Genomic DNA, 47,825 nt, shown 5'->3' with positions numbered 1-47,825 from the left:
GGTCACGGTGCTGGCGTCGGCGGCGGCGGCCTTGGCGGCGGCGCTGTCGCCCTCGGCGGCGTCCTTCTTGCCGCAGGCGGCCAGCGACAGGGCCGCGACGGCCACGCCGGCGATCAGGAACTTGCGAAGAACGGTGGAGCTCATGAGGTTTCCCCTGGCGACGGCCGCCCTCGCGGCGGCCTTCAGCGAAGGGAATACCGGTTCGAAAGCCCGCGCAAGCCAGGACTTCACGGGGCCGTGATCAGGCGACCTCTCGGCGAGCGAAGGCCGCGGGGAGTCTTATTCGTTCGGCATCTGCGACAGGGCCTCTTCCAGCTCGGCGAAGCTGGGCTGGGCCGGCGAGGGGACATTGCCGCGGCCGATCTCGACCGAGATCTGGGCGGCGTTGCCGTGCAGGTGGGCCACCAGCACCGCCTGGATGATCTTGTAGAAGGCGCCTTCCTCGTTGACGACCGAGGTCAGGCGCAGGGCGAACGGCGCCACCAAGCCATAGGCCATGAACACGCCCAGGAAGGTGCCGACCAGGGCGCCGCCGATCATGCCGCCCAGCACGGCGGGCGGCTCGGTGATCGAACCCATGGTCTTGATCACGCCCAGCACGGCGGCCACGATGCCCAGCGCCGGAAGGGCGTCGGCCAGGGATTGCAGGGCGTGGGCGGGCTCGAGCGCCTCGTGGTGGTGCTTTTCGAGCTGCTTTTCCATCGCGTCCTCGACCTGGTGCGGATCTTCCAGGTTCATGGTCATCATCCGCAGCGTGTCGCAGATGAAGTCGACGGCGAAGTGGTCGTGGGTGATCTTGGCGTAACGGCCGAAGATCGTGCTCTCGTGCGGCTTTTCGATGTGGCTTTCCAGGGCGATGACGCCCTTGGACTTCATCGTCTTGGTCAGCAGGAACAACAGGCTCAACAGGTCGCGATAGTCGGCCGCGTTCCACTTGGGGCCCTTGAAGATCTTGCCGAAGCCGCCGGCCGTGGCCTTGATCGTCGTCATCGAGTTCGAGATCAGGAACGAGGCGATGCCCGCGCCCAGGATACACATCAGCTCGTGCGGGGCCGCCTCGATGATGACGTCCATCTTGCCGCCGGACATGATGAACGAGCCGAACACCAGGCCGAAGAGCAGGACAATGCCGATGATCTGGAACATGGTGCTTTAGCCGACCCCGCGAATGACGGCGCATCATCGGATTTAATGATTAATCCAAGGTTCCCTGCGCGACCATAAGGCCGCGATGGCCGCGACGGATTGCGCCCTGTCGCCGGCGGGTCTAACGGTTGTTTGATGACAGGGGAGACTCAGGAGGCCCGGGACAACCGAGGCCCATTCGCCATTCTCTTCGGCGTGTCCGTGGCGACCGCCCTGGGGAACACGGGCATGTTGTCGGTGCTGCCCGCCATCGGCCGGCAGATCGGCATTCCCGACGCCATGGTCGCGGCCATCTTCTCGCTGTCGGCGGTGCTGTGGGCGATCACCTCGCCGATCTGGGCGCGACAATCCGACATCCGAGGACGCAAGCCGCTGATCCTGCTGGGCCTGGGCGGGTTCTGCCTGTCGATGAGCCTGTGCGCCATCGTCGTCTCGGCGGGCCTGCGCCACGTGGCCGCGCCGATGGTGATCTTCGTGCTGTTCCTGCTGTCGCGCGCGATCTTCGGCGGCTTCGGCTCGGCCGCCAACCCGGCGACCCAGGCCTATATGGCCGAGCGGACCAGCCGCGAGGAGCGCACCCAGACCATGGCCACCCTGGCCGGGGCCACGGGCCTGGGCACGGTGGTGGGACCGCTGCTGGCGCCGCTGTTCGTGCTGCCGATCGTCACCCTGGCCGGGCCGATGTTCGCCTTCGCCGTGCTGGCGGCGGTCATGCTGTTCGTCGTGCATCGCGGCCTGCCCGAGACCTTCAAGCCGGTCGGGGGCGGCGAGACGCCGCCGCGCCGCCGGCGGGCCCTGCCGTTCCTGGGCGGCGGCTCCGACGTCGCCCTGTGGAAGGACGAGCGCCTCAAGCCGTTCCTGATCTTCGGCTTCCTGGTCGCCTCGTGCCAGACGGCCCAGACCCAGACCCTGGGCTTTCTGATCATCGACAAGCTGGGCCTTTCGCCGATCAAGGCCCAGGGCTTCATCACCCTGGCCATGGCGGCCGGGGCGGTGGCGGGCCTCTTGGCCCAGTGGGGTCTCATCCGGATGTTCCGCATGGGCCCGCGCGAGCTGATGCGCTGGGGCGTCGGCTGCGCGGCGGTGGGCAACGCGGTCGTCGCCTTCGCCCCGGACTACGCCGCCGTCGCCATCGGCTACGCGATCGCCTGCCTGGGCTATGGCTTCGCGCGGCCGGGCTTCACGGCTGGGGCCTCGCTGTCGGTCGGGGCGCGCGACCAGGCCGGGGCGGCGGGCGCGATCGCCGCGATCAACGGCCTCAACGTCGTCGTCGCGCCGCTGTTCGTGCTGCTCTACGAGCGCGTCGGATGGGGGCCGTTCGTGCTGAACGCCGCCATCCTGGTCGGCCTGCTGGCCTACGCTCTGCGCCAGGCCATGCTGCGCGCGATCTCCCAGGCCGGACCCGAGACCGAGGCGACGATCGCGGGCTTGGAGCGCGCCGACGAGGGCGGGGTTTAGGGGGCGCCCGCCACTCCGCGCGATATTCTAGAGAACCATCCGCTCCAGGGCGCGGCGGTCCTTCAGCACCACGTGGCGCACGGTCGGCAGGGCGATCAGGCCCTCGTCCTGCAGGCTGGTCAGGGCCCGCGAGACGGTCTCGATCGTCAGGCCCAGATAGTCGGCCATGTCCTGGCGGCCCATCGGCACGTCGATCTCGGCGTCGGCGCGGGTGCGCTGGGCGATGTCGAGCAGCAGGCCCACGACCCGTTCGATCGCCGAGCGGCGGCCCAGCATCAGCACGTGGTCCTGGCTGCGTTGCAGGCCCTCGGCGGTCAGGTGGAAGACCGCGCGGGCCGCGTCGCCGCGACGCGCCACCAGGTCGCTGAGCGCGCCCCGGCGGATCATCCGCACGCTGGTGTCGCACATGGCCTCGGCGGTGACGCGGTGCGCCTCGCCCATCTCCCAGCCGAAATAGTCGCCGGCGAACAGGAAGGCGTCCACCTGGCGACGGCCGTCGCGCAGGATGCGATAGGTGCGCACCGAGCCCGAGACCACCTGGTAGATGTAGTCGGCGTCCTCGCCCTCGCCGAAGATCTCCTCGTCGCGGGTCAGCCGCAGGCAGGCGCCCGGCGTGGGCAAGGCGGCGTCGAACAGATGATCGGTGTCAAAGCTTTTGGCGCGGATCGGAGACAACATGGAGAACCCCCTTGGCTTGAGAGGGTTATCGCGCCCCGGACGCCGCGCGGAAATTCGTGGACCACGCCTAAGGAAGCCTCGCTAAGGGGAATTGCTTAGGCGCGTCCGCGTACCCGTCGAGTTTTGACGCCGATCAAGGCGCGGCGGAGAGATCGCGCGGAGTCTGGGCGCCATGTGCGATCGGCCTGACCTGTCGGATCCCCGACCCTTGATCCTGCTCCTGGTGGCCGACGAGCCGCTGAGGGAAGCCTTGCGCTTTTCCCTGGAGACGGAAGGCTACGCCGTCAGCGCCCCGGCCGCGCCCGACGCCTGCATGGCCTGCGTCGACTGCAGCGCCGCCGCCTGCGTGGTCATCGACGACAGCGATCGCTCCTGGCCCCACCGGGTGGGCGGGCGTCCGACCATCGTCCTGACCGGCGACGCCGAACGGCTGGTGCGCGCGGGCGTGCGCGGCGTGTCGGTGGTCGAAAAGCCCCTGCTGGACGACGCCCTGGGCCGCCGGCTGGCCGAGGTCCTCGGCGCCCAGGTCTAGAGGGCGGCCTTACCCGCTTGGCGCCTTACGGGCTAAAGACGATGGCCGTGCTCGCGCGCGCGGATCGTAATGGTTTTCCCGAGGTCTCCAACATGGTGGAAAACAGCCGACACATCGGCGGGGGAGCGGCGCGGGGCCTGCTGGTCGGTCTGTTCCACGCTGTTTGCGGCCTGCTGCTGCTCTGGACGATCCCCAACCAGTTCGTATCGTTGCGGATCGCGCGGAGCGACATCTCGACGGGCGGCGCCTGGGTCGCGGTGTTCGTGCTCGGCCTCGTCCCCTTCCTGGTCGCTATGGCGCTGCTGGGCATGGGCGTTGGCGTCGTCGGAGCCGGCCTGCCGTCGCGCGTCCTCAGAGGCCTGGTGTCGGCGCTGATCTTCGGCCTCGTGCTGGTTCTCATGGCGATCAGCGCGCAAGTGTCGCCAGACAACGTCTTCTCGATCGCGACGGGCATTCCGATGATGTTCTACGGGCCGCTGCCGATCGGCCTGACGGCGATCGTCGCGGCGATTTCCTTCGGCTCGGCCGGGGCGACCCGCGCCTAAGCCCGCGCCGACAGCGTCATCCGCACCAGGGCCGCCAGGTTGTCGGCCTGCATCTTGGTCATCAGCTTGGCGCGGTAGATCTCGACCGTGCGCGGGCTGATGCCCAGGTCGCGGGCGATGACCTTGTTGGCGTGGCCGGCGACGACGCCGTCCAGCACCTGGCGCTCGCGCTCCGACAGGGTCTCGATGCGCTTGTGGATCGCCGCCTGGTCGTCGGAGACGGCGCTTGGCGCCTCGACCAGGTCGAAGGCCCGTCGAAGGGCGTCCAGCATCCGCGATTCCGAGAACGGCTTTTCCAGGAAGTCCGCCACGCCCGATCGCATGGCCTCGACGGCCATTGGAATGTCGCCGTGGCCGGTGATCATCACGATCGGCATTCGCACCTTCAGCGCCGAGAGGCGGGCCACCAGGTCCTGGCCGCTCATCTCGGGCATCCGCACGTCGGTGATGATCACGCCCGGCTTGGCGGTCGGCAGGGCGTCCAGGAAGGCCGGCGCGCTGGCGTAGGACTCGACCTCGAAATCGGCGGATTCCAGCAGGAAGGCCAGCGACTCGCGGGCGCTCTCGTCGTCGTCCACCACGTGGACGACCTGGGGGGCGTCACTCATCGAGGGTCTCCTTCTGGGCGATGCGCGCCTCGACGGGCGGCAGGGTAAAGCGGAACAGGGCGCCGCCGCCGGGATTGGCCTCGGCCCAGATGCGGCCGCCGTGCGCCTCGATGATCGAGCGCGAGATCGACAGACCCACCCCCATGCCTTGCGGCTTGGTGGTCATGAACGGCTGGAACAGCCGCTCGCGCACCGACTCGGCGATGCCGGGACCGGTATCGGCGACGCTGATCCTGGCCCAGCCGTCCTCGGTCTGGTCGGTGCTGATCAGCAGCGCCCGCTTGCGCGGGTCGGAGGCCTGCATGGCGTCGATGCCGTTGCGGATCAGGTTCAGCAGCACCTGCTGGACCTGCACCCGGTCGGCGAACACCGCGTCGGCGCGCGGGTCCAGATCGAGACGCACGTCGACCTGCCGTTCCTTCTCGCCGATCAGGGCCAGGGCCGAGGCCTCCTCGATCAGCTTGGACAGGCTTTCGACGGCGCGCTCGCTGGCCCCGCGCCGGACGAAGTCGCGCATCCGGTGGATCACCTCGCCGGCCCGCAAGGCCTGGGCGGCGGCGCGGTCGATGGCGTCGCGCACCTTGGCCTGGTCGGCCTCGCGGCCCCGGTCGATCAGCCGTCGCGAGCCGGTCAGCAGGTTGGCGATGGCCGACAGCGGCTGGTTCAGCTCGTGCGCCAGGGTCGAGGCCATCTCGCCCATGGCCGTCAGGCGCGAGACGTGGACCAGTTCGTTCTGCAGCTCCTGCAGGCGCGTCTCGGTTTCCTGGCTTTCGGTCAGGTCGCGGATGAAGCCGGTGAAAGAGGGCGTCGCGCCCTTGGTCTCGCCGACCGCAAGCTCCATCGGGAAGGTCGAGCCGTCCTTGCGCCGCCCCACCACCACGCGTCCGGAGCCGATGATCCGCTTCTCGCCGGTGCGGGCGTAGCGCTCCATGTATTTGTCGTGGGCCGACTTGTAGGGCTCGGGCATCAGCAGCGAGACGTTGCGGCCCAGGACCTCGTCCTGGGTCCAGCCGAACATTCGCTCGGCGGCGGGGCTAAACGAGGTCATGATCCCGGCGCGGTCGATGACCACCACCCCGTCGGGCACGGTGTCGAGGATCGAGCGCAGGTGGTCGTTGACCGCCGTCGCCCGTCGCCGCGCGGCGTGGAACCAGCCGCCGCCGATGGCCATGCCGAAGCCGACCGACAGGAAGATCGCCGCCGCCAGGCCGTTGACCATGTCGAACGGAGCGCCCCGCGTCTCCCACCAGACCGCGGCCCAGGCGAAGGTGGTGGCGAAGACGCCGGGTCCCAGGCCGCCCAGCGCCGCGGCGATCAGCACCGCCGGCACGAACAGCAGGAACGACGACGGCGCGGTGAAGGCCTGGGGCAGATAGAGGTGCGCGATCACCGTCGCTATCACCGCCGCGCAGGCGGCCAGATAGGCGGTGGGACGCGGATCGCTGAACAGGGTCGAGGACAGGCCTCGCGCCGGCTTCATTGGCTTGAAAAGCTCCAACAGACTCTCGCCGTTATAGCCGAGCCCGTTTGAGCCAGGTCAAGGCAGGGCGTTTGCGTAACCGAGATGCTCCTCCAGCCTTGCAGAGGAGATGGAATATGTCGGGCGGACAAGAGGCTTATCTGGGTCTGGTCGTGGCGGCGTTCTCGGCCTTCGCGTTGACGCTGTTCGTGACCTACATCCGGGTGAACATGAAATAGGGCTGTTCAAGCTCTATGGCGCGCGGCGGGCCGCGCGATTGTCACCGGGACAATAAAGGCTTTGCGCCGGCCTCCCGCCGCGCATAACAGCGATGACCATTGGATTTCGCGGGAGTTTCCCCATGCGCCAGTGGACCATCGACGCCTTCGCCAGCGGCCCGTTCAAGGGCAATCCCGCCTGCGTGGTCGAGCCCTTCGACGCCTGGCCGTCCGATGACGGACTGCAGGCCCTGGCGGCCGAGAACAATCAGGCCGAGACGGCCTATCTGCTGAAGACCAAGGATCCGGCGCGCTTTGGCCTGCGCTGGTTCACCCCGACGCGCGAGGCGCCGCTGTGCGGCCACGCCACCCTGGCGGCGGCCCACGCGCTGTTCGCCGAAATGGGCGTCGACGTTCCCTTGCTGACCTTCGACACCCTGTCTGGACCGCTGACGGTGCGGCGCGACGGCGAGCGGCTGGAGATGGACTTCCCCGCCGATCCGCCCCATCGGACGCCCGTTCCCGAGGGCTTGGCCGAAGCCCTGGGCGTCGCGCCGACCGAGGTCTGGGCCGGGGCCTATCTGATCGCGGTGCTGAAGGACGAGGCGACGGTGCGAGGGCTGACGCCCGACCTGGCGGCGCTGGGCCGCATCGCCGGCGAGGCGCGCGACGGGGCGGGCCAGACCGTGGTCGTCGCCCTGGCCGATCCGGGCCAGCCCTATTCGGTGGTCAGCCGCTTCTTCGCGCCGGCCGCCGGCATTCCCGAGGATCCGACCACCGGCTCGGCGCACTGCATCCTGATGCCGCTGTTCGGCGAGCGCCTGGGCCAGGCGGTCCTGAGGTTCCATCAGGCCTATCCCGGCCGGGGCGGCGATCTGGAATGCGAAAGCCGCGGCGCGCGCGTTCTGTTGCGCGGCCGCGGCGTCACGGTCATCGAGAGCCGGCTCCGGGTGGAGCCGGCTTAAAGGCCTTCCGCTTACCAGCGACCCGGGCCGCGGCCGTAGCCATAGCCGTACTGGTTGTCATGACGCTCGTAGCGGATGCGGGCGCTGATATTATCGTAGCGACGGTCCAGGTCCGCGCGTTCCCAGCCGGTCAGGCCGCCGCGACGATAGTCGCGCTCCAGGCGGGCGGTGTCGCGCAGCTCGCCGCGCAGACGCCAGGCCTCGCCACGCGTCAGCTGGCCCGAGCGCACGCCCCAGTCGATGCGGCGCTCCAGATTGTCGCGTCGATCGTACAGCGACTGCGCCGAGGCGACGGCGGGAAGGGTGACGGCCGCCAGGGCCGAGACCGCGGTGAGCGAGATCAGGATCTTCTTCATCGGTTCGGGTTCCTTTCGAAATGGGGTGTCGCGGGCGATCGCGACGATGGGGATAGGAAAACACGCGTCGCCTGAAGCGGTTCTGAGCCGCTCGTTATGTTCCGTTCATGTTTGAGGGACCCGAGCCTCGGTGGCGTCAACGCCAGCAGAACCGTCGTCGAGCGTCCGTAATCTTGGCCGTGGGCCCGCTCTCGTCGGTTGGGGGTGATCCTTAGTCGGAATGTCGATCCGTTCGCCGGAGGGGTGATGAACGCGCTCAAACCGTCGCGCAGTCTCGCGATCATGACCTTTCTGCACAGCTTCCAGCCGGGCGGGGTCGAGCGCGTGGCGCTTCGGCTGGCCGGGGCCTGGGCGGAGGCGGGCTGCGAGGTCGTGACCGTGATGGGCCGGCGGGACGGCCCCCTGGCCGAGGAGGCCTCCGACGCCGTGCGCTACCTGTTCGCGCCGCGCTTTCCGCCGGCCGTGGCCTTCGAGTCGGTCTGGATGGTCCCTTACCTGACGGCGGCGATCCTGCGCGAGAACCCCGACGTCCTGTTCTGCGCCGGCAACACCTACGCGATCGTCGCCGTGCTGGTGCGGCTGCTGCTGGGGCGGCGCTGTCCGCCCATCGTCTGCAAGATCAGCAACAGCCTGGACCGCAAGGACTTCTCGCCCTGGATGGGCGCGCTTTACCGTCTGTGGCTTCGGATTCAGGCTCTTCATATCCAGCGTTTCGTGGGGCTGGCCGAGCCGATGCGCCCCGAGATGATCGCGGCGCTGGACCTGCCGCCCGAGCGCGTGGCCATCGTCGAGGATCCGGCCATCCGCCAGGCCGACATCGCGTCCGGCGAACGGACGCGCGCGCCCGGCGAGGGGCGTCTCTTCCTCGGGGTCGGCCGGCTGAATCCGCAGAAGGATTTCGGCCTGCTGATCCGCGCCTTCGCCTGCTTCGCGGGGGCGCGGGACCGCCTGGTGATCCTGGGCGAGGGGCCCGAGCGGGGGCGTCTGACCGAGCTGATCCAGACGCTGGGCGTCGCTGACCGGGTCGAGCTGGTCGGCCATGTGCCCGACACCTCGGGCTGGCTGCGGCGGGCCGACGTCTTCGTGCTGTCCTCGCGCTACGAAGGGGTTCCGGCCGTGGTCATCGAGGCGCTGGCGGCCGGAACGCCGATCGTGGCCACCGATTGCTGCGTCAGCATGGCCGAGCTGCTGGACCACGGCCGGCTGGGCGACCTGACCCCGCCCGGCGACGTCGAGGCGCTGGCTGGGGCGATGCAAAGGATCCTGCGATGGCCCCGCGACGTGGCGGCGATGCGGGCCCAGGCCGCGCGCTTCACCATCGAGCGCTCGGGCGCGGCCTATCTCGACCTGATGGCGGGCTTGGCCGGACGCCCCGCGCTGACCTGGACGTCCGCCGAGCAATCCCCAATGACGACGCGGGCGACGGAAGCGACGGCGGAGGCTTGAGGCTCGGCCTCGAGACGTGCTCTAGGCCGCTCGGGCCATGCGGGCGGCGGCGATGGCGGTCTCGATCGCGTCGTAGAGCTTGGTGACCTCGATCGGCTTGGCGACGTGGCCGTCCATGCCGGCGGCCAGATAGCCCTCGACCTGGTGGGCCAGGGCGTTGGCGGTCACGGCCACGATCGGCGTGCGGGCGCGGCCCTCGGCGATTTCCAGGGCGCGGATGGCCCGGGCGGCCTCCACGCCATCCATCACCGGCATGTGGATGTCCATCAGCACGATGTCGTAGTCGCCGGCCTTCCAGGCCTCGACGCAGGCCGCGCCGTCCGCGACCAGGGTCACCTCGGCGTTCAGCGGCGCCAGCACGGCCTCGACCACCTTCTGATTGGTCGGATTGTCGTCGGCGGCCAGCACGCGCGGGCGAGCGACGGAGGGGGCGCGCGGAACGGCCGCCAGCGAGGGCTGCTCGTCGTCGATATAGTGGACCTCGGTGAGGGTCTCCTCGCGCGGCGTGCTGACCAGGACAGTGAAGGTCGAGCCCCGACCCTCGCGGCTCTGCACCTTGATCGTGCCGCCCATCAGGTTGGCCAGTTCGCGGCAGATGGCCAGGCCCAGGCCCGAGCCGCCGAAGCGGCGGGTGGTCGAGCTGTCGGCCTGGACGAACTTGTCGAACAGGCGCGGCAGGATGTCGGGCGCGATGCCGATGCCGGTGTCGGCCACGTCGATGCGCAGGCCGTCGCCGTCCTCGGCCGAGGCGAAGCGCACGGCGACCGCGCCTTCCAGGGTGAACTTCAGGGCGTTGGAGACCAGATTGCCCAGGATCTGGCGCAGACGGTCGGCGTCGCCGCGCCACAGGCCCTGGGCCTCGGGGGCGACGGCGACCTCGAAGGCGAGTCCCTTTTCCAGCGCCTGGGGCGCATAGGCCTCGCGCACCGACTGGGCCAGCTGGACGATGTCGAACGGGCGGTCCTCGATCTCCAGCCGCCCGGCCTCGATCTTGGACAGGTCCAGCACGTCGTTCAGGACGCTGAGCAGCACGGCGCCCGACTCGCGGATCACGCTCAGGCGCTCGCGCTGCGGGTCGGTGAGTTCGCCCATGGCCATGATGTCGGCCATGGCCAGCACGCCGTTCAGCGGGGTGCGGATCTCGTGGCTCATATTGGCCAGGAAGTGCGATTTCAGCACGTTGGCGGCGTTGGCGTCGTCGCGGGCGCGGACCAGTTCGGCCATGGCGCCGCGCAGGTCCTCGTCATTGGTCTCCAGCCGCGCCACCAGATGGTTGAAGCTGGCGGTCAGGCTGTGGAAGACGTCGTCGTCGGCGCACTGGTCCACGGGCTTGTAGCGCCCGCCGACGGCGGTTTCGTGCATGGCCTCGGACAGGCGCTCCATGGGCTTGGCCAGGCGGCGGGCCAGGCTGTTGGCCAGCAGGATCGCCAGGCCCGCGGCGCCGAAGAACAGGGCGCCGGTCAGGGCCAGGTCGCGGGCCAGGGTCTGGCCCAGGCCGGGATGCTCGGCCAGCAGCACCAGCGTGCCCACCCTTTGGGCGCCCAGCTTGATCGGGCGGCTCAGCGTGTCGACGTCGGCGAGATCGGCCGGGCCCAGCTGGGCCACGACGCGGCCCTGTTCGTCGCTGATGCGCACGCCCGCGACGCCGGGCGCCTTGGCCACGGCCTCCAGGGCGCGGTAGGCGCCGACCATGTTGTGATCGGCCAGCGGCGCGGCGGCGCCGGCGGCGGCCATCTTGGCCAGGATCTCGTGATTGGCGCGGGCTTCCTGCCGCGCGACGCTCCACTGCTGCAACATGAAGCACAAACAAGCGGCCACCAGGGCGAGGACGGTCGTCGCCAGGGCGACACCCGCGATTCTCGCCTGCAACGGGGCGAGGGTGGACCCGCTATGGTTGTGACTTTCACTCATGCGGCGTTGTCGACTCAATCAAGAGGAGACCCAATCAAGGCGTAGCGTTCCACAATCTCCCTAACGCTTCGCTTCCACGTTCCGAGCGCGCGCGACAAATCATCGCTAACACACACTTTATGATTGCCTTTCCCTTAACGATCTATTTACCTATTCCATTAGTGTTTCGTTAACGGAGGCGGGTCTTGGAAAAGGTTTTTGTTGCTCAGCGCGTGGCTAACAAGCTTTATGCCACTGAAGCGGCGGTCGACGCGGCGATCGTGGAAGTCACGGAAATGATGGCCGAGCTGGTTCAGGCCCGTAAGGACTTGGGTCTGTCGGCGGTGGTGGGCAATGGCGTCAGCGCCAAGTTCGCCGAGGCCGTTCAAGCGCTCGCGAGCGCTCGCACGGCGGTCGTCGATGCTCACGGCGAATTGGACAATGTGAAGCTGCGTCTGGGCATCCGCACCAAGATGATCGGCTTCGAAAAGGGCGACAGCGGTCAGACCACTGGTCTCCGTGAAGTCGCTAACCAACGCGAAGCGATCTAAGCAACATTGCAATAGTTTAATACTTAAGGCCTCTAATTCCGGTTAGAGGCCTTAATTATGAGTCCCTTGATCGCAGCCTGGATAGGTTGGGCGGTGCTGGTTATCGTCCTGGCGTTGGCTTGCTGGAAAGGCGGCCGGGCCGAACGCTATGGCGTGGCGATTTTTCTGACAGGCGCGCTCTATACGGTTTTGGTCCATCAAAACGCTTCGGCGAGCTTGGGGTCCATATTGCTATTGTTGGGCGAGGGGGCGATCGGCGGCGGATTTCTTTTCCTGGCCCTGCGTTACATGAGCGCCTGGCTGGGCGTGGCCATGCTGCTGCAGGGTATCCAGTTCAGCCTCCATGCCTATTATCTGGTCGGCGGCCTGGCGCGCGACAATACCTATGCGATGGTCAACAACTTGGACTCCATCGGCGTGCTGTTGTGCATTCTGGTCGGCACGCTGCTGGCCTGGCGGCGACGCCGCGCCTCCGCAAAATAATTGCCGAGGGCGGACGATGACTTCGTCGGTCCGCAAAATCTTTTCTTGCAATCTCTCCCGAAACGCGGTTTTTCGCCGGCGGGCCACATCCCCCCAACGGGATGCAGTCCATCTGTAAGGATGGGAGACATCGCTATGACCACGACCCTCGCCAAGCCGGCGATCCGCCCGGCGCGTCCCGAGTTCTCTTCCGGGCCTTGCGCCAAAAGGCCTGGCTGGACCCCCGAAAATCTCAGAAACGCCGTCCTCGGCCGCTCGCACCGGTCGAAGCTGGGCAAGGCGCGCCTGAAGGCCGCCATCGACCAGACGCGCGAAGTGCTGGAAGTTCCCGCCGACTTCCTGATCGGCATCGTGGCCGGTTCGGACACCGGCGCCGTCGAGATGGCGATGTGGTCGATGCTGGGCGCGCGTCCCGTCCAACTGCTGGCCTTCGAGTCCTTCGGCAAGGACTGGGTCACGGACGTCACCAAGCAACTGAAGCTGCCCGACGTCGAGGTGCTGAGCGCCCCGTATGGCCAGCTGCCCGACACGTCCAAGGTCGATCCGGCCAAGGACCTGGTCTTCACCTGGAACGGCACGACCTCTGGCGTGCGCGTGCCCAACGCCGACTTCATCTCGGCCGACCGTGAAGGCATCACGATTTGCGACGCCACCTCGGCGGCCTTCGCCCAGGAACTCGACTGGGCCAAGCTCGATGTCGTGACCTTCTCCTGGCAGAAGGCGCTGGGCGGCGAGGGCGCGCACGGGATCCTGATCCTGTCGCCGCGCGCCGTGGCCCGCCTGGAAAGCTACACGCCGGCCTGGCCGATGCCGAAGCTGTTCCGCATGACCAAGAACGGCAAGATCGCCGCCGACATCTTCGAGGGCGCGACGATCAACACCCCGTCGATGCTCTGCGTCGAGGACGCGCTGGACGCCCTGAAGTGGGCCTCGTCGATCGGCGGTCTCCAGGCCATGCAGGCCCGCGCCGACCAGAACCTGGCCGTGCTGGCCGACTGGGTCGCCAAGACCCCGTGGGTCGACTTCCTGGCCGCCACGCCGGACATCCGCTCCAACACCTCGGTGTGCCTGAAGGTCGTGGATCCCAAGATCACGGCCTTGCCGGAAGAGGCCCAGGCCGACTTCGCCAAGAAGCTGGCCAGCCTGCTCGAAAAGGAGGGCGCGGCCCTCGACATCGGCGGCTATCGCGACGCCCCGGCCGGCCTGCGCATCTGGTGCGGCGCCACGGTGGAGGCTTCGGATCTCGAGGCCCTGACGCCCTGGCTCGACTGGGCCTTCGCCACCGTCTCGGCCGAACTGGTCGCCGCTTAACTCGCGCCCTCCCTCCCCCTTGATGGGGGAGGGGCAGGGGTGGGGGTGATCCCCCGCCACCTCAGCAAGCACCCCCATCCCAACCCTTCCCCCATCGAGGGGGAAGGGCCCGATATTCGGAGACTGACTCCATGACCGCTCCTCGCGTCCTCATCGCCGACAAGCTCAGCCCCGCCGCCGTCGACATCTTCAAGAACCGCGGCGTCGATTTCGACATCAAGACCGGCCTCTCGAAGGACGAGCTGATCGCCGTGATCGGCGACTATGACGGCATCGCCATCCGCTCGGGCGCCAAGCTCGACAAGGACGTCATCGCCGCCGCCCACAAGCTGCGGGTCATCGCCCGCGCCGGCATCGGCGTCGACAACGTCGACATCCCGGCCGCCACGGCCAAGGGCATCGTGGTGATGAACACGCCGTTCGGCAACTCGATCACCACGGCCGAGCACGCCATCGCCATGATGTTCGCCCTGGCCCGCCAGATCCCCGCCGCCGACGTCTCGACCCAGGCCGGCAAGTGGGAGAAGAACCGCTTCATGGGCGTGGAGCTCTACGCCAAGACCCTGGGCCTGATCGGGGCCGGCAATATCGGCTCGATCGTCGCCGACCGGGCTCTGGGCCTGAAGATGAAGGTCGTGGCCTACGACCCCTTCCTGTCGCCGGAACGCGCCGTCGAGATCGGTGTCGAGAAGGTGGAGCTGGACGATCTCCTGGCCCGCGCCGACGTCATCACCCTGCACACCCCGCTGACCGACAAGACCCGCAACATCCTGTCGGCCGAGAACCTGGCCAAGACCAAGAAGGGCGTGCTGATCGTCAACTGCGCCCGCGGCGGCCTGGTCGACGAGGTCGCGCTGCGCAAGCTGCTGGACGAGGGCCACGTGGCCGGCGCCGGCTTCGACGTCTTCGTCACCGAACCGGCCAAGGAAAACCCGCTGTTCGGCTCGGACAAGGTCGTGGCCACCCCGCACCTGGGCGCCAGCACCAGCGAGGCGCAGGAGAACGTCGCCCTGCAGGTCGCCGAACAGGTTTCGGACTACCTGCTGACCGGCGCGGTGACCAACGCCCTGAACAGCCCGTCGATCACGGCGGAAGAAGCCCCGAAGCTGAAGCCGTTCGTCGCCCTGGCCGAGAAGATCGGCGCCCTGGCCGGCCAGATGGTCGACTTCGGCATCAAGGCCATCGACATCGCCTATGAGGGCGAGGTCTCGAACCTGAACGTCAAACCGATGACCTCGGCGGCCCTGGCCGGCGTGCTGAAGCCGATGCTGGCCGAGATCAACATGGTTTCGGCTCCGGCCGTGGCCAAGGAGCGCGGCGTCACCGTTTCGGAGAGCCGCCAGGAGGTCAGCCCCACCTATGACAGCCTGATGCGCGTGACCATCACCACCGAGAAGGGCAAGCGCGCCTTCGCCGGCACGGTGATCGCCGGCGCGCCGCGCATCGTCGAGGTCAAGGGCATGGAGCTGGACGCGGGCTTCTCGCCGGCCATGCTGTACATCAACAACCTGGACAAGCCGGGCTTCATCGGCGCGCTGGGCATGTTGCTGGGCGAGGCCGGCGTCAACATCGCCACCTTCAACCTGGGCCGCATGGCCGCCGACGAAGACGCCATCGCCCTGGTCGGCGTCGACCAGGCCCCGGACGCGGCCCTGCTGGCCAAGATCCAGGCCCTGCCGCACGTCAAGGAAGCGCGCGCGCTGACGTTCTGAGGATAATGGATCCTCCCTCGCGACGCGGGGGAGGATCTTTATTTCAAAGGCCCCGCATGTCGCTGTTCATTCCCCGCAAGATCAACAAGCTGGGCCTGGCGGCCTTCTTGGCGGCCGTGGCTTTCACCCTCTACGCGGCCCTGGCGCCGGGCGACGACACCGCCGGCCTGATCCCCTGGGACAAGGCCAAGCACTTTATCGTCTTCTATGGCCTGACCTTCCTGGCGACGATCGCGCTGCCCCGCAGCCGGTACTGGAAGATTGGCCTGGCCCTGCTGGGCCTCGGGATCGCCATCGAGCTGTTGCAGGCCCTGCCGGTGATCAACCGCGACTGCGACCCGTTCGACGTGATCGCCGACGTCTGCGGCATCGGCTTCTATTGCGGACCGATCCTCGTCAACCGCTGGCTGGAACGGGCCAGGGTTTAGAGCGCGCTCCGACGCTTCGGTCGCGAAACCGCGCCGGCTTCGGCCGCATCCGGGCTGGAGCAAAGTCCGCGATTGCCAATCGCTTGGGTTGTCCAGCGGGCGAGGCGCGAAAAAAAATCCGTCTTCGGTCGAATTTTTTCACGACGCGGCGTTTCGCGCCGGCGTTGAGCGATGTTTCGCGCGCGCGCGTTCGTTTACCTTGTTTTCTCACTGAGCTGAGAATCTTGGAAACCTTGAGAAATAAAATTGCCACATTTCAGTCAAAATTGGCTCTCGTTGTGGCGAAATGAGGCGATTTCCTGGTTCATGACGAAATGTAAAATGTATTGGTGGTTGAATATAGTCCAGATTGACTCGTCTAGACTCTGGATAATTTAAAGGAGTCGGTAATCGAGCGGTCGGATGCTTGGCGCGGGCAAAACGCCTCCCTGGCGCCAAAAAGACGCTGGGGTTCACCTTGAAAAGGAACCCTCGTAATGTCGCTGAACAGCATCAATACGAACACGGGCGCGATGATCGCCCTGCAAAATCTGAACGCCACGGCCGCGCAGCTGGCGCAAACTCAGAGCATCATCAGTACAGGCAAGAAGATCGCCAGCGCCAAGGACAACGGCGCGATCTGGGCGATGGCCACGACCCAGCAGGCGAACGCCGACAGTCTGAACTCGGTCAAGGACTCGCTGCAACGCGGTCAGTCCACGATCGATGTCGCCCTGGCGGCGGGGGACACCATCACCAACCTGCTCAGCCAGATGAAGGACAAGGCCCTGGCCGCGTCGGACACCTCGCTGAACACCGCCTCGTTCAACGCCCTGAAGTCCGACTTCGAGTCGCTGCGCGATCAGATCACCAAGGCCGCCACCAACGCCAAGTTCAACGGCGTCAGCGTCGTCGACGGCACGACCTCCAAGCTGACCTTCCTGGCCAACTCGGACGGCTCGGGCTTCACCGTCGACGCCAAGACCCTGTCGCTGGCGGGCCTGGGCCTGTCGGCCTCGACCACGATGACCGACGCGGCCTCGGCCAAGGCGATGATCACCACGATCAGCAACGCCCTGCAGACCGCCACGAACAAGCTGGCCTCGCTGGGCACCAGCTCGACCGGTCTCGACACGCACCTGACCTTCGTCGGCAAGCTGCAAGACAGCCTCGACGCCGGCGTCGGCAATCTGGTGGACGCCGACATGGCCACCGAGAGCGCCAAGCTGCAATCGCTGCAAACCAAGCAGCAACTGGGCGTCCAGGCGCTGTCGATCGCCAACCAGTCGTCCTCGTCGATCCTGAGCCTGTTCCGCGGCTAAGCCGCCTCATCAAAGCCAGGCCAGAAGGGAGCGGGTCCTAGGATCCGCTCCCTTTTCTTTTGGCCGTTCACACCTGGTCGCCGGTTCGGAGAAAAAAGCGCGTCCCTCGACACGCTCGGGACGAGGGATTTCGCGCGAGCCAAGCCCGCGGTCGCCCTCGCCTTAGCGCTTTCAAGAGAGGAGGCGGTCGCCGCGACGTCGCCGACGCTCAACCTCGACGCGGCCTCGCTTTCGGCGCTTGGGCCTGGCGCGGGTCGCGCTTTCGGAACCTCCAGGAGAGCGTTCGGGATACCGATCGCGCGGGGGTTTTGGCCGTTTTTGCCTACCCGCCAGACACTGAGTCCGCCTAGACTCTAAAGGCCTCGGCCGAACTTGCCTAGCTAGAGTCTCCGTCCGATTTTCACTAGGCAAAATGTGCCATTTTGAGACAAGCGAACTGGTTTTAGGGGCTCTGGGCGGGGCGTTTCCTGAGTCAACTATTAACGGAATGAGTTCGCGATATTGGCCGTGCGACATTGTGTCTTAAACGAAATGGAAATCTAGTTCGCGGATACCAGACGTTGGGCAAAATGCCCGCCGACGTCAAAACGACGTCGGGACACCTCGAATAGGAGTGTTTCGTCATGGCGCTAAACAGCATCAACACGAACAACAACGCGCTCATCGCGCTGCAAAACCTCAACGCGACCAGCGGCGAGCTGGCCACCGTCCAACAGCGCATCAGCACCGGTAAGAAGGTGGGCAGCGCCAAGGACAACGGCGCGATCTGGGCCACCGCCAAGAACCAACAGGCCACCGCCGACAGCCTGAACTCGGTGAAGGACTCGCTGCAACGCGGCCAGTCGACCATCGACGTCGCTCTGGCGGCCGGTGACACCATCACCAACCTGCTGGGTCAGATGAAGTCGAAGGCCCTGGCCGCTTCCGACACCTCGCTGAACACCGCCTCGTTCAACGCCCTCAAGGCCGACTTCGAGTCGCTGCGCGATCAGATCACCAAGGCCGCCACGAACTCCAAGTTCAACGGCGTCAGCGTCGCCGACGGCACGACCTCCAAGCTGACCTTCCTGGCCAACTCGGACGGTTCGGGCTTCACCGTCAACGCCCAGACCCTGTCGCTGGGCGGCATTGGCCTCAGCGCTTCGTCGACCTTCACCGACGCGGCCTCGGCCAAGACGATGATCACCACGATCAGCAACGCCCTGCAGACCGCGACCAACAAGCTGGCTTCGCTGGGCACGTCCTCGACCGGTCTCGACACCCACCTGTCCTTCGTCGGCAAGCTGCAAGACAGCCTGAACGCCGGTGTCGGCAACCTGGTGGACGCCGACCTGGCCAAGGAAAGCGCCAAGCTGCAATCGCTGCAAACCAAGCAACAGCTGGGCGTCCAGGCGCTGTCGATCGCCAACGCTTCCAGCTCCTCGATCCTGAGCCTGTTCCGCTAAGTCGAAACACTCTTCGATTCCTGGAAGGGCGGGTCCTGGACCCGCCCTTTTTTACGCGCTGTCCGCCGCGATTCGCTCCGCCGGCGCGGACTAGCGGGCCGGGCGACCGGCCTGGCCGCCGTGGCGGAAAGGATTATTTCTCCGCGACCGCGCCGTTGGATCGTCGGCGCTTGGGGGCGAGTCCGGCGAAGATTGTTAGCGCTGTCAAATAGATGCGCTCCGACCGGCGCTCCGGGACCGAAAAACCCGGAAGACCGCCCATTGGTCGTACAAAATGAAGCCTATGGATCGTCGTCGCGGCCTATGACAACGTTGTCCTGCGCGGCGCAGGACCGCGAACGACAAGAGTTGGGGAGTATGAACACCAGGACCCTCCGCGTCGCCGCTCTGTTGGCGTCCACCGTTCTGTCCGGCGCGGCCGCCGCGCAAAACGGTCCCGCGAGCACGGCTCATCCCGCCCTCTGGCCGGCGGCCAAGAGCCAGGGCCTGGTCGATCCGGCGACCGAAGCCTTCGTCACGGCGCTGATGTCCAGGCTGACCGTCGAGGAAAAGGTCGGCCAGGTCATCCAGGCCGACATCGCCCACATCAAGCCCGAGGACCTGCTCGTCTATCCCCTGGGCTCGATCCTGGCCGGGGGGAGTTCGCCGCCGCTGGGCGCGCCGGATCGCTCGCCCCAGAAGCCCTGGGTCGATACGGCCCGCGCCTTCCGCGAGGCGGCCGCGCGCCGGCCGGGCGGAACCCCCATTCCGCTGATGTTCGGCATCGACGCGGTGCATGGCGACAACAATGTCGTCGGGGCCGTGCTCTTTCCGCACAATATCGCGCTGGGCGCGGCGCATGATCCGGCGCTGATCCGCCGCATCGGCGCCGCCACGGCGCTGGAGACCTCCGCCGCCGGCTTCGACTGGGCGTTCGGACCGACCCTGGCCACGCCGCGCGACGACCGCTGGGGCCGCGCCTACGAGGGCTATTCGGAGGATCCCGAGATCGTCCGCGCCTATGCCGGCCAGATGATCCTGGGCATCCAGGGGGCGGTCGGTCCCTATACGGGCGGCAAGGACGGCGTCATCCAGCAGGGTCACGTGGCCGCCAGCGCCAAGCACTTCCTGGGCGACGGCGGCACGCGGGACGGCCACGACCAAGGCGACGCGCGAGTCTCGGAAGACGAACTGATCAAGATCCACGCCCAGGGCTATCCGCCGGCCATCAACGCGGGGACCCTGACGATCATGGCCTCGTTCTCCAGCTGGAACGGCCAGAAGATGCACGGCGCTAAGAGCCTGCTGACCGACGTGCTGAAGGGCCGCATGGGCTTCGACGGCTTCGTGGTCGGCGACTGGAACGGCCACGGCCAGGTTCCGGGCTGCAAGCCGACCGACTGCCCGGCCGCGCTGAACGCGGGCCTCGACATGTTCATGGCTCCCGACAGCTGGAAGGGGCTCTATGACAACACCCTGGCCGAGGTGAAGTCGGGCGTCATTCCGATGGCGCGCCTCGACGACGCGGTTCGCCGCATCCTGCGGGTCAAGGCCAAGCTGGGGCTGTTCCAGGCCGCGCGGCCCTATGAGGGGCGCGAGGGCGTGATCGGCGCGCCCGAACACCGCGCCTTGGCCCGCGAGGCGGTGCGCAAGTCGCTGGTCCTGCTGAAGAACGACGGCGTCCTGCCCGTGAAGAGCAGCGCCCACGTGCTGGTCGCCGGCTCGGGCGCCGACGACATCGGCAAGCAGTCGGGCGGCTGGACCCTGTCGTGGCAAGGCACGGGCAACACCAACGCCGACTTCCCCAACGCCGAGTCCATCTGGTCGGGCCTGAAGACGGCGATCGAGGCCGGCGGCGGCCACGCGACGCTATCGGTCGACGGCCAGTTCGACCAGACGCCGGACGTGGCCATCGTCGTCTTCGGTGAAAATCCGTATGCGGAAGGTGTCGGCGACCTGAAGACCTCGCTGGAATACCAGCCGGGCGCCAAGACCGACCTGGCCCTGCTCAAGAGCCTGAAGGCGCGGGGCGTGAAGGTGGTGTCGGTGTTCCTCGGCGGCCGTCCGCTGTGGGTCAATCCCGAGATCAACGCCTCCGACGCCTTCGTGGCCGCTTGGCTGCCCGGCTCGGAGGGCGGCGGGATCGCCGACGTGCTGATCGGCGACAAGGCGGGCAAGCCGCGCGCCGACTTCACCGGCAAGCTGTCGTTCAGCTGGCCCAAGCGCGCCGACCAGTTCCGCCTGAACCGGGGCGACAAGCCTTATGATCCGCTGTTCGCCTACGGCTATGGCCTGAGCTACGCCAAGCCGGGAGAGGTCGGAAGGCTGTCGGAGGTCTCCGGCGTCAAGGCGGTGTCCGACAACGTCGTCAGCTACTTCGTGGGCGGCAAGACGCCCGCGCCGTTCGCGTTCCAGATCGCGCCGACCACCTCGGTCCAGATCGCGCCGGTCGACGCCGGCGGCGTGCAGGAGGCGGGACGCCAGATCACCTTCGCCGGCGACGTTCCGGCCTCGCTGTCGATCGTCGGCGACAAGCCGCTGGACCTGTCGTTCCAGACCAATGCGGAGATGGCGCTGAGCTTCGACTACCGCGTGGACGTCCCGGCCTCGGCGCCGGTGACCCTGGCGATGGGCGCGGGACGCCTGGACGTCACCCCGCCGGCGGGCGCGCCGATCGGCCGGTGGTCCAGCCTCAAGATCCCGCTGAAGTGCTTCCAGGCCGCCGGGACCGACGTGACCAAGGTCGCCGCGCCGTTCGAGCTGGCCACCGCCGGGACCTTCAAGCTGTCGATCGCCGAGGTCCGACTGACGACCGACCCGGCCGGAGCGGTCTGCCCGGCCAGAGCGCGATAGCTTTCTCGGTTAACGCGCCTTAACCAGCAACCTCTTGATCCGTCGGACGATTTCCTTCTTCGGAAAGGAGGCGTCCGGTGGATTACGACGTGCGTCAGGCCTGGATCGAGCTATGGCTGGCGGTCTTCGGCGAGCCGCCGCCGATCGCGTCCGAGACCGATCTGACGGCGAAGATCCTGATCCAGCATCTGCCGACGCCGCCGCCCTACGAGGTCAAGTCCCGAACTGAGTGAACGGCACGCGGTCGAAGAACGCGCGCTCGGCGCCGCGCGGGTCGTCCTCCATTCGCGACACGGTGTCGAAGATCATGGTCTGGCGGCGGGGCAGGGCATAGGGCTCCCACCGGGGCAGGGCGCCGCCATTCGGATCGCCGGTCCGGGCGAAGGCGATGAAGGCGTCGCTCATCGTGTTCGACATGGCCACGGACTCCGGCCCCGTCCCGACGATCGAGCCCTTGGCGTCCAGCGTGCCGAACACCAGGCCGATGTCGATGGTGTGCGGCGCGCCGAAGATCCCGCCCTGGATCGGCGACTTCCAATTGACCTGATAGGCGTAGGCCGGGGCGCCGGCCCTGGCGCGCGCCTCGTCCTGGAGGATGGCCGCTTTCCACGAGCGCCCGGCCGTCGAGGCGGCGAAATAGACGTCCGCCGGCGAATAGCTCGGATAGGTCTCGCGGTAGAAGGCCACCACCGTCTCGGGATCGATGTCGATGCGGGCGTTGAACTGGGCCGGCAGGCGGGCGATCACCTCGTCCCAGGTCCTGGGGAAGGCCTTGGCGTCCCAGCCGATGAAGCCCTTGGTCTCGTCGTGGGTGTTGCCGCACATCATCGGCACGGACAGGCCCGTCGGGGCGGCGTCGGGGAAGAACGGGTGGCGGTCCAGGGCGCGCTCGTCCAGCACCGGACCCATATAGACCCCGCCCGAGCCGGCGATGGGGTCGATCGCCTTCAGGCCGTTCAGCATCTGGTCGGCGGGCAGGGCGCGCAGGGCGGCCAGGTCCTTGATCCCCAGCTTGTCGAGGAACGCCTTGGCGCGGCGGGTGGCGTTGAACGGGCCGCCGACCGTGACCTGCTGGCCGCTCATGGTGGCGGCGCGGTGGAAGAGGCCCTTGGCGGCGGGCATGGCCATCAGGGTGGCGATCTTGGCCCCGCCGCCCGACTGTCCGAACAGCATGACCCGGCCCGGATCGCCGCCGAACGCGGCGATGTTGTCGCGCACCCAGCGCAGGGCCAGGACCAGGTCCAGCTGGCCGACATTACCGCTGTCGGCCACCGAGGGATCGTCGAAGAGACGGGCCAGATAGAGATAGCCGAAGGCGTTCAGGCGGTGGTTGACCGTCACCACCACCACGTCGCCGCGCTTGGCGAGCTTGGTTCCCTCGTACCAGGGCGAGGCGCCCGAGCCGCCGTTATAGGCGCCGCCGTGGATGTAGACCATCACCGGCCGCTTGCCGCCGTCGGCGAGCCCGCTCTTGCCCGGCCCCTTTTTCTCGAGGACGGCGGGCGTCCAGACATTGAGGAACAGGCAGTCCTCGGACAGCGTCTCGCCATCCTCGCCCTTGCCCGGCTGCATCGCGGCGGGACCGTAGGCGAGGGCGTCCTTGACGTCGGTCCAGGGCTCGGGGGCGACCGGCGGCGAAAAGCGCCGCGCGCCGCCCATGTCGGCGCCGTACCGCAGGCCCTTGAAGACGCTGACCTCGCCGTCGCGATAGCCGCGCACCTTACCGTTCGTCGTCGCCACCACCGGCGAGCGCGCCTCGGCGGCGAAGCCGGCGCGCGGCAGGGCGGCATAGGCCGCCAGGGCGGCGGCGCCAGTGATCAGGGTGCGACGACGGGTGTCCAAGGTTTCCTCCGACGCTTGTCCGCGCGTCCTTGCGCCAACCGGTATCATGAATGACACCGGTGACAATCCCCCTGGCCACGTTGTTAGACCAATCCCCGCACCGCGTCCGCGTGGGCCTTGATGACCGCCAGGGTCGAGGCGTCCGTGTCGAACACGCCGTAAAGCCCTTGCTCCTCTTGCGGCGGATCGCCGACGAACGCGCGGTCGCCCTCGGCGAACCAGGCGTCGCGGTGCTGGGCGCGGCCCTCGCCGTTCCAGGCCCAGAAGTTGGTCCCGGCGACCGGCCCGCCGGCCCGCATGTCGGCCAGGGCCAGATCATACACCGCGCGGTAGAAACGGTCCTTGTCGGTCGTCGCCGAGCCGGGCGCGAAGGCGCGGCCGTCGCGGGCCAGGCCGAACTCCTCGATGACCAGCGGCTTGTTCAGGGCCTTGGCCAGGGCGATGTGGCGGGTGACGTAGTCGCGGCATCGCGCCTCGCCGGCGGCGTAGGTCGTCGGCTGGTTGCGGGCGTCGATCCAGCCCCAGTTGTTGGGCCACACATGCAGGGTGACGTAGTCGATCGTCGCGGGCCTGTGGGCCTCGACCATGCAGGCCTCGCGCTCAAGGCAGCCCACGGCCCCCTCGCTGCCGGTGCAGACCACGTGGCGCGGGTCTAGGGTCTTGATGATCGCCGAGGTGTCGGCGATCCAGCGGTAATAGGCGGGCAGGTTGGCCAGTCCGAACGCCTCGCTGCCGCCCGGGCGCGGCTCGTTGGCCAGCTGCCAAGCCATGATCGTCGGGTCGTCGCGATAGGCCTTACCGGTCACGCTGTTGCGACGGCCGACCAGGGCGCGCAGGTAGCGGCGAAACAGCGCGTTGGCCTTGGCGTCGCCATAGAAGCGGGCCGAATAGTCCGCATATTCCGGCCACGGATGGTTGGGGTCTCCCGCCTGGAACCAGGGGCCGTCGCCCGCCCAGTTCAGATAGGCCGGCATCCCGCCCGACCAGTCCCAGAAGTTGTTCAGATAGATCACCGCCTTCATGTCGCGAAGCGCCAGCTCGGCCAGCAGCGTGTCGAGGCCGCGCAGCAGCGCCTCGTCATAGACGCCGGGCGTCTCCTGCATCGTGGGCGCGACGGCGGCCTTGGCCGGCGAGCGCTCGCCCGCGCCCAGGACGCGCAGATTGGTGACGCCCAGGGCCTTCAGCCGATCCAGTTCCCGCGCCAGGCGCGCGCGGTCTCCGGAGGGGCCGTCCGAGCCCAGCCAGGCCCCGTACCAGAGGTTCGCGCCGACGAAGCGATACGGCTTGCCGTCGAGGCTCAGGCGACCATCCCGCACCGTGACGAAGCCCGGCGCCGGACGCGCCGCGCCGAGCGCGGGCAGCGCCGCGAGGCCGTGGAGCAACTGGCGGCGCGAGGCGGTCATTTCCTCGCCGCGTGGGCCACGGTCCAGTCGACGATCGTGCTCAGGGCGACGGGAGCCATGGTTTCCTCGATCGTTCCGTATTCGTCTGGCAGCCCTGTGCCGGCGGTCTGGAGCAGGTGGTTCAGGCCGGGAAGCTCACGTGTGGTGACGTCCCGATCGCCGGCCAGGGCGGTCTTGATCGCGGCCAGGTTGGCGGCGGCTGGAACCTGCAGGTCCTTCGAGCCTCCGATCGCCAGGACCGGAACCTTGATCTGTTTCAATGCGTCCGCGGGCCGGGTGTTGAGGGTGTAATGCCACCAGGGCGCCGCGAGGCTCAGAACCTGGGCCCGCGTTGGCGCGCCGACCGGCGCGCCTTGGCGGTCCAACACGGCGTTCAGGCGGACGCGGCCGTCGTCCTCGTTCCGGGCGTCGCGGGCGGCCTCGAACCAGGCGCGTTTGCTCTTCAGCATCGCTTCGACCGCCGTGGGCGGCGCGCCAGAGGCCTCGGCGATGGCGCGGTTCTGCGACAACAGCAGCTCCACCCCATCGACGCCGGGGGCGGCCATCAGCACCAGGAAGGCGATGCGGGGGTCCTGGGCCGCGACCAGGGGCGCGATCATGCCGCCCTCGCTGTGGCCGATCAGGCCGATGCGGGCCGGATCGATGTCCTGGCGGCCGCGCAGGAAGGCGACGCCCGCCGCGACGTCGGTGGCGAAGCTCGCCGAGGTCGCCTTGGCGATGTCGCCGGCTTCCGATCCGCCCGCGCCGCGATCATCGACGCGCAGCACCGCCACGCCGCGCCGTGTCAGGGCGTCGGCGATCAGCAGGAACGGCTTGTGATCGAAGACGGTCCCGTCGCGGTCCTGCGTGCCCGAGCCCGTGATCAGCAGAATGGCGGGGAAGGGGCCCGAGCCCCGCGGCAGGGTCAGGGTCCCGGCCAGTTTCAGGCCCGAGGCCGGATTGACGTAGGTGACGTCCTCGGCGCGATAGGGGAAGGGCGGCTTGGGCGTCTGCGGACGCTTCGGGGCCGGCGCGGCGGCCGGCGCCGTGCGGGTCATGGTCAGCGGCAAGTCGCCCTGGGTCCACACGCCCGTCAGGCTGTTGCCGTCGGCCGAGGCCGCCCCCTGAAATCCGGCGTGTATGGCTTGCAGCGTTACGCTGACCTTGCCGTCGACCACGGTCGCCGTCGCGGCCAGGCCCTGGGCGTGCTGGGCGGGGCTGTCGAACGTCGCGGTCCCGTCGGCCTTGATGTGGAAGACGAGCGGCAGCGCCGCGCCCGGCGCCTGAAGCGTCCCGTACCAGTCCCCGACGATAGGCTCGACTTGCGCCGCCGCGACGGCGGGCGCGAGGAGCGCGGCGGCGACAATGGCGCGCGGCAGGAAACGCATGGTTCGGAACTCCACCCTATGGCGGCGGGATGATGGCCACGACCGGAGCGTGTCGTCTAGAGCCTTATCCGCTCGAATGGAATCATTCGAGCGGAAAAATAAGGCTATAAATCAAACATTTAGAGCGTGATAACCGCCGAAACCGCTTACACTTTCGGCTATCACGCTCTAGCGTCTCTCCAACCCATGCCAGATCCGGGCGATGAAGACGCTGTCCGGATCGACCTCGTAGCGGATCACAGAGTTCGAGCCGCCGAACGGGACGACCAGTTCGCGGATGCCCTCGCCGATCGAGCGCCCCCGATCGGAGAAGTCGGCCAGGCTCTCGAGGTGATCTTGCAGGACTTCGATCAATCGCAGGGCGGCGTGCCGGTTCTTCTCGAACAGCCAGTCATGCAGGCGTTCGATATCGCGCCGGGCCGCCTCCGCGAGGTAAATCGGGCGTGCCAGGCGACTAGAGCATTTTCCGATAAGTGTGAAACGGTTATCGGATCGAAAATGCTCTAAACTTTTGATTTAGAGCCCTTTTTATCCGATCTGATTGGATCAATCAGATCGGAAAGGGCTCTAGCGTCGATGGCGGGCGAGAAGGCCGTCGCGCACATCCGGCCATGACGCGAACTGGCTCGTGCGCTTGGCGTGGTCGAGGATGGCGCGATCGATCGCGGGATCCGGATCGATCGAAGGCCGCGCGGCTTGGTCGATTTCGCGGTCGATGAGCAGGGCGGCGTAATCTTCCGCGGACATGTCGAGCTGATCCGCCAAAGCCTTCAGCTTGGCGGCGCGCTCAGCGCTGACATGGATATCGAAACCATCGGCCATGGACGAAAGGGTCTCGTCCATGGCCTTCGGAGTCAAATCACAGATTCAGCAGCGCCGGGTCGCCGCCCTGGGCGGTGATGTTGACGCTGACCGCGCGCTCCACGGCGAAGCGCAGCAGGGCGTGGGGGCCGCCGGCCTTGGGGCCGGTGCCCGACAGGCCCTCGCCGCCGAACGGCTGGACGCCGACGACCGCGCCGGTCATCGAGCGGTTGACGTAGGCGTTGCCGGCCGGAACCAGCCGCTGGACGTCGGCGGCGAAGCGCTCGATCCGCGAGTGGACGCCCAGGGTCAGGCCATAGCGCCGCGCCGCCAGGGCGCCGGCCACTTGCTCGAGGCGTTCGGGCTTGTAGCGGACGACGTGCAGGATCGGGCCGAACACCTCGCGCTCCAGGAAGTCGGCGCTGGGGATCTCGGCCAGGACCGGCGCGAAGAAGGTCCCGCCGGCCGGGGCGGCGAGGGCGTGCAGGATCTTGGCCTCCTTGGCCAGGCGCGCCTGGTGGGCGACCAGGGCCTCCTTGGCCTCGGCGTCGATGACGGGGCCAACATCCGTGACGGCCTTGGCCGGGTCGCCCAGCACCAGCGCGTCCATCGCGCCCTTCAGGCCGTCGATGATATGGTCGGCGGTGTCCTCGGGCAGGAACAGCAGGCGCAGGGCCGAGCAGCGCTGGCCGGCCGAGCCGAAGGCGCTGACGATCACGTCGTCGATCACCTGTTCGCGCTGGGCCGTGGTGTCGACGAACATGCCGTTCAGGCCGCCGGTCTCGGCGATGAACGGCACGATCGGGCCTTGGCGCGCGGCCAGGGTCTGGTTGATCCGCCATGCGGTGTCGGTGCCGCCGGTGAAGGCGACGCCGTCCAGGCTCTCGTGGGCGACCAGGGCCGCGCCGACGGTCTCGCCGCGACCCGGCAGCAGGGCCAGCAGGCGCGGGTCGAGCCCGGCGGCGTGATAGAGCTTCACGGCTTCCGAGGCGATCAGCGGCGTCTGCTCGGCGGGCTTGGCCAGCACGGCGTTGCCGGCGGCCAGGGCGGCGGCGATCTGGCCGGTGAAGATGGCCAGCGGGAAGTTCCAGGGGCTGATGCAGACGAAGACGCCGCGCCCGGCCAGGCGCAGGCTGTTGGTCTCGCCGACCGGGCCTTTCAGAACTTGGGCCTCGCCGAACTGGTCCTCGGCCAGCGTCGCGTAGTAGCGGCAGAAGTCGACCGCCTCGCGGACCTCGGCGATCCCATCGCTTAGCGTCTTGCCGGCCTCGCGGGCCAGGAGGGCGATCAGGCGGTCGATATTGGTCTCGAGCGCGTCGGCCATGGCGCGCAGCACCTGGGCGCGGGCGGGACCGCCGGCCTGGTCCCAGGCCGGTTGCGCGGCGCGGGCCAGGCGGAAGGCTTCGTCGATCTGCGGGGCCTGCGCCTCGGAGACCGCGCCGACCACCTTGCGGTCGTTTGCCGGGGCGATCACCGGCAGCGGCGCGCCGCCCGCCACGACCTTGCCGTCGATCAGCGGACCGGCCGACAGCGTCAGGGCGTCCAGGACGACGACCGAGGCTTCCAGGCGCGCGCGGTCGGCCCTGACCGACAGATCGAGGCCGGCGCTGTTGCGGCGGCGGGGGCCGTAGACCTCGATCGGCGTCGGGATCTTGGCGTGGCGATCGGGGTGGGCCTCGACCTCGTCGATCGGATCGACCACGACCTTTTCCACCGGCACCCGCTCGTCCAGCAGGGCGTGGACGAAGCTGGTGTTGGCGCCGTTCTCCAGCAGGCGGCGGACCAGATAGGGCAGCAGGTCCTCGTGGCCGCCGACGGGGGCGTAGGCGCGCAGGGTGACGCCGTCATAAAGCTCCTCGGCGGCCTGGTAGAGAGCCTCGCCCATGCCGTGCAGGCGCTGGTGCTCGATCTTGACGCCGGCGTTCTTGGCCATCCGCGCCACGGCCGCCAGGGTGTGGGCGTTGTGGGTGGCGAACTGGGCGTAGAGGTGCGGAGCGCCGTCGATCAGGGCCTTGGCGTTGACCAGGTACGACAGGTCGGTGGCCGGCTTGGTCGTGTAGACCGGATAGTCCGGACGGCCGGCGACCTGGGCGCGCTTGATCTCGCTGTCCCAATAGGCGCCCTTGACCAGGCGGACCATCAGCCGGCGGCCGGTCTCCTTGGAGAGGGCCGTCAGGCGGGCGATCACCTCGCCGCAGCGCTTCTGATAGGCCTGGACGGCCAGGCCCAGGCCTCGCCATTCGCCAAGCTCGGGCTCGCGGCACAGGCGGTCCAGCAGCTTCAGCGACAGGGCCAGGCGATCGGCTTCCTCGGCGTCGATCGTGAAGTTCAGATCGTGCTGGGCGGCGATCTTCGCCAGGCGCAGGGTGCGGGGATAGAGCTCCTCCCAGACGCGGTCCTCGTGCGTGGCCTCGTAGCGGGGGCACAGCGCCGAGAGCTTGACCGACACGCCGTGGCCGTTCTCCGGCCCCGCGCCCTTCGACAGCTTGCCGACGGTCTCGATCGCGTCGGCATAGGCCTTCTCGTAGCGCGCGGCGTCGGCGGCGGTGCGGGCGCCTTCGCCCAGCATGTCGAACGAGCACATGGTCGCCTCGTTCGCGGCGCGCTTGATCGCGGCCTCGATCGTCCGTCCCAGGACGAACTGTTCGCCCATGATGCGGATCGCCTGGCCGACGGCGGCGCGGATCACCGGCTCGCCGATGCGCCCGGCCAGCTTCTTGATGAAGCCGGGCAGGTCCTTCTGGGCCTCGGCGTCGGGCTCGACGATCTTGCCGGTCAGCATCAGGCCCCAGGTCGAGGCGTTGACGAACAGGCTGTCGGAGCCGCCGAGGTGCGAGGCCCAGTCGGCGGAGCCGATCTTCTCGGCGATCAGGCGGTCGCGCGTCTCGTCGTCGGGGGTGCGCAGCAGGGCCTCGGCCAGACACATCAGGGCCAGGCCCTCGCGGGTGCCCAGGCTGAACTCCTGCAGGAAGCTTTCGACCACGCCCTGCTTGCGGACGCTGCGGCGGGCGCCGCGGACCAGGGCCTCGGCCTCGGCCCGGACGGCCGCGCGGTCCTCGCTGGACAGGGGCTTCCTGGCCAGCAGGTCGGCGATCACCGCCGCTTCGTCGCGATACTTGCCGTCGTCCAGAGAGTCCCAGTCAGCCCAGTTGGTCATGGTTGGTCCCGTGATTAGAATATCATCGGTCTAACGTGACTTAAGCCAAAGGTGCTTCGTTTGTTGGCCTGTGGCGTCGGATGTTCTTCGGAAAAAGCGCCGGAAATCTTCGTTCGCTCCAACGCCGCGCCGGCGCGCGCGGCCGCGTTCGAGGTCGAGAATGCTTCGAAAAAGGGGAGGGAGGAAGGGGCGCGCGCTGGGGGAGGAGTAGTGCCGCGCCCCTTCCTCTCTAGCGCGACGCCCTTGAGGGGGAGAGGGGCGAGCGTCGCGTGTGTTCCGCCCGACAGCGGCTGGCTGTATCGCCGGCGCCCAAGGGAGGAGAGCGGCGCCAAGCGGGGCTGGAACGATCGAAGGTGTAACGCTAAGCTATTCGAATGTGCTTCGTTTGTTAGCGTTATTTTTCGAAGCTTCTTCGGAGAAAATTCTCGATGACCATCTCCGCTCTGGATGACACCGATCGTCGCCTGTTGAAGGTTCTGCAGGCCGATGGCCGGATCACCAACGCCGAGCTGGCCAAGCGCTGCAACCTGTCGCCGGCGGCCACCTTCGACCGTGTGCGTCGGCTGCGCGAGCGCGGCTTCATCACCGGCTACGTCGCGCTGCTGGACCCGGCCAAGGTCGGTCGGGCCTTGCTGATCTTCGTGGAGGTGGTGCTGGAGCGCACGACGGGCGAGACCTTCGAGGACTTCGCCTCGGCGGTGCGGCGCGCGCCCGAGATCCTGGAGTGCCACATGGTGGCCGGCGGGTTCGACTACCTGATCAAGGCCCGCGTGCGCGACATGGAGGCCTATCGCAACTTCCTGGGCGACATCCTGGTCAAGATGCCCGGCGTGCGCGAGACTCGGACTTACGCGGTGCTGGAAGAGGTCAAGAGCACGGTGCAGCTGCCGCTGTAGGAGATTCCCGGAGAGGCGCGGTCCGCCAGGGAAGGTGGAACGGGCGCCTCCAGGGATGGGGGGGGGAGGAGCGCGCCCGTTCCGTTCGTGACCATCGGGGGTGGGGGGATGATGGTCAGCGAACTTCCCCGACCGTCGCCGGGGAAGGCTTTCAGGTCTTCGGATCAGGTCGCCGGAGCGCCGCCGCCGAGGGCCTTGTAGAGGGTGACGAGGTTGCTGGCCCGGGCCAGGCGCGCGGTGATCAGGCCCTGCTGGGCCGCGTACAGCGAGCGCTGGGCGTCCAGCAGGGTCAGGGCGCTGTCCAGGCCGGCGTCGCGGCGCTGTTGCGACAGGCGCTGGCTGTCGGCGGCCGCGACCACCAGACGTTCCTGGGCCGAGACCTGGTCGGTGATGGTGTTACGCACCGACAGGGCGTCGGAGACCTCACGGAAGGCCGTCTGGACGGTCTTCTCATAGGTCGCCACGGCGATGTCGCGGCTGGCCTTGGCGCTGCTCAGATTGGCGACATTGGCCCCGCCGGCGAAGATCGGCAGGCTGATCTGGGGCGTGAAGCTCCAGGTCCCCGTACCGCTCTTGAACAGGCCGTCAAGGTCGGTGCTGGTCGTGCCCGTCGAGCCGGTCAGGCTGATGCGCGGGAAGAAGGCCGCGCGGGCCGCGCCGATATTGGCGTTGGCGCCCCTCAGCTGATGCTCGGCGGCCAGGACGTCGGGACGACGCGTCAGCACGTCCGACGGCAGGCCGGCGGGCAGGTCGGCCAGGATATTGGCTGTCTGGATCCCGCCGGACGGCAGCAGGTTGGCGGGCACGTCCGCGCCGGCCAGCAGCACCAGGGCGTTGCGGTCCTGGGCGACCTGGGCGGTGTAGGTCGCCACGTCCGAACGCGCTGTCTCCGCCAGGGTCTGGGCGTTGCGCAGGTCGAGGGCCGAGCCCGCGCCGCCATCGAACCGCTGCTGGGTCAGGCGCAGCGACTCCTCGCGGGTCGCCAGCGTGTCCTTGGCCAGGGCCAGGCGATCCTGATCGGCGGCCAGGGTCAGCCAGGCGTTGGCGGTCTCGGCGATCAGGCTGACGCGCACCGAGCGGCTGGTCTCCTCGGTGGCCAGATAGCTCTGCAGCGCCGAGGCGTTCAGGCTGCGGACGCGGCCGAACAGGTCCAGCTCATAGGCCGTGAAGCCGACCGAGGCGGTGTAGACCTCGGTGTCGAACGCCTTGCCGGTCTGCGAGACCACGGCCGGCGTGCGGCTCCGGGTCTCGCTACCCACGGCGTTGATGCCGGGGAACAGGGCCGAGCGTTGGACGCCGTACTGGGCGCGGGCCTTCTCGATGTTCAGCACCGCCACGCGCAGGTCGCGGTTCTGCTTCAGGGCCAGGTCGACCACGCCTTGCAGGCGCGGATCGACCAGCACCTGGCGCCAGTCGAGGTCGGCGGCGGTGACCGAGGTCGCCGGCTCCGGCGTCGGCGTCGACCAGGTCTGGGCGACCGGCAAGGCCGGCCGCTCGTACTTGGGCGCCAGGGTGCAGGCGCCGAGCGCCGTGGAGGCGACGAGGATCAGGGAAAGGTTACGCAGCATGATCAGTGGGCCTCCGTCGACGACGCCTCGCCGCCCTGCTGGGCGACCGCCGCGTCATGACCGGCGTGCTTGGGTTTGAAGACCTTCTCGACCACCACGAAGAACAGCGGGACGAAGAAGATCGCCAGCAGGGTGGCCGACAGCATCCCGCCGATCACGCCGGTGCCGATGGCGTGCTGGGCCCCGGACCCCGCCCCGTTGGAAATCGCCAGGGGCAGCACGCCGAAGACGAAGGCCAGCGAGGTCATGATGATCGGACGCAGACGGATGCGGACCGCTTCCAGGGTGGCGTCGATCAGGGACAGGCCCTTCTCGTACAGGTCCTTGGCGAACTCGACGATCAGGATGGCGTTCTTGGACGCCAGGCCCATGGTCGTCAGCAGGCCGACCTGGAAGTAGATGTCGTTGCTGAGGCCGCGGGCGAAGGTGGCCAGCAGGGCGCCGACGACGCCCAGCGGAATGACCATGATCACCGCCAGCGGGATCGACCAGCTCTCGTAAAGAGCGGCCAGCAGCAGGAACACCACCAGGATCGAGATGGCGTACAGGGCCGGGGCCTGGTTGCCGGACTCGCGTTCCTGGGCCGACAGGCCGGTCCATTCGAAGCCGATGCCGGGCGGCAGCTTGGCGGCCAGCTTTTCCATCGCGTCCATGGCCTGGCCCGAGCTCTTGCCCGGGGCCGGGGCGCCCTGGATGTTCATGGACGACAGACCGTTATAGCGCTCCAGGCGCGGCGAGCCGTAGGTCCACGACGCGGTGGCGAAGGCCGGGAAGGCGACCATCTGGCCGCTGCTGTTGCGCACGTACCAGCGGTTCAGGTCTTCCGGCGTCATGCGGTAGGGGGCGTCGGCCTGCATGTAGACCTTCTTCACGCGACCGCGGTCGATGAAGTCGTTCACATAGGTCCCGCCCCAGGCCGAGCTGAGCGCGCTGTTGATGTCGGCGGTGGTCAGGCCCATGGCGCCGGCCTTGGCCTGGTCGACCTCGATCTTCAGCTGCGGGGTGTCGTCCTGGCCGTTGGGGCGCACGCCCACCAGGTTCGGGTCCTTCGAGGCCATGCCCAGCATCATGTTCCGGGCCTGCATCAGGGTGTCGTGGCCGACGCCGCTGATATCCTGCAGCTGGAAGTCGAAGCCCGACGAGGTGCCCAGTTCCGGCACGGCCGGCGGGATCACCGCGAACACCATGGCGTCGCGGATCTGGCTGAACGCCGCCATGGCGCGACCGGCCACGGCCTGGGCCTTCAGCGGGCCGGCCTTGCGATGGTCGAAGTCCTTGAGGCGGACGAAGGCCAGACCGGCGTTCTGGCCCGCGCCGGCGAAGCTGAAGCCCGAGACGGTGAACACCGACTGCACGGCGTTCTTCTCGCCGACCAGGAAGTGCTCGCGCACCTTGTCCAGCACGGCAAGGGTCTTTTCCTCGGGCGCGCCGGCCGGCAGCTGGACGAGGGTGATCATGATCCCCTGGTCCTCATCCGGCAGGAAGGCGCTGGGCAGGCGGACGAACAGCAGGCCCATGGCCACGATGATCGCGGCGTAGACGGCCATGTAGCGGCCGCTCTTGCCCAGGATGCCCCGGACCGAGCCCTGATAGCGCGACGACAGGTCGTTGAAGCTGCGGTTGAACCAGCCGAAGAAGCCGGTCTTCTCGTCGTGATGGCCCTTCTCGACCGGCTTCAGCAGCGTGGCGCAGAGGGCCGGGGTGAGGACCAGGGCGACGACCACCGACAGGGCCATGGCCGAGACGATGGTGATCGAGAACTGCCGGTAGATCACGCCCTGCGAGCCGCCGAAGAAGGCCATGGGCACGAACACCGCAGCCAGCACCAGGGCGATGCCGATCAGGGCGCCGGTGATCTCGTTCATCGACTTGCGGGTGGCCTCGACGGGCGAGAGGCCCTCCTCGGACATCACCCGCTCGACGTTCTCGACCACGACGATGGCGTCGTCGACCAGCAGGCCGATGGCCAGCACCAGGCCGAACATGGTCAGGGTGTTGATCGAGTAGCCGAAGGCCGCCAGCACGCCGAACGTGCCCAGAAGCACGACGGGCACGGCGATCGTCGGGATCAGGGTCGCGCGCCAGTTCTGCAGGAACAGGAACATGACGATGAACACCAGCACGATGGCTTCGATCAGCGTCTTGACCACTTCCTCGATCGACAGCTTCACGAACGGCGTCGAGTCGTAGGGGACGACGTACTTGTAGCTGGCCGGGAAGTTCTTCTCGAGCTGGGCCATCTTGGCCTTCACGGCCTTGGCGGTGTTCAGCGCGTTGGCGCCGGGGGCCAGCTTGACGGCCAGGCCGGCGGCGGGGTGCCCGTTGAACTTGGCCACGGAGACGTAGTTCTCGGCGCCCAGCTCGACCCGGGCGACGTCGCCCAGGCGCACCGTGGCCCCGCCCGTGCTGTTCTTCAGGATGATGGCGCGGAACTGCTCGGGGGTCTGCAGGCGCGACTGGGCGGTGATGGTGGCGTTGAGGCCGGTGCCCGGCAGGTTCGGCGCGCCGCCCAGCTGGCCGGCCGAGACCTGGGCGTTCTGAGCCCTGATGGCGTTGGCGACGTCCGCCGGGGTCAGGCCGAAGCTGGCCAGCTTTTGTGGATCCAGCCAGATGCGCATGGCGTATTGCGCGCCGAACAGCTGCATGTCGCCGACGCCGTCGATGCGGCTCAGCGGGTCCTGGATGTTGGAGGCCAGATAGTCGGCGAGGTCGGTGTTGGTGGTCTTGGGGTCCTCCGAATAGAGGCCCACGACCATCATGAAGTTACGCGCCGCCTTGGCGACGGTGAGGCCCTGTTGCTGAACCTCCTGCGGCAGCAGCGCGGTGGCCGTCTGCAGCTTGTTCTGCACCTGCACCTGGGCGATGTCGATGTTCGCCCCGGCCTTGAAGGTCAGGGTGATGGTGGCCGTGCCCGAGCTGTCGCTGGTCGACGACATGTATTCCAGGCCGTCCAGGCCCTTCATCTTCTGTTCGATGACCTGGGTGACGCTGTCCTCGACCGTCTTGGCCGAGGCGCCGGGATAGACGGCGGTGATCGACACCTGCGGCAGGGCGATGTCGGGATATTGCGCGACCGGCAGGGTCCGGATGGCGAGCGCCCCGGCCAGCATGATCACGATGGCGATGACCCACGCGAAGATGGGCCGGTCGATGAAGAAACGGGAAAGCATCGGAACCTGGCCTTAGCGCTTGGCCGAAGGGGCGGTTTGGGCGGCGGGCGCCGAACCCGCCGGGACCGGCTTGATCGGAACGCCGGGGCGCAGCTTCTGCAGGCCCTCGGTGATGACCTTGTCGCCGGGCTTCAGGCCGCCGGTGACCAGCCACTTGTCGCCGACCGTCTGGCCCAGCGTGACCGGCCGCGGCTCGGCGCCCTGGGCCCCGACCACGCTGACCATCGCATTGCCCTTGGGATCGCGTTGGATCGCGGTCTGCGGCACCAGCACGCCGCCCGAGGCGACGCCCTGGGTCAGGACGGCGTGGACGTACATGCCCGGCAGCAGCGCGCCATTCGGGTTCGGGAACACCGCGCGCAGGCCGACCGCGCCGGTGCCCGGATCGACGGTGATGTCCGAGAACTCCAGCGAGCCCGCCAGCGGATAGGTCGAGCCGTCCTCGAGCTTCAGGCTGACCGAGGTCGAGCCGGCCTTGCCCAGCTTGCCGCTGGCGAACTGCTCCTTGAGCTTCAGCAGCTCGGCCGAGGTCTGGGTGACGTCGACATAGATCTTCGACAGGTCCTGCACCGTGGCCAGGGCCGTGGCCTGGCTGGCCGTGACCAGGGCGCCCGGGGTCACCGAGCTCTTGCCGATCCGGCCCGAGATCGGCGCGGCGACCTTGGTGTAGTTCAGGTTGATGCGGGCGTTGTCGACGGCGGCCTTCTGCACGGCGACGGCGGCGGCCGTCTGCAGGGCGGCGGCCTGGGCGTCGTCGTTGTCCTGCTTGGACACCGCGCCGGTCTCGACCAGGGTCTTGTAGCGGTCGGCCTTCAGCTTGGCGCTGGTCGCCTGGGCCTGGGCCTGGGCCAGGGCGGCGACGGCGCTGTTATAGGTGGCCTGATAGGTGGCCGGGTCGATCTGGTACAGCGACTGGCCCGCGTGAACGATCGAGCCTTCCTGGAACAGGCGGGACTTGATCACCCCGCCCACCTGCGGGCGCACGTCCGAGACCAGATAGGCCGAGGTGCGGCCGGCCAGCTCGGTGGTCAGGCCGACGCTCTGGGGCTGGACGACGATATAGCCGACCTCGGCCGGACCGCCCATGCCCATGCCGGCGCCGCCGGCTCCTTGGCCTTTGCCGCACGCGGCGAGCGTGAGGGCGATGGCGGCGAGTCCCACGGCCGTCGTCACGGCCGAGCGTTGGAATTGCATGTTTGACCCCGGAATGCGGCGGCCGCGCGGGCTGTTACCCTTGACGCGTCCAGCATGATAAACAAAGTGAGAATGAACGTTCATTCTCAAGTCGGCTGCACATAGGTACGGCGCTGATCGGAGTCAACCTCCGTGGAGCCGCTTTTCGCTGACCTAGCGGAAATGTCATCTCGCCCGCGTATTTCAACCGGCATTTGGTGAAATCGGCGTGTCGAAACTCCCCGCTTGAGCGGCGATTTTCAGCTCAGCAGATAGCGCATGGTGGCACGCAACACCTGGGTGACCGCCGGGCGGTCGATGTCCGGGTGGTTGATGCCGCGCATCAAGAGGCCGTCGAAGACCAGTCCCACCACCTCGCAGCGGGCCTGGAACTCTGACTCGCTCCAGTCGGGATGGCGATTGCGCTCCATCATGGTCGTGGCCAGGGCGCGTTCCTGGGCGTCGGCGGCGCGGACGATGGCGGCGACCTTCGGATTGCGCGCGGCCTCGGCCAGCACTTCCAGCGCCAGGGCGGCGCGGCCGGGGTCCAGGCACTTGTCGAGGGCGTCGGGCAGGTGATCGTCCAGCGCGTCCAGCAGGGTGCCCGGCTGGCTTTCCATTTCGGCGAACTTGTCGCGCATCTCGGCCAGGTCCTGGGCGACGATGGCGGCGATGATCGCTTCCTTGTTCTCGAAGTAGCGGTAGATCTGGCCGACGCTGAGGCCGGCGGCCTTGGCGATGTCGGCCATGCTGGCGCCGTGGAACCCCCGCTGGCGCACCTGGTCGCAGGCGGCGTCCAGGATCTGCTGGCGACGCGATTCCGGCGAGGGACGGCCCGTCGGCGTTTCCGGAGCGATCTCGTCGGTCATTGGAAAATCCCGGTAGGGACGAAGCGCGGCATGAAGATTCCGTGGAGGCGGCGAACCGGACGCGAGGACGACTTGACTTGCGATAAACCGGGGCCTAAGTCCAGCCCAATGAGAATGAACGTTCATTCTCATTTCGGGCATCGAAGGGGCGACGTCAAGGGCGACGCCTCCTATTTCGGGTGTGACTCATGCAATTCCAACACGCGGCGGTCGAGGAAGCGGTCGTCCGAGCCAAGACGATGCTCGAAACCAATCGCAGGCCGGAATGGAGCGAGGCCGAGCTCCAGGCCCGCAGCGACGTGGTGGGCCTGCTCTTCGAAGGCCTGCTGGTCCACGAGGCCGACGCGCCGGCGGCCAACCGCGCCGCCCTGACCCAGGTGGTCGCCCAGACCATGCGTCATCTGCTGGGCTGAGGCGTCTTTAGAGGCCTCTAAATCAAACATTTAGAGCGTGATAACCGCCGAAACCGCTTACACTTTCGGCTGTCACGCTCCAGTCCGGGGTCCGGTATCGGAAGTTTCGAAACCGCGCCGACTTGGCGGGCAGGGGGCTCCCGGACGCGGACGTGTTTGTTGGGCTCGGGCCAGGTTGGTCCGGCGATGTCATTCAGGTGTACGCGCAAAAGAAAACGCCCGGAAGCCGAGGCCTCCGGGCGCTTTTTGACCAAGATGCTCCCCCGCGATGCGGGGAGGAACTGACGCGCCTAGAGCCTTATCCGCTCGAATGGAATCATTCGAGCGGAAAATAAGGCTCTAAATCAAACATTTAGAGCGTGATAACCGCCGAAACCGCTCACACTTTCGGCTATCACGCTCTAACCTTCCATCGCCTCGAGCTCGCGGCCGCGGGTCTCGTGGATCAGCTTCTGAACCAGGAAGTAGGAGACCACGGCGCAGACGGCGTAGAAGCCGTAGGTCGCCGGCAGGCTGGCCTTCTTCATGATCGGGAAGCTGAACGAGATCGCGAAGTTGGCGATCCACTGGGCGAAGCCGCAGACGGCCAGGGCCGAGCCGCGCATCTGGTTGGGGAACATCTCGCCCAGCATCACCCACATGACCGGGCCCCAGGAGAGGTTGAAGAAGATCACGTAGAGGTTGGCGGCGACCAGGGCGATCGGGCCGACGCTGGGATCCAGGTGCAGGGCGCCGTTCACCGTGGTGGCGGTCGAGAAGCACCAGGTCATCACGGCCAGGGTCGCCGCCATGCCGGCCGAGCCGATCAGCAGCAGCGGCTTGCGGCCGATCTTGTCGATCAGGCCGATCGCCAGCAGGCAGGCCAGGATCGACAGCGAGCCGGACAGGATGTTGATCTTCAGGCTGTCGTCCTCGGTGAAGCCCACCGACTGCCACAGCACCGAGCCGTAGTAGAAGACGATGTTGATGCCGACCAGCTGCTGGAACACGGCCAGCACGAGGCCAGCCCACAGGATGACGCGCAGCTTCTTGGTCACCGGGTCCAGCAGGTCCGAGAACTTGGGCTGGTGGTCGGCCGCCAGCGAGGCGCGGATTTCCGCGACCTTCTTGGCGCCTTGGCCTTCGCCGAACAGGCGCGACAGGATCGCCTCGGCCTTGGCGTCCTGGCCCTTGGCGACCAGGTAGCGGGGGCTCTCGGGGATGCCCAGCAGGCAGAGGAAGAAGACGCCGGCCGGGATGACCTGCATCCAGAACATCCAGCGCCAGGCCGGCAGGCCCAGCCAGAAGGTCGCGGTCGAGCTGCCGGCGGTGTGGGCCAGGGCGTAGTTGGCCAGGAAGGCGCCGGTCAGGCCGATGATGATCATGATCTGCTGCACGGACGACAGGCGGCCGCGGATATTGGCCGGGGTGACTTCCGAGATGTAGACCGGGCACAGCACCGAGGCGGCGCCGACGCCCAGGCCGCCGACCAGGCGGAACAGCACGAAGACCAGCGAGGTGTGGGCCGCGCCGGTGCCCAGGGCGCTGATCACGAATAGCAGGGCCGAGATGATCATCACCGTGCGGCGGCCCCAGACGTCGGCCAGGCGGCCGGCCGCGAACGCGCCGAACGCGCAGCCCAGCAGGATGGCGGCGACGTTGAGGCCCTCGCCGGCCTCGGTCAGGTTGAAGGCGGCCTTCAGGCCCGTCTGGGTGCCGTTGATGACGCCGCTGTCGTAGCCGAACATGAAGCCGCCGATGGTGGCGACGGCGACGATCGCGGCCACGAAGGCCATATTGACCTTCGCGCCCTCGGCGCTCATCCCCGCGCTGGGACCGGCGTTGGAAACTGAAGCCACAGGTGTCCTCCCCGTTGGGCCGCGTGGCCCGCTTTGATGCCTATGGTCCTTGTCGGACCTCTAGTTGCCGGCGACCTTAGTGTTACCGGTATCAGCGCGCAAGCGGTGGTTCAGGCGACCGCTGCTGGCGCGGGGGATTCATCCCACCATACGCTTCGATAGCAGACGCAAACCGGAAGAAGCGACGTCATTTGACGAAGATTCACTTACGAACTACGAATGTAAATCATGCGTTTCGACCATCAGGTTCCGAACATGGCCTTCACGTCGCTGAAAACTCTTGCGCTCGTTGGCCTGCTCGCCTTGTCGGGAGAGCCCGCTGTCGCCGCGTCACCTCGTTCAGCTCCGGCGCGCGTCTGCGCCTTGGGCGCGCAAGTCCTGGCCGAAAAGGCTCGATCGGGTTGGCGGGTCTTCGATGGCGGAGGAGGGCGTTTCGACGCCATTTTCGCCATGGCGCGCGGAAACTTGCCAAGGAGTCTCCGCGCCATCGCCGCGTCGCGCCCTCCTATGGGGCTTTTCGAGGCCTGTCCGGATCTCCTTGACCACCTGCCCGCTGGAACGCGGAGGGCGACCCCCGAGGATCTCGCGGGTCAAAAGGCGGGCTCACGCCTATGGATTTCGGTGCTGTCGGCGCCGCTGATCGATACTCGGGGGCGGACAGCGGCGATCTACGAGTCCACGGTTTGCGGGGCTCTGTGCGCCCACGGGGGCGTCTATATCTACCGCCGCGAGGCGGGCCGGTGGCGTAGGGGCGGTCCGGCGGTGACGATGGTGTCCTGAGCGTTCCAGCGCGCCTCAATTGTCTGATCGAAGCCGTTGGTCGCTTGCCGCGCTTCCATTCTCAAAACACCGTAGAGCCGCCGGCGGGCGGGGTGCGGCCCAATGCGCGGCGTATCATCTTGATCGCGAACATCGTTAAGGCGGCCACCGCGGCCGGAACCAGGGCCAGCAGCCAGACCAGCACCACCAGGGCGAGTTGAAACGCCGTCGTCACGACCACCAAGGCCGGCGACTCCTTGCGTTCCTCTAAGGCCTGGCTCACCGACAACATGCCGTCCGCGCTAAGTAATTCCCCTTAGGGCAATCACCATAGCCTCATTTTGAGTTTCAACCGAGAAGAGAATTTTACAATTGACCGCAAGTTTTTTAGGGATTTCTTAATCCCCTTGCAGTGGTCAAGCTTGTTTACCGAGACGCCCGGTCATCGGCCGCTGAGCCGAACGCCCAGTCGTCTTTCGGCCTCCTCCACGCCCGCCTCGACGTCGGCGGCCAGGTAGAGCGCGCCGGCCTCGCGCCACAGGTCGACCGCGGGGCGTCCCAAGGCCTCGCGCGCCAGGGCCGACAGCCGCAGGGCGTTGGCGAGGTCCAGCGGCGTGGCGTCCGGGCTGGCGCGATAGAGGCCGACGGCCTCGTCGGCGGCCGCCAGCGCCTGCTCGACCTGGCCGGCCTCGCGATCCAGATCAGAGATGTGACGCAGCGCATGGGCCAGCGGCGCGGCGGCGCCGGCGGCGCGAGCCCGCTCGGCGGCCTTGGCGTAGAGCTCGCGGGCCTGGTCGGGATGGCCGGCGGTCCGGGCCTGGCGCGCGGCGACGACAAGGGGCTCGAAATCTTGCAAGGCGGGACCCTCCCGGAGGCATCCTCGCAAGCCGCGCCCGACAAGGCCAGGGGCCAAGAAGAAAGCCCCCGGACCGCTCCGGGGGCTTTTGTCCTTAGAGCCTTATCCGCTTGAATGGAATCATTCGAGCGGAAAATAAGGCTTCAGATCAAACATTTAGAGCGTGATAACCGCCGAAGCCGCTCACACTTTCGGCTATCACGCTCTAGTGATTGTGCCGGGGCAGCTTGGAGGCCAGGTCCTGGTACTTGACCGCGAACTCCAGCACCCCGCCGGTCTCGAGCTGGCCGGTGTGGGCGCGGTAGATCTCCTGCCAGGGCGTCATGGTCGCCGGCGTGGCGGGAATGCCCTCCTTCTTGCGCTCGGCGATGGTCGCCTCGTCCACCAGGGCGTCGCAGCGGCCGGTGTTGAGGTCGATGCGGATCGTGTCGCCGGTGCGCAGCCACGACAGGCCGCCGCCCACCGCGCTCTCGGGCGAGGCGTTCAGGATCGAAGGGCTGTCGGCGGTGCCCGACTGGCGGCCGTCGCCCAGGGTGGGCAGGCTCATGATCCCTTTCTTCAAGAGGTGATCCGGCGGCTGCATGTTGACGACCTCGGCCGAGCCGGGCCAGCCGATCGGACCCGCGCCGCGGATGACGAGAATGCAGCGCTCGTCGATCTTAAGGGCCGGGTCGTTGATCCGCTTGTGATAGTCGTCCGAGCCGTCGAACACGATGGCGCGGGCCTCGAAGACGCCCTCTTTGCCGGGCTCCGACAGGTAGCGCGCGCGGAAGTCGGCGCCGATGACGCTGGACTTCATGATCGCGAAGTCGAACAGGTTGCCCTTCAGCACCAGGAAGCCAGCCTTTTCGGCGAGCGGCTGGGCGTAGGGGAAGATCACCTCGCGGTCGGTGGTCTCGCGGCCGTCCAGGTTCTCGCCCATGGTCTTGCCGGTGACGGTCAGGACGTCGCCGTGCAGGCGGCCGTTCTGGAGCAGCTCCCACAGCACCGCCGGCGCGCCGCCGGCCCGATGGAAGCGCTCGCCCAGGTACTTGCCGGCCGGCTGCATGTTGACGATCAGCGGGATGTCGTAGGCCGCGCGCCAGTCGTCGGCGGTGATCTCGACGCCGGCGTGACGGGCCATGGCCACGATGTGCGGCTGGGCGTTGGTCGAGCCGCCGGCCGCCGCCACCAGGGCGATGGCGTTCTCGAAGGCCTTCTTGGTGAGGATGTCGAGCGGCTTGACGTCCTCATAGGCCAGGTCGACGATCCGCTGGCCGGTCTTGTAGGCCATCTGGCCGCGCTCGCGGTACGGGGCGGGAATGGCCGCGCAGCCGGTCAGCGACAGGCCCAGGGCCTCGGCGACGGCGTTCATGGTCGAGGCCGTGCCCATGGTGTTGCAGTGGCCCGCCGACGGCGCCGAGCTGGCGGCGCGGTCGATGAACTCTTCTTCCGTGATCTCGCCGGCCGCCAGCTTGCGGCGCGAGCGCCAGATCACCGTACCCGAGCCGACCAACTCGCCCTCGTGCCAGCCATCCAGCATCGGACCGCCGGAGAGGACGATGGCCGGGATGTTGACCGTGGTGGCGGCCATGATCCCCGCCGGGGTGGTCTTGTCGCAGCCGGTGGTCAGGACGACGGCGTCGATCGGGTAGCCGTGCAGGGTCTCGACGAGACCCAGATAGGAGAGGTTCCGGTCCAGCGCCGCCGTCGGACGACGGCAGTTCTCGAAGATCGGATGGACCGGAAACTCCATGGGGATGCCCCCGGCGTCGCGGATCCCGTCCCGCACCCGCTGGACGAGGTCCAGGTGGATGCGGTTGCAGGGCGAGATGTCGCTGCCGGTCTGGGCGATGCCGATGATCGGCTTGCCGCTTCGCAACTCCTCCGGCGTGATCCCGTAATTCATGAAGCGCTCCAGATAGAGCGCGGTCATGTCGATGTGGTCGGGGTTATCGAACCAATCGCGGGACCGGAACCGGCGGGGCGTGCGTTCAGGCAAGGCGAACCTCGTATTGGGGCTGGCCCGCGACGTCGACCCGAACGCCGAACAGACCGCCGGACAGTGGGTACTGGGCCAGGGTCTCGTCGCTCAGGCCCTTGCGGGCGGTGGTGAAGTAAAGCGTCTTCAGATCGGGCCCGCCGAAGCAGGGCTTGGTCACGTTGGGCGCCGGCAGTTCAATGCGGGCCACCAGTTCGCCGGCGGGCGAGATGCGGACGACGCCAAAGCCGCCCCACAGGGCGGTCCATAGATAACCTTCCGAATCAACCACCGATCCGTCCGGATAGACCGCGTTTTCGCCCTGAAAGTTCACGAAGCCGCGCTTGTTCGACAGCGTCCCGTCCTCGGCGAGGTCATACGCCCAGATGATCTTTTCCAGGGTGTCGGTGTGGTAGAGGGTCTTGCCGTCGGGCGAGACGCACGGGCCGTTGGTGATGCAGATGTCCTTGTCCATCCGCGCCACGCCGGTGGAGTCCATGCGGTAAAGCGAGCCGCTCTTGGCCTCTTCTTCATCGTGCATGGTGCCGAACCACAGGCGGCCGCCATGATCGACGGTCGCGTCGTTGGGACGGTTGTTCAGTTCGGCCGACTCCACCTGGATCAGCGGCTTGAAGCCGCCCATCACCGGGTGGAAGCGGTGCAGGCCGCTTTTCAGGCCGACGACAAAGCCGGCGCGCGCGTTCGGGGCCAATGGGGCGATGAACGTCACCGGCTCCGGCGCGTCGAAGCTGAAGCGCTCATCGGTGGCCGGGTTGTAGTTGTGGATCTTGTGGCTCTTGATGTCGACGAACCACAGGCTGTCGTCATACCAGATCGGGCCCTCGCCCAGGGTGGCCTTCAGATCCCAGACGCAGGTGACGGCGTTCATGCTCGACCGTTCTCCGTAAAACCGATGTTGGCCGTTCGATAAGGCGGCGAAGGCCTCCATGGAAGCCCCAACGCGCGCGCGGCCGCGCCGGTCACCGCCAGCCGGCGTCGATCCAATACTCGTGGCCGGTGCACAGCGAAGCGTCGTCCGAGGCCAGGAACAGCACCAGCGAGGCGACGTTGTCGGGCAGGATGCGGCCCTTCAGGCACTGGGCCTTGACGATCTCGGCCTCGCCTTCGGGCGTGTACCACTTCTCCTGGCGCTTGGTCTTGACGTTGCCGGGCACCACGCAGGTGACGCGGATGTCGTCGGGACCCAGTTCGCGGGCCAGCGCCCGGGTCATGCCCTCGATGCCGGCCTTCGCCGTTTCGTAGAGGACCAGGTCCTCCAGACCCAGGTGCCAGCTGATCGAGCCGAAATTGATGATCGCGCCGCCGCCGCGCCGGGCCATGCCCGGCGCGACCGCCTGGGCCGCGAACACCATGTGGCGCAGGTTCACGCCGATGCGGTTGTCCCAGTATTCCGGCGTCAGATCGGCCAGGCTGTGGCGGTCGTCATTGCCGGCGTTGTTGACCAGCACGTCGATGTCGCCGATCTCGGCCAGCACGGCCTTGAGTCCCGCCAGGTCCATCAGGTCGCAACGCCTGTAGACCGGCGTGATGGCCGCGCCGCCCGACAACTGGGCGACCAGGGCGTTGGAATCCTCATCGACGATGTCGAGGAAGATCACCTCGGCCCCCTGGCGGACAAAGCCCGCGACGAGGCCGGCGCCGATGCCGGATCCGCCGCCGGTGATGACGACGCGCTTGCCCTTCAGGCTGGGATAGATGGCTGAGGACATGCTGCTTACGACCGTGACAAGAGGGATTGGAGCAAGGCGGCGCTGATCAGAGCAGGCCGCGACCGGCCAGATTGCGGATCAGGGCCGAGATGCCGAAGGTCCAGGGCTTGGCCTGGTCGCAGGTGGTGACCTCGTTCTCGAGCACGCCCAGCTTCGGCGTCGAGACGCGGACGCGGTCGCCTACCTTGTGCGTGAAGCCCTGGCCGGGCGCGTCGCGGTCCTGAATCGGCGCGAACATGGTGCCCAGGAACAGGACGAAGCCGTCCGGATACTGGTGCTGCTTGCCGTGGGCCTGGCCGGCCAGCACGGCGGGGTCGCGGCTGATCAGACTCATGTTCGACCTGCCATCGAGCACGAAGTTGTCGCGACCGGTGATCTTCAGCTCGACCTCGGCCGAGCGCACGTCGTCGAGGCTGAAGCCGTCGTCGAACAGGCGGAAGAACGGGCCGATGGCGCAGCTGGCGTTGTTGTCCTTGGCCTTGCTGAGCAGCAGGGCCGAGCGGCCCTCGAAGTCGCGCAGATTGACGTCGTTGCCCAGCGACGCGCCCCGGATCTGGCCGGCGCCGTCGCACAGCAGGACGATTTCGGGCTCCGGATTGTTCCAAGAGCTGTCGGCGCGGACGCCGACATGATCGCCCCAGCCCATCGACGACAGCGTGGGACCCTTGGTGAAGATCTCGGCGTCGGGGCCGATGGCGACCTCCAGGTACTGCGACCACAGGCCGTCGTTGATCAGGGTCTGCTTCAGGCGCGCCGCGCCCTCCGAGCCCGGGTTCACGCTCTTCAGATCGCCGCCCATGCTGGCCGACAGCTGTTCGCGGATCCGCAGGGCGGCGGCGGCGTCGCCCCGCGCGCGCTCCTCGATGACCCGTTCCAGGGTGGAGACGGCGAAGGTCACGCCGGCGGCCTTCAGGCACTGCAGGTCGACGGGGGCCAGCAGCTTCACGGGCGCGGCGCCGTCGGGGTCTTCCCAGACCGGGCGTAGATCCAGGGCTTCCAGCGGGCCCTTGTCCTCGCCGCGCGGGATTTCGGCGTCGGCGCCATAGGCGTTCATCAGGTCGGCGACGGTGGGAGCGATCTTGGAGACGTCCTCGACGCGGCCGCCGCGCACCAGAACCGGCGTCGGGCCTTCGCCAAAGTCGATGCGACCCAGCAAGGTCGCGGTTTTCCAATCTTCCGGCAGGAATTCGCTCACGCCCATGGCGTCGTCTCCCCTTTGTCGAGCGTCTGAAGGCTGCCGGATACGGCCGGCGGCGCTCGTTCGTCAAATGCTTGGTAGCGCTAACATGTGGAGACGGCAAGCGCGTTGTCAGACCAATTTGAGCCGACCCGCCCAACGCTTCGCGGCGGGGCCGGCTTCTCGCGCCGGGAGAGGCGGTCTATTCCGGAACCGGTCCCGAGGAATCCCGCACGATCAGCGTGTGCGGATGCATCAGCTGGCGAGGCTCGCCGCCGCCGTCGCGATGGCGCCGGATCTCCTCCAGCGCCAGATCGACGGCCGCACGGGCCATGGCGGCGATCGGTTGGTGGACCGTGGTCAGGGCTGGCCAGATGTTGTCGGCGATCGAGGTGTCGTCGAAGCCGACGATCGAGATGTCGCCCGGCACGTCCAGGCCCAGGCGATGAGCCAAGCCCGCGGCGGCGGCGGCCATGTCGTCATTGGCGGCGAAGACGGCCGTGGGGCGAGAGTCGGCCGACAACAGCCGCTCGGCCGCCTCCAGGCCCGAGCGATAGGTGAAATAGCCTTGCTCGACCCGGATATCCTCCATCGGCACGCCGGCGACCTTCAGGGCCGACATGAAGCCGTCCAGGCGCTGCTGGCTGACGGTCTGGTTAGGGTGGCCCTTGATGAAGCCGAACCGGCGGTGGCCCAGACCGACCAGGTGCTGGGTCAGCTCGAAGGCGGCGGCTTCGTTGTCGATGCGGATCGTGGCCATGTCGGCGCTGGCCATGCCCGGCGCGACGGCCACGGCGGCGGCGCCGGCGGCCTTCACCTCGGCCAGCACCTGCGGCGACTCGCACAGCGGCGGCGGCAGGATCACGCCATCGACGCCGGTCTTCAGCAGACGGGTCAGGGTGGCGCCCGCCAGTTCGGGCTCGGCGCACTTCTCGATGACGATCTGGGCGCCGGTGCGGCTGCTCTCGTCCAGGGCCCCGACGAGAAACTCCGACAGATAGCCGGTGGAGGGGTTGTCATAGAGCAGGCCGATGCGGAAGGGCGCGCTGCCGGCCAGGCTACGGGCCGCCGGGTTGGGCGCGTAGTTCAGCTCGGCGATCGCCTTCTCGACCAGGGCCCGCGTCTCTTCCTTGACGGTGCTTTCCCGGTTGATCACCCGCGAGACCGTCATCGGCGACACGCCCGCCCGCGCGGCCACGTCACGGATCGTGGCGCTTTGGGTGGTGCGGCGACGCTGGCGCTCGGCAGGCTGGCTCATTCTTGTTTGGTCCCTTCGCGGGGCCGGAGACTAGACCGCTTCGGGCGGCGCTTGGAAGAGCGGCGGGAAATCCTGCTAAGCTTCGGGCATGAGTTGTCTTGGCGCCATCATCCTTTGCGGCGGCGCGTCCCGACGGATGGGGCGCGACAAGGCCTTGCTCGACTGGGACGGCGTCCGGGCCGTGGACCGCGTGGCGGCCCTGGCCCGGGCCGTAGGGGCGGAGG

42 protein-coding genes and 1 pseudogene are annotated in these 47,825 nt (G+C 67.9%); 18 read left to right on the top strand and 25 right to left on the bottom strand.

Going from position 1 to position 47,825, the window contains the following annotated elements; genetic code table 11:
• Together FCU40_RS23325 and motA are read right to left on the bottom strand one after the other, a co-directional pair.
• Positions 1–144: pseudogene (locus FCU40_RS23325) on the bottom strand (hypothetical protein); the annotation flags it as partial.
• Between the two features lie 135 nt (positions 145–279).
• Entirely contained in the window at positions 280–1,146 is an 867-nt protein-coding gene (motA, locus tag FCU40_RS11375; RefSeq protein ID WP_004619943.1) for a flagellar motor stator protein MotA, read from the bottom strand.
• A gap of 135 nt (positions 1,147–1,281) precedes the next feature.
• Here motA and FCU40_RS11370 point away from each other — a divergent pair, with 135 nt between their 5' ends.
• Positions 1,282–2,604, top strand: coding sequence for an MFS transporter (locus FCU40_RS11370; protein ID WP_168075005.1), 1,323 nt, complete (start codon positions 1,282–1,284; stop codon positions 2,602–2,604).
• Positions 2,605–2,631: 27 nt separating this feature from the next.
• On the opposite strand, the gene FCU40_RS11365 is transcribed toward FCU40_RS11370, so the two are convergent.
• Positions 2,632–3,282: a helix-turn-helix domain-containing protein gene (locus FCU40_RS11365; protein ID WP_004619947.1), complete on the bottom strand. Its 651-nt coding sequence runs from the start codon at positions 3,280–3,282 to the stop codon at positions 2,632–2,634.
• A 208-nt stretch (positions 3,283–3,490) separates the two neighbouring features.
• On the opposite strand from FCU40_RS11365, the gene FCU40_RS11360 reads away from it, so the two are divergent.
• Both FCU40_RS11360 and FCU40_RS11355 read left to right on the top strand, forming a co-directional pair.
• Complete coding sequence (locus tag FCU40_RS11360) at positions 3,491–3,814, top strand: nucleoside transporter (RefSeq protein ID WP_275052048.1); 324 nt, start codon at positions 3,491–3,493, stop codon at positions 3,812–3,814.
• Positions 3,815–3,855: 41 nt separating this feature from the next.
• Positions 3,856–4,359 (top strand): hypothetical protein, encoded by a 504-nt coding sequence (locus FCU40_RS11355; protein ID WP_168075003.1) that lies wholly within the window; start codon positions 3,856–3,858, stop codon positions 4,357–4,359.
• On the opposite strand, the gene fixJ is transcribed toward FCU40_RS11355, so the two are convergent.
• Both fixJ and FCU40_RS11345 read right to left on the bottom strand, forming a co-directional pair.
• Positions 4,356–4,967 carry a response regulator FixJ gene (fixJ, locus tag FCU40_RS11350; protein WP_168075001.1) on the bottom strand — a complete coding sequence of 204 codons (612 nt, stop codon included), beginning with the start codon at positions 4,965–4,967 and terminating at the stop codon, positions 4,356–4,358. The two genes, FCU40_RS11355 and fixJ, sit on opposite strands and share 4 nt — an antisense overlap.
• Positions 4,960–6,447 carry a PAS domain-containing sensor histidine kinase gene (locus tag FCU40_RS11345; protein ID WP_168075000.1) on the bottom strand — a complete coding sequence of 496 codons (1,488 nt, stop codon included), beginning with the start codon at positions 6,445–6,447 and terminating at the stop codon, positions 4,960–4,962. Before FCU40_RS11345 ends, fixJ begins: the two co-directional genes overlap by 8 nt.
• A gap of 116 nt (positions 6,448–6,563) precedes the next feature.
• Between FCU40_RS11345 and FCU40_RS23320 the strand changes: the two genes are divergently transcribed.
• Positions 6,564–6,665, top strand: a complete 102-nt coding sequence (locus FCU40_RS23320) for a hypothetical protein (protein ID WP_004619956.1) — start codon at positions 6,564–6,566, stop codon at positions 6,663–6,665.
• A 122-nt stretch (positions 6,666–6,787) separates the two neighbouring features.
• Positions 6,788–7,609 carry a PhzF family phenazine biosynthesis protein gene (locus FCU40_RS11340; protein ID WP_168074998.1) on the top strand — a complete coding sequence of 274 codons (822 nt, stop codon included), beginning with the start codon at positions 6,788–6,790 and terminating at the stop codon, positions 7,607–7,609.
• A gap of 11 nt (positions 7,610–7,620) precedes the next feature.
• On the opposite strand, the gene FCU40_RS11335 is transcribed toward FCU40_RS11340, so the two are convergent.
• Positions 7,621–7,965: a hypothetical protein gene (locus FCU40_RS11335; RefSeq protein ID WP_004619959.1), complete on the bottom strand. Its 345-nt coding sequence runs from the start codon at positions 7,963–7,965 to the stop codon at positions 7,621–7,623.
• Positions 7,966–8,211: 246 nt separating this feature from the next.
• On the opposite strand from FCU40_RS11335, the gene FCU40_RS11330 reads away from it, so the two are divergent.
• Positions 8,212–9,411 carry a glycosyltransferase gene (locus tag FCU40_RS11330; protein WP_168074997.1) on the top strand — a complete coding sequence of 400 codons (1,200 nt, stop codon included), beginning with the start codon at positions 8,212–8,214 and terminating at the stop codon, positions 9,409–9,411.
• Positions 9,412–9,432: 21 nt separating this feature from the next.
• On the opposite strand, the gene FCU40_RS11325 is transcribed toward FCU40_RS11330, so the two are convergent.
• The gene (locus FCU40_RS11325) at positions 9,433–11,322 is read right to left on the bottom strand and encodes an ATP-binding protein (RefSeq protein WP_168074996.1); all 1,890 of its coding nucleotides are present in this window, start codon (positions 11,320–11,322) and stop codon (positions 9,433–9,435) included.
• A gap of 185 nt (positions 11,323–11,507) precedes the next feature.
• Here FCU40_RS11325 and FCU40_RS11320 point away from each other — a divergent pair, with 185 nt between their 5' ends.
• The 9 genes from FCU40_RS11320 to FCU40_RS11280 all read left to right on the top strand — a co-directional run bounded on the left by FCU40_RS11320 (position 11,508) and on the right by FCU40_RS11280 (position 21,597).
• Positions 11,508–11,852, top strand: a complete 345-nt coding sequence (locus FCU40_RS11320) for a hypothetical protein (RefSeq protein ID WP_168074994.1) — start codon at positions 11,508–11,510, stop codon at positions 11,850–11,852.
• A gap of 57 nt (positions 11,853–11,909) precedes the next feature.
• Positions 11,910–12,335, top strand: coding sequence for a hypothetical protein (locus FCU40_RS11315; protein ID WP_168074992.1), 426 nt, complete (start codon positions 11,910–11,912; stop codon positions 12,333–12,335).
• 135 nt (positions 12,336–12,470) lie between these two features.
• Positions 12,471–13,646 (top strand): phosphoserine transaminase, encoded by a 1,176-nt coding sequence (locus FCU40_RS11310; RefSeq protein WP_168074990.1) that lies wholly within the window; start codon positions 12,471–12,473, stop codon positions 13,644–13,646.
• A gap of 131 nt (positions 13,647–13,777) precedes the next feature.
• Positions 13,778–15,358 carry a phosphoglycerate dehydrogenase gene (gene serA, locus FCU40_RS11305; protein WP_004623128.1) on the top strand — a complete coding sequence of 527 codons (1,581 nt, stop codon included), beginning with the start codon at positions 13,778–13,780 and terminating at the stop codon, positions 15,356–15,358.
• Between the two features lie 56 nt (positions 15,359–15,414).
• Positions 15,415–15,786, top strand: a complete 372-nt coding sequence (locus FCU40_RS11300; protein ID WP_168074988.1) for a hypothetical protein — start codon at positions 15,415–15,417, stop codon at positions 15,784–15,786.
• A gap of 476 nt (positions 15,787–16,262) precedes the next feature.
• Complete coding sequence (locus tag FCU40_RS11295; protein ID WP_168074986.1) at positions 16,263–17,087, top strand: flagellin; 825 nt, start codon at positions 16,263–16,265, stop codon at positions 17,085–17,087.
• A 623-nt stretch (positions 17,088–17,710) separates the two neighbouring features.
• On the top strand, positions 17,711–18,532 hold the full coding sequence (locus FCU40_RS11290) for a flagellin (protein WP_004623125.1): 822 nt from the start codon (positions 17,711–17,713) through the stop codon (positions 18,530–18,532).
• A 348-nt stretch (positions 18,533–18,880) separates the two neighbouring features.
• Positions 18,881–21,364, top strand: coding sequence for an exo 1,3/1,4-beta-D-glucan glucohydrolase (locus tag FCU40_RS11285; RefSeq protein ID WP_168074984.1), 2,484 nt, complete (start codon positions 18,881–18,883; stop codon positions 21,362–21,364).
• A gap of 77 nt (positions 21,365–21,441) precedes the next feature.
• Positions 21,442–21,597, top strand: a complete 156-nt coding sequence (locus tag FCU40_RS11280; protein WP_168074982.1) for a hypothetical protein — start codon at positions 21,442–21,444, stop codon at positions 21,595–21,597.
• Here FCU40_RS11280 and FCU40_RS11275 read toward each other — a convergent pair.
• From FCU40_RS11275 to putA, 6 genes are all read right to left on the bottom strand, one after another.
• Positions 21,578–23,206: a carboxylesterase/lipase family protein gene (locus FCU40_RS11275; RefSeq protein WP_168074980.1), complete on the bottom strand. Its 1,629-nt coding sequence runs from the start codon at positions 23,204–23,206 to the stop codon at positions 21,578–21,580. The genes FCU40_RS11280 and FCU40_RS11275 overlap by 20 nt on opposite strands.
• An 83-nt stretch (positions 23,207–23,289) precedes the next feature.
• Positions 23,290–24,609: a mannanase gene (locus FCU40_RS11270; RefSeq protein WP_168074978.1), complete on the bottom strand. Its 1,320-nt coding sequence runs from the start codon at positions 24,607–24,609 to the stop codon at positions 23,290–23,292.
• On the bottom strand, positions 24,606–25,976 hold the full coding sequence (locus tag FCU40_RS11265) for an alpha/beta hydrolase (protein WP_168074976.1): 1,371 nt from the start codon (positions 25,974–25,976) through the stop codon (positions 24,606–24,608). Before FCU40_RS11265 ends, FCU40_RS11270 begins: the two co-directional genes overlap by 4 nt.
• A 168-nt stretch (positions 25,977–26,144) precedes the next feature.
• Positions 26,145–26,414 (bottom strand): type II toxin-antitoxin system RelE/ParE family toxin, encoded by a 270-nt coding sequence (locus FCU40_RS23315; protein ID WP_275052049.1) that lies wholly within the window; start codon positions 26,412–26,414, stop codon positions 26,145–26,147.
• A 129-nt stretch (positions 26,415–26,543) separates the two neighbouring features.
• Positions 26,544–26,819, bottom strand: a complete 276-nt coding sequence (locus tag FCU40_RS11255) for a hypothetical protein (RefSeq protein WP_004623114.1) — start codon at positions 26,817–26,819, stop codon at positions 26,544–26,546.
• Positions 26,820–26,835: 16 nt separating this feature from the next.
• Complete coding sequence (putA, locus tag FCU40_RS11250) at positions 26,836–29,934, bottom strand: bifunctional proline dehydrogenase/L-glutamate gamma-semialdehyde dehydrogenase PutA (RefSeq protein ID WP_168074967.1); 3,099 nt, start codon at positions 29,932–29,934, stop codon at positions 26,836–26,838.
• Positions 29,935–30,362: 428 nt separating this feature from the next.
• On the opposite strand from putA, the gene FCU40_RS11245 reads away from it, so the two are divergent.
• Positions 30,363–30,830 carry an Lrp/AsnC ligand binding domain-containing protein gene (locus tag FCU40_RS11245; RefSeq protein ID WP_004623112.1) on the top strand — a complete coding sequence of 156 codons (468 nt, stop codon included), beginning with the start codon at positions 30,363–30,365 and terminating at the stop codon, positions 30,828–30,830.
• A 164-nt stretch (positions 30,831–30,994) separates the two neighbouring features.
• Here the strand turns inward: FCU40_RS11245 and adeC are convergent, their stop codons facing one another.
• The 4 genes from adeC to FCU40_RS11225 all read right to left on the bottom strand — a co-directional run bounded on the left by adeC (position 30,995) and on the right by FCU40_RS11225 (position 37,610).
• A complete protein-coding gene (adeC, locus tag FCU40_RS11240; protein ID WP_168074965.1) occupies positions 30,995–32,398 on the bottom strand; it encodes an AdeC/AdeK/OprM family multidrug efflux complex outer membrane factor in 1,404 nt (467 codons plus the stop codon).
• Positions 32,399–32,400: 2 nt separating this feature from the next.
• Positions 32,401–35,568 (bottom strand): efflux RND transporter permease subunit, encoded by a 3,168-nt coding sequence (locus tag FCU40_RS11235; protein ID WP_168074963.1) that lies wholly within the window; start codon positions 35,566–35,568, stop codon positions 32,401–32,403.
• A gap of 12 nt (positions 35,569–35,580) precedes the next feature.
• Positions 35,581–36,762: an efflux RND transporter periplasmic adaptor subunit gene (locus FCU40_RS11230; RefSeq protein ID WP_168074961.1), complete on the bottom strand. Its 1,182-nt coding sequence runs from the start codon at positions 36,760–36,762 to the stop codon at positions 35,581–35,583.
• Positions 36,763–37,001: 239 nt separating this feature from the next.
• Complete coding sequence (locus FCU40_RS11225; protein ID WP_168074959.1) at positions 37,002–37,610, bottom strand: TetR/AcrR family transcriptional regulator; 609 nt, start codon at positions 37,608–37,610, stop codon at positions 37,002–37,004.
• A 188-nt stretch (positions 37,611–37,798) separates the two neighbouring features.
• Between FCU40_RS11225 and FCU40_RS11220 the strand changes: the two genes are divergently transcribed.
• Positions 37,799–38,023, top strand: a complete 225-nt coding sequence (locus FCU40_RS11220; protein ID WP_004623100.1) for a hypothetical protein — start codon at positions 37,799–37,801, stop codon at positions 38,021–38,023.
• Between the two features lie 401 nt (positions 38,024–38,424).
• Here the strand turns inward: FCU40_RS11220 and FCU40_RS11215 are convergent, their stop codons facing one another.
• The 8 genes from FCU40_RS11215 to FCU40_RS11180 form a co-directional block, all read right to left on the bottom strand.
• A complete protein-coding gene (locus FCU40_RS11215) occupies positions 38,425–39,861 on the bottom strand; it encodes a sugar porter family MFS transporter (RefSeq protein WP_168074957.1) in 1,437 nt (478 codons plus the stop codon).
• A gap of 841 nt (positions 39,862–40,702) precedes the next feature.
• Positions 40,703–40,912: a hypothetical protein gene (locus FCU40_RS11210; RefSeq protein WP_168074955.1), complete on the bottom strand. Its 210-nt coding sequence runs from the start codon at positions 40,910–40,912 to the stop codon at positions 40,703–40,705.
• A gap of 150 nt (positions 40,913–41,062) precedes the next feature.
• Positions 41,063–41,476 carry a hypothetical protein gene (locus FCU40_RS11205; RefSeq protein WP_175582076.1) on the bottom strand — a complete coding sequence of 138 codons (414 nt, stop codon included), beginning with the start codon at positions 41,474–41,476 and terminating at the stop codon, positions 41,063–41,065.
• A gap of 205 nt (positions 41,477–41,681) precedes the next feature.
• The gene (xylD, locus tag FCU40_RS11200) at positions 41,682–43,457 is read right to left on the bottom strand and encodes a xylonate dehydratase XylD (protein ID WP_168074953.1); all 1,776 of its coding nucleotides are present in this window, start codon (positions 43,455–43,457) and stop codon (positions 41,682–41,684) included.
• On the bottom strand, positions 43,450–44,325 hold the full coding sequence (locus FCU40_RS11195) for an SMP-30/gluconolactonase/LRE family protein (protein WP_168074951.1): 876 nt from the start codon (positions 44,323–44,325) through the stop codon (positions 43,450–43,452). Before FCU40_RS11195 ends, xylD begins: the two co-directional genes overlap by 8 nt.
• 91 nt (positions 44,326–44,416) lie before the next feature.
• Entirely contained in the window at positions 44,417–45,166 is a 750-nt protein-coding gene (gene xylB / locus FCU40_RS11190) for a D-xylose 1-dehydrogenase (protein WP_168074949.1), read from the bottom strand.
• Positions 45,167–45,212: 46 nt separating this feature from the next.
• Positions 45,213–46,367 carry a fumarylacetoacetate hydrolase family protein gene (locus tag FCU40_RS11185; protein ID WP_168074947.1) on the bottom strand — a complete coding sequence of 385 codons (1,155 nt, stop codon included), beginning with the start codon at positions 46,365–46,367 and terminating at the stop codon, positions 45,213–45,215.
• Between the two features lie 178 nt (positions 46,368–46,545).
• Positions 46,546–47,601: a LacI family DNA-binding transcriptional regulator gene (locus FCU40_RS11180; protein ID WP_168074944.1), complete on the bottom strand. Its 1,056-nt coding sequence runs from the start codon at positions 47,599–47,601 to the stop codon at positions 46,546–46,548.
• 88 nt (positions 47,602–47,689) lie between these two features.
• Between FCU40_RS11180 and FCU40_RS11175 the strand changes: the two genes are divergently transcribed.
• A partial coding sequence (locus FCU40_RS11175; RefSeq protein WP_168074942.1) for an NTP transferase domain-containing protein occupies positions 47,690–47,825 on the top strand: 136 nt, incomplete at its 3' end.

This window comes from Caulobacter sp. SSI4214 (genome assembly GCF_012184455.1).
In the GTDB taxonomy this organism is placed as follows: Bacteria; Pseudomonadota; Alphaproteobacteria; order Caulobacterales; family Caulobacteraceae; genus Caulobacter; species Caulobacter vibrioides_E.
This window is presented reverse-complemented; position numbering and strand designations above follow the sequence as displayed.

What these genes read in the sequence shown, in the direction of transcription:
- FCU40_RS11365 (WP_004619947.1), bottom strand. Translation starts at nt 3,282, where the DNA reads ATGTTGTCTCCGATCCGCGCCAAAAGCTTTGACACCGATCATCTGTTC.
- FCU40_RS11295 (WP_168074986.1), top strand. Translation starts at nt 16,263, where the DNA reads ATGTCGCTGAACAGCATCAATACGAACACGGGCGCGATGATCGCCCTG.
- FCU40_RS11210 (WP_168074955.1), bottom strand. Translation starts at nt 40,912, where the DNA reads ATGTTGTCGGTGAGCCAGGCCTTAGAGGAACGCAAGGAGTCGCCGGCC.
- FCU40_RS11265 (WP_168074976.1), bottom strand. Translation starts at nt 25,976, where the DNA reads ATGCGTTTCCTGCCGCGCGCCATTGTCGCCGCCGCGCTCCTCGCGCCC.
- FCU40_RS11335 (WP_004619959.1), bottom strand. Translation starts at nt 7,965, where the DNA reads ATGAAGAAGATCCTGATCTCGCTCACCGCGGTCTCGGCCCTGGCGGCC.
- FCU40_RS11345 (WP_168075000.1), bottom strand. Translation starts at nt 6,447, where the DNA reads ATGAAGCCGGCGCGAGGCCTGTCCTCGACCCTGTTCAGCGATCCGCGT.
- FCU40_RS11270 (WP_168074978.1), bottom strand. Translation starts at nt 24,609, where the DNA reads ATGACCGCCTCGCGCCGCCAGTTGCTCCACGGCCTCGCGGCGCTGCCC.
- FCU40_RS11290 (WP_004623125.1), top strand. Translation starts at nt 17,711, where the DNA reads ATGGCGCTAAACAGCATCAACACGAACAACAACGCGCTCATCGCGCTG.
- FCU40_RS23320 (WP_004619956.1), top strand. Translation starts at nt 6,564, where the DNA reads ATGTCGGGCGGACAAGAGGCTTATCTGGGTCTGGTCGTGGCGGCGTTC.
- FCU40_RS11245 (WP_004623112.1), top strand. Translation starts at nt 30,363, where the DNA reads ATGACCATCTCCGCTCTGGATGACACCGATCGTCGCCTGTTGAAGGTT.
- fixJ (WP_168075001.1), bottom strand. Translation starts at nt 4,967, where the DNA reads ATGAGTGACGCCCCCCAGGTCGTCCACGTGGTGGACGACGACGAGAGC.
- serA (WP_004623128.1), top strand. Translation starts at nt 13,778, where the DNA reads ATGACCGCTCCTCGCGTCCTCATCGCCGACAAGCTCAGCCCCGCCGCC.
- xylB (WP_168074949.1), bottom strand. Translation starts at nt 45,166, where the DNA reads ATGTCCTCAGCCATCTATCCCAGCCTGAAGGGCAAGCGCGTCGTCATC.
- FCU40_RS11310 (WP_168074990.1), top strand. Translation starts at nt 12,471, where the DNA reads ATGACCACGACCCTCGCCAAGCCGGCGATCCGCCCGGCGCGTCCCGAG.
- FCU40_RS11330 (WP_168074997.1), top strand. Translation starts at nt 8,212, where the DNA reads ATGAACGCGCTCAAACCGTCGCGCAGTCTCGCGATCATGACCTTTCTG.
- FCU40_RS11355 (WP_168075003.1), top strand. Translation starts at nt 3,856, where the DNA reads ATGGCCGTGCTCGCGCGCGCGGATCGTAATGGTTTTCCCGAGGTCTCC.
- FCU40_RS11220 (WP_004623100.1), top strand. Translation starts at nt 37,799, where the DNA reads ATGCAATTCCAACACGCGGCGGTCGAGGAAGCGGTCGTCCGAGCCAAG.
- FCU40_RS11195 (WP_168074951.1), bottom strand. Translation starts at nt 44,325, where the DNA reads ATGAACGCCGTCACCTGCGTCTGGGATCTGAAGGCCACCCTGGGCGAG.
- FCU40_RS11370 (WP_168075005.1), top strand. Translation starts at nt 1,282, where the DNA reads ATGACAGGGGAGACTCAGGAGGCCCGGGACAACCGAGGCCCATTCGCC.
- FCU40_RS11325 (WP_168074996.1), bottom strand. Translation starts at nt 11,322, where the DNA reads ATGAGTGAAAGTCACAACCATAGCGGGTCCACCCTCGCCCCGTTGCAG.
- adeC (WP_168074965.1), bottom strand. Translation starts at nt 32,398, where the DNA reads ATGCTGCGTAACCTTTCCCTGATCCTCGTCGCCTCCACGGCGCTCGGC.
- FCU40_RS11340 (WP_168074998.1), top strand. Translation starts at nt 6,788, where the DNA reads ATGCGCCAGTGGACCATCGACGCCTTCGCCAGCGGCCCGTTCAAGGGC.
- FCU40_RS11300 (WP_168074988.1), top strand. Translation starts at nt 15,415, where the DNA reads ATGTCGCTGTTCATTCCCCGCAAGATCAACAAGCTGGGCCTGGCGGCC.
- FCU40_RS11315 (WP_168074992.1), top strand. Translation starts at nt 11,910, where the DNA reads ATGAGTCCCTTGATCGCAGCCTGGATAGGTTGGGCGGTGCTGGTTATC.
- FCU40_RS11180 (WP_168074944.1), bottom strand. Translation starts at nt 47,601, where the DNA reads ATGAGCCAGCCTGCCGAGCGCCAGCGTCGCCGCACCACCCAAAGCGCC.
- FCU40_RS11225 (WP_168074959.1), bottom strand. Translation starts at nt 37,610, where the DNA reads ATGACCGACGAGATCGCTCCGGAAACGCCGACGGGCCGTCCCTCGCCG.
- motA (WP_004619943.1), bottom strand. Translation starts at nt 1,146, where the DNA reads ATGTTCCAGATCATCGGCATTGTCCTGCTCTTCGGCCTGGTGTTCGGC.
- FCU40_RS11230 (WP_168074961.1), bottom strand. Translation starts at nt 36,762, where the DNA reads ATGCAATTCCAACGCTCGGCCGTGACGACGGCCGTGGGACTCGCCGCC.
- putA (WP_168074967.1), bottom strand. Translation starts at nt 29,934, where the DNA reads ATGACCAACTGGGCTGACTGGGACTCTCTGGACGACGGCAAGTATCGC.
- FCU40_RS11185 (WP_168074947.1), bottom strand. Translation starts at nt 46,367, where the DNA reads ATGGGCGTGAGCGAATTCCTGCCGGAAGATTGGAAAACCGCGACCTTG.
- FCU40_RS11255 (WP_004623114.1), bottom strand. Translation starts at nt 26,819, where the DNA reads ATGGACGAGACCCTTTCGTCCATGGCCGATGGTTTCGATATCCATGTC.
- FCU40_RS11235 (WP_168074963.1), bottom strand. Translation starts at nt 35,568, where the DNA reads ATGCTTTCCCGTTTCTTCATCGACCGGCCCATCTTCGCGTGGGTCATC.